We start from the raw sequence: 51,278 nt of genomic DNA, 5'->3' as shown, positions 1-51,278 counted from the left end.
CTCGACATCTTATCAGATGCCATGAGTGACACTGCATAAACAAGGGAAGACAATAAGATGACACATTATATAGGCATAGACGTTAGTAAAAATAAGCTAGATATTGCATGGCTCAAAGACACTGACAAACTAAAATTCAAAACTAAAGTCTTTAAAAATGATCACAGTGACTATGCTGCTCTTATCAACTGGCTAATTGCTAACATTACTGATGACTTAAACAACATCCACATAACCCTTGAAGCTACAGGCGTCTATCACGAGAACATCGCCTACTACCTATTTGATAAAAAGCTTAACGTTAGCATCATCAATCCTGCTTACGTCAAAAGCTATGCTGCTAGTTTAGGAAGTCGCAACAAGACGGATAAGAAAGATAGTATGTTATTAGCCCGCTACACCTATAGTGCTAAGCCTAAATTGTGGACACCGCCGCCAGCAGAGGCGCGTCACCTCAAGTCTTTACTGTCGCGCTTAGACGCGCTACAAGAAGACTTACAACGTGAGCTGAATCGATTGGAAAAAACGGAGGCCACAGACACCGCTCCTATCGTTAAAGCGTCTATTGAGCAGATGATAGTCTCTTTGCAAGCCGCCATTGTTAAGCTCAATGGTGATATTGATGACCATATCGATGGTCATCCCAATTTAAAGCAAGACCAATATCTGCTACAAACTATTAAAGGCGTCGGCCCTGTTGTCTCAAAGCAGATGATGTCGCTGATGCATAATAAGCAGTTTAGTCAAGCGTCGCAAATGGCAGCCTTTTTAGGTCTAGTTCCCAAGCATAGTGAATCAGGGCTATTTAAGGGCAAGTCTCGCTTAGCAAAGAATGGCTCAAGTGCCGTAAGAGCTAAATTGTATATGCCGGCGCTAGTCGCCATTAAGCATAATCCCGACATTAAGGCGCAGTATGAGCGACTGCTTGCTAACGGTAAGTGCAAAATGCAGGCTGTCTGTGCGGCGATGCGTAAGCTTGTGCATATTTGTTTCGGCGTGGTTAAACATCAGCAACCTTACCAAGCAAGAGTTGAGCTAATTAGCACTTGATTTGGCTTTTTTAAGATGGTATCTCTAATTAAAAAATTTGGTCAGACAAAGTGAGCAAAACCACTTGAGTTGAACCAACGAGCGTTTAACCGAGACCAATCGAAAAGCCTTGCTATTTGCAGGGCTTTTTTATGACCCTAATAAAAGTGACTATCTTGGTTTTTACTATGCTAAAAAGTAATAGTTGCGCGAAAGTATTGATAAGCATTACTTTTGTCCCCATTTATCTTATAATATCAACCCTATTTTGTCCTTATCATTGAGGTGAGCGTTATGGCTTTACTCCCTATCTTAAGCTATCCAGACCCGCGCTTACGCACGATTGCGAAGCCTGTCAAGGAAGTCACTGCTGAAATCAAAACCTTAATCGCTGATATGATTGAGACCATGTATGACGCCCAAGGTATTGGTCTGGCTGCCAGTCAAGTCGATCGTCATATTCAGCTCATCGTTATCGATTTGTCAGAAGATAAAAACGATCCAAAGGTTTTTATTAACCCAAAAGTCACGCCATTGGTAGAAGAAAAGCAACCGTACGAAGAAGGTTGTTTGTCAGTCCCTGAGGTCTATGATAAAGTTGAACGCCCTAATAAAGTGCGCATTGAAGCCTTAGATGAGAACGGCGAAAAGATCGATGAAGAAGTCGAAGGCCTACTTGCCGTCTGTATCCAGCATGAGATGGATCATCTAAATGGGGTCATATTCGTCGATTATTTATCACGTCTTAAGCAAACGCGGGCACGTGATAAAGTTCGTAAAGTGCTCAAAATACGTGAAAAGCAAGGTGAGCCAGCCTCTGAAAAGCAGCCGCAAACCACCAACTCTTAATTGGATGCATTTATAGTTAATTCAGGACCTATTGTCCGATTATCTCAAGCATGCATTGGTTTTTATTATTCATCCTATCCTGTGTTAACTTAAGGTTCCCCACCATGACCATGATCAAAATTGACCAATATTTTGACCCTGCCGGCTGGCAGAAATTCACCAAAGCTGCCGAAGGTCGCGAAACCCCATTTTTAGTGGTGGACCTGAGTCGTATCAAAACCAAATATCATGAAATGGTTGGCTTTTTCCCCAATGCCAAGTTGCATTATGCGATGAAAGCCAGCCCTGCTGTCGAAGTCATTAATCTATTGGCTGAACTGGGGTCAAACTTTGATTGTGCATCTATTTATGAGCTTGATCGTGTCCTCGACTGCGGCGTTAAGCCATCGCGTATTTCTTATGGCAACACCATCAAAAAAGCCGAGCACGTCAAATATGCTTTTGAGAAAGGCATTGATTTGTATGCGACCGACTCAGAAGCCGATCTAAAAAATATTGCCAAACACGCTCCTGGTTCAAAAATATTTGTGCGTATCTTGGTACAAGGCTCTGAGACCGCTGAGTGGCCATTGTCTCGTAAGTTTGGTTGCCATCCAAACATGGCAATTGAGCTGTTGATTCAAGCCCGTGATTTGGGTCTGGTGCCTTATGGCATCTCGTTCCATGTGGGTAGCCAGCAAAAAGATGTTGCCGCTTGGGATGATGCCTTAGCCAAGGTTAAATATATGTTTGACTGGATGAAAAACGAAGAAGATATTAAGCTGCAAATGATCAACTTAGGCGGCGGTTTTCCAGCCAATTATATTAGTGAAGTGAATCCCGTAAAAGTTTACGCTGAAGAAATCTCTCGTTATTTGACGGATGATTATGATGAGGAAGATATGCCGGAGATTATCCTAGAACCCGGTCGCTCATTGGTCGGTGGTTCAGGGGTATTGGTCAGTGACGTGGTGCTCATTTCGCGTAAGTCGCATACTGACTTGACGCGTTGGGTCTATACTGATGTGGGTTTGTTCCAAGGCTTAATTGAAACCTTGGGTGAAGCGATTAAATATCCAGTTTATACGCCTAAGATGGAAACCTCAACCAGCGAAGGTACGGTCGTATTGGCCGGTCCAACCTGTGACTCAACCGATATCATGTATGAAGAAGCAGGTTATCAATTACCAGAAGAGCTAGAAATTGGCGATAAAATCTTTTGGTTAACCACGGGTGCGTATACCAACTCGTATTCATCGGTCGAGTTCAATGGTTTCCCACCGTTAGAAGTGGTTTATATTGATTAATTCTCAGTGAATGCTCAGCAATAAGAAAAGCGCGGTACTGTGATTAGCAGTGCCGCGCTTTTTTATGCTTTTTCATCTATCATCTATGCCGCCCATCATTATAATCATTTCTAAATAAAAGAAGCACAGATGTTATAACGCGCTACTGGGACAAATTTTTCTTGCTTGCTGTGCCTACGCAGACAGAGGCTACAAAAAATTAGTCCCAGCAGCACTGTATTCTTTTAAAAAATAGATCAACTATAACTCCTTGAATAACAGGGAACGATGTAATACTAACTACTGCACTAACAGCGAGATAGGCATACTATCAGTGTTATTAACAGTGCGATTACTGCCATAGCTTGAGCGTTGGGTTTGATTATTCTGTGAAATCTGACCGATCGTCACCCACTGTCCACGTGGTACGACAATGGTACTATTTAAGCGCTGACCTTGAATAGCATTATAACTATTTTGCTTATAAGACGAATGAGAACGCACGAGCTGCTCATCAACTTGTGATAACTGCACTTCGACTTGCCCGTTTGGTAGTAGCCGTGGCGTCACAGCAATGCCTTGCGTCGTTGGCAGTAATACTTGCTGCTGAATAATAATCTGCCCCGATGGTCGATTATAAGTTGGATACGTAGTGGCATGATAGGTTTGAGTCAGCGCATAGAGCGTGCCTGTACTAATGCTCGCGGCACTACCAGATAGCGTTTGTACTTGATATAAATTATTGCCTTGCTGCTGACTATTGCGCTGATTAATTATCCCTGAACCCTCAATACCGCGATTGCTAATAATAACCTGACCTTGCTGAATATTACTTTGAGAATCACTATTATTACCAACACGCACAGCAACGGTCAACGGCTGTGGTTGACCGTCAATTTGACTCAGTAATTGCTGTACCGCTTGATAATTAGCGGCGGTGGTATGCAATACCAGCTTATCCTGATAAGTAGACACCGTACCGCCATCGCGACTATTATTCAATTGCTGGCGTACCGCGGGCAACAGTGCATCACCACCATAGGTATGGATGACGTAGGTTTGAAAAGTAGCTGCTTGTACGACTATCGGCAGTACCGTTAAACTTAAAGTAAATGCTATCGGACGCTTATAACTTATGGCTTTGGCAGTTTTTATATTTTTAACAATGTTAAGTATAGCCACTACCCGACCAAAACTCTCTCTTAAATGTTCGCTCAACTTATTCATAATTGACCTCTAACAATAGTTAAACGCTATCAAAAGCCATACTTAGCAGCGACCAAACCATCAGCAAAAACCCTTAGTCATTTAAGTATGAGGTATTTAAGCCTTAGTCATTTAAGCCTAAAACATCCTGCATATTATATTGCCCGACTTCCTGCTTAATTATCCAAGTAGCCGCACGTACCGCACCAGCGGCAAAAGTCATACGCGCGCGCGCACGATGGGTAATCTCAACCACTTCACCATCTGCAATAAACATCACGGTATGGTCACCAATGATTTCACCACCGCGAATGGCATGAATACCAATAGTACCCGCTTTACGTTCACCCGTTTGTCCTTCGCGACCATAGACAGCAACGTCCTTTAAGCTCTGTCCACGCGCCTCTGCGACGGCCTCTGCCATCATATAAGCTGTGCCTGATGGGGCATCGATTTTATGCTTATGATGCGCCTCGATGACCTCTACATCCGCATCAGTGCCAAAGGCTTTGGCTGCCATGCCGAGCAACTTTAATGACAAATTAACGCCTGTTGAATAGTTACCCGCATAAACGATAGCAACTTGCTCACTCGCTTTTGCCAAGACTTTCTCTTGCTGCTCATTGAATCCTGTAGTGCCAATCACCATCGCCACCTTATGCGCTGCACAGATTTGCATATTTTGCTCAGTGGCATCTGGCAAGCTAAAATCAATCAGCACATCGATGTCATTAATGACTGTTTTTAAATCATCGACAATCTGTACATCTAAACGACCAATCGCTGCAACTTCGCCCGCATCTGCACCGACAAGGCTTGAACCTTGACGTTCAATCGCAGCGTTAAGCGCAGTTTGCGAGTTGTCCTGTACCGCTTCAATAAGCATACGCCCCATACGCCCACCGGCACCGATGACACCGACTTTAATAGCTTGGTTTTTTACTTGTTGACTCATATCTCTGTCCTAAATATTTTATTTTTAATAAAGGGATTTTGCATAATATTTATCGTAAGTTTAGCAAATATCAATGTATCAATGTATCAATTGTCTTTGACACACTCAATAAAAAAGCCTAGAGGTTTCATGTGAAACCTCTAGGCTAACTTAACCACTTATTTGAAATGCTTATCCTGTCTAATCTTATGCTGTGTCAACTACTTGCTTTACATATAGCGATTCAGCAATCAGACGTTTTAGTCAAACAACTCACCAATCTTTTTGAAGAATGACTTTTTATGTGGCGACTGTTGATGTTTGCTATCACCATCAAGTGTATCTTGGAATTCGCGTAGTAGCTCTTTTTGCTCACGTGTCAAATTCACTGGCGTCTCGATGACCACACGGCAGATCAAATCCCCTTTCATCGTCGTGCGTACAGGCGTCACGCCCTTGCCGCGCACACGCAGCAACTTACCACTTTGCGTACCTTCGGCGACCTTGATTTTGACTTTGCCATCTAGCGTTGGGATTTCAACTTCTTTACCCAGTGCTGCATCGGTGATGCTAACTGGCACGTCCATATAGAGATCGGCACCTTGACGGGTAAAGACGTTGTGCGGTTTGACGCGTACTTCGACGTATAGATCGCCGTTTTGTACACCTGCGCCGCCCGCTTCACCTTCACCCGCTAAACGCACGCGATCACCATCATCGACGCCCGCTGGGATAGAAACCTCAAGCGTGCGCGATTTGTCTTTGACGCCATTACCATGACAGTCGGGGCAAGGGTTTTTAATCTGTTTACCAGAGCCGCCACACTGTGGGCAAGCTTGCTGCACGGCAAAAAAGCCTTGCTGCATACGCACTTGGCCCTGACCATGACACATCTGACACGTCACGACATCAGAGGCGTCTTTTGCGCCCTTACCATCACAAGTCTCGCACGGCGCAGGTGCGGTAAAGCTGATTTCTTTTTTGCAGCCGCGTACCGCTTCTTCTAAAGTCAGCTCAATCACATAACGCAAGTCCGAGCCGCGACGTGAACGCCCACCGCCGCCGCCACGTGATTGACCAAAGATATCGCCAAAGTTGCCAAAGATATCGCCAAAGATGTCTTGGAAGTTGCCGCCACCAGCACCGCCGAAGCCGCCACCGCCCATGCCATTTTCAAAGGCTGAATGCCCCATACGGTCGTAGGCCGAGCGCTTATCTTCATCGCTAAGCACTTCATAAGCCATCGAGGCTTCTTTAAACTTGTCTTCAGCATCAGGATCATCAGAATTGCGGTCTGGATGGTATTTCATGGCCAGCTTGCGGTAGGCTCGCTTAATTTCCTTGCTGTCAGCGGTCTTGCTGACACCTAATACTTCATAAAAATCGCGCTTACTCATGGGCTCTCCTATCGTCTTTACAGTGCCGCCGGCTGGTCGATTCATCAACCCTAATCAATTATCACCTTGTTTTTATACGCAGTTGTCCTTAAAGGTTTCACATGAAACATGGCAGACTGCGAATACGGAGGCGATAATATTATGAATCTTATAAGCGAATACGGCGGGATGCTGCTTAGCCAAATCAATTATTAAAAGTTTGCGCTATTTATGGAGATGCCAAGATGATTTATCAAGCGCTTGGATGCTGAAATTCTGACTTATGAAGTTTTAAGCCTGTTAAAAAAGGTTTTATTAAGAATTGAGCAAAGGTTTTTATACCTTTATCAAGGCTGGCCATGCTAATATTTAGCGCCATATTAATGGGGTTTTAAATCCCATTTTTGAGATTTACCGCCATTCCGTTTGTGCTAAGGTAGCAATTTTTATGAAAAAGCTGATTGTTTTATTGATTGTCATTGCAGTCGCGGTCTATGGCGGCTCGCCTTATTACAGCGCTTATCAGCTCAAAAACGCTTATGATGCCAAAGACGGTGCTGCTATCGCTGCCGCCATTGATTACGAACAGCTGCGTCCAAGTATCCAAACGCAATTGACCGATCAATTTGCCAATACCATGACCCATTATCCATTGGTTGCTGAGTTGGGTGGTGCGCCTTTGACTGAGGCGGCAAATGGCTTCATTACACAGGCAGTCGCTGGTGCAATCACCCCACAAAATATCGAAAAACTGATTAATACTCAAGGGCAAGCCAATAGCGCGACCAAGGAGCTGGCCGCTGCATGGGCAATCGCTAGCAACCAAGTCGATCTTAAAAATCTGATTCAAAACTTAATCATCCAGCGCGGCGATGTCAATGCGGTGGTTCAAAATCAGATGCAGCAAATCATGAAAAAACAAGCGGCGGAACTTGAGCAGCAGGCCGCCCAAGGGTCAGACAGTGATAAGCCAACATTGAGCTATTGCGGTATCAATTGCTTCACTATCAGCGGTCAAGTTAAAGGCTACCCGCTCACTGTAGAGATGCAGCGCAACGGTTTGATTGATTGGAAAATCGTTGATATCGTCTTGCCATAACATAATGTGAATGGCTATTGGGGAATTTTTCTATAGAGCGTTTTAACTTATTCTACTTCTGAAACCTCTAAATATAGTCAATTTAAAATAAAATCGACACGCTAATATTGCCAGTGCTACTGGGATAAATTTTACTTGCTTGCTGTGTCTACGCTGACAGAGGCTGCGCAAAATTCATCCCAGCAGCACTGTATTGGTTTTTTATAATGATTCAACTATAATCAGCGTTCTCAAAATTGTAAATTGCACGACGCGATCCATTATTTCCCAAGCTACTGTTGCCCAAGATTTCTCTTACTGACCTGCTCATCGAATTACAGGCGGTAGGAATACCGCCCAAAGTTATACGATAAACGTGATATCTTCTTAGGCATAATAGCAGGATGATTTATCGTACGGCGATGGTCGCGCCAGCAGCACGTTCAATTAATTGCGCTACTGGCGCATCGGGGCTCAAAGTACCAAAGGTCAATCCGTGTTCGCCTGCAATGCGCGAACGGCAGAATTCCGTCGCGATGTCTGTATGATCACCCAGCAGAAAAATCGACGCCTGCAGCATCAATGCCAAGCGCTCAATCACATAGCGACTTCGGAACTCAAGCGTCTCGATATCGTCGAAGCGTTGCGCCAAACATTTGAGTTCGGCATCATAATGGGCATTCTTACCAGCAGCATTCTGCAATTCGGCAAATAGAGCGTCCCACGTTTCCGGCTCTTTGCGCAAAGCGCGTAATACATCGAGGCACTGCACATTGCCACTGCCCTCCCAGATAGAATTCAATGGCGCTTGCCGATAAAGGCGCGGCAGGATGTTTTCTTCTACATAGCCGATACCGCCCAAACACTCCTGCGCTTCATTCACCAATACGGGGGTGCGCTTGCATATCCAGTACTTGCCAATGGCAGTCGCAATGCGTGCCAATGCAGTCTCATGTGGGTCTTTGCCACTCATTTCAACCGCACGAGCAACGCGCATGGTCAGAGCGATGGCGGCTTCTGACTCCAAAGCCAAATCAGCCAGCACGTTGCGCATCAAAGGCTGGTCGACCAGTAGTTTGCCAAAAGCCTCGCGCTGACTGGTATGATGAATCGCCTGCACAACGGCTTGGCGCATTTGTGCTGACGAGCCAATCATACAATCCAATCGGGTTAACGCCACCATCTCTAAAATGGTAACGATGCCGCGTCCTTCTATACCAACCAATTCACCAAACGCGCCTTGGAACTCGACCTCGGATGAGGCATTGGACCAATCGCCCAGCTTATCCTTTAATCGTTGTATTCGAACCGCGTTGCGCGTGCCATCGGGCAAAAAGCGCGGTACTAAGAAACAGCTAAGACCGCCTTCGGTCTGTGCCAGCACCAAATGCGCATCACACATTGGCGCTGAAAAAAACCATTTATGACCGATGATCTCATAGCTTCCATCTTCTCGGCGAAGCGCTCTGGTGGTATTGCGCCGTAGGTCTGAGCCGCCTTGTTTTTCGGTCATGCCCATACCGATAGTACAGCCTGTTTTTTGTTCCATTGGCAGGCTACGTGGATCATATTCTGCTGATAAGAGCTTGGGCAACCATTTTTCTGCCAGTGCCGGTGCATGGCGTAGCGCCGGAATCGCTGCATAAGTCATCGACATTGGGCAACCAAAACCCGCATCTGCCTGCGAGCCAAGATACATCACCGCCGCCCGTGCCACATGCGCCCCATCACGATTTTCATGGCGCCAAGCAAAGCTACTCATGCCATATTCTATCCCAGCTGCCATCAACTCATGATAGGCAGGATGAAATTCGACCTCGTCTATACGACGACCATAGCGGTCAAAAGCGCGAAGTTTAGGAGGATTTTCATTGGCGGCAAAACCACTATCAATCAAATCACCACCAGTACGAGCGCCAAAGGCACTCAGATGATCCTGCGCCCATAATCCGCCCTCGCGAGCAACTGCTTCCATCAAGGCTATGTCTGTCTGCCATGCATTATAATTTTCTAGCACAACCGGCTGATTGCACACCTCATGTGTATTGAATTGGTTCATCGTTGACAACATCCTTGTTTGATAGGCCGTCTTGCCTTGTCCTCTCTATAGTACGATGTTAATATTACATATGGAATCATATTTTGTCAAAAACTGTAATATATCTTGGCCAACGCCGCGCCTTCTTCTGCTGCGTCTACTGACTGTAGCGGACGAGGAAACCTTGACGGCTGCAGAGGCCGTTCGCGCGGGTGCACTATTTGATATGACCGAAAATAGCGTGCGCGTGACCATGGCACGGCTGACACAAGCGGGACTGGTCGAGGCAGTCGATGCTGCTATTTATCGATTGGGTGCTAAAGGGCAAAAACTGGGTGCTGATGTAGCGGCATGGTCGACGGCGGATCAGCGCGTGACAGAATGGGACAGCACATGGATCGCCGTTACCACGGGCGGCCTACCACGTAGCGACCGTAAAGTGCTCCGTGCCCGTGCACGCGCGCTCTCCTTGTTAGGCTTTCGAGAGCTAGATACCGGTCTTTATCTGCGCCCAAACAATCTATCGGGCGGCGTCGATACCGTACGCGCACGACTGTTAGATCTCGGCTTGGGAGAGGAAGCTGCCGTTTTTAAAGCCAGCGTCTTTGATAGCGTTCGACAGGAAAAAGCCTTATCACTTTGGTCTGATATGCAGCTGGAAGCAAGCTATAAAGAAATCTCACAACGATTGAATGACTGGTTGGCCACAAAAGATAAGTTACCACGTGAGGCTGCCTTGCGTGACGTCTATCTGCTCGGTGATGCCGGTATCCGCAGCGTAATTTTTGATCCGCTGCTGCCCGCACCGCTGGTCAATGAGACCGAACGGCAACAGTTCTTTGCTACCGTCAGACGCTTCAATAATGAAGGTCGCCGCCTGTGGTATGCGTTTTTTAAGGAAAGTAATTTATGAAAAGAGTCGTTTTAAAAGTGATATTTTAAAATCGAGACAAGCCAGCCGAGTGCACGCGATATATTAGTATGGATAGCGAAGTTGATGCTGTTGCAGTTTTATAATGGACAGGTTATAAGAAGTTGATTTATAAGTTAGTTGATCCATAAATTACTTAATGCCCAAAAACTCTAAAAATTCTGCACTCTCAAAGCTCGCTTGATAAAGAACGCCATCCTCACGGTAAATAGCAGGTGTAGCCATTACTGCCAGTCCCGCTGCTTTTTCTCGGTTGGGCGTCACATAATCAGCATTACAACTGGTGGCGGCTGGCGTCATTTTTCCACTTAACATGGCTTTATCAAAGGCTTTGCGACGGCTCTCTTTATCAGCTTGACACCAGATACCACGCATTTGCGCAGGCGACTGCTCATATATCGGATAAGCAATGGTTTTTACCGTGACACCTTTGGCATTGAGCACAGGGAGTTGTTGGTGAAACCTGCGGCAATAAGGGCAATTTACGTCGGTCGCCACATAAATAATGGCTTTCTCAGCACTGAGAGCAGGATAAATAATCAATTGCGACTCATCTAAAGTCGCAAACACAGATTGATTTTTACGCTTTTCAAACTCTAAATCAAGTCCGGTAAATTGTCCGTTTTCGATAACAGATATCTCGCCATCAGTGATGTACTGTGCATCATCCGATAGCAAAAAAGGCACCCCTTCTAATGTTGCTCCCCAGATAACGCCCGGCACTGCCGTATAAAAGAAAGGTGTTTTAGCGCTCATATTTTTCAGCGCACTCATATTGGCGAGTAGCGATGACTTGACGGTAGCACTGACCGGCTTGCCTATTTGGTCACGATTACTACGGACTGGCGTTTTTGTCACGACCCGCTTGCTGGGGTTTTTCTGTAGCTCGCCTTGGATGACATAATTGCCATCCTTAGTGATATGCAGTGGTAGCTGCCCTACTAGGTTGACTTGATACATATTAGGCAACTTAGAAGGCACAATCGAGGTTATCTGTGTCTTAATCCCTGCTTGCGTTAGTAACTGGCGTAAGCGCTTGTCCACCGACTGGCCTACCGTACCAGCGGCTGGCGTGGTTTGCACGCTTGAGCTGAGTTTGTTATTAATGGCATCAGTGGCACTCGGCTGGGCACAGGCTGTCGTCGCCAATAGTATCGCGCTCATCAAACCAGCAGACTTTAATACAAGTTGTTTCACGGAGACAGTCCTATTTGTTATAAAAGAAGTGTTTTAACAGACGTGTTCGGCAAGTTTCTCTAACAAGCATTCACTTCATTATGCAAAAACATAGATTAAAAAGATAACGGGACTTTAGCATATGCGCTAACTTTGACAGCGATTAAAAGGCCAAATTTGCAAAATTGCTACTGAGCTTTAAGAGACAGGCAATACAAATATAGATAGGTCAATATAAAAAGGATAAAGCGAGGCTGGGATAATTTTTTGCAGCCTCTGTCGGCGTAGGCACAGCAAGCAAGCAAGAAAAATTTGTACCAGCTCCGTGCGTTATATCGTGTATCTGCTTTATTCAGTATCGACTATAGCTGAAAGAAATGACAGGCAGCAAAAAGCAGCGCACTTTAATAGTGGCTGCTCATGTTAAATCTTATTTTCACAAATTATTTTAGGGTTCAATAAGGCGAAAATTTAGAATTTGGCGACTTCTTCTTCGGTTAAGAAGCGACTATCGCCTTTTTCCAAACCGTCTAAAGTGATATGACCAATACTGGCGCGATGCAGCTCAGTCACTCTATTACCAAAGTAACCCATCATGCGTTTTACTTGATGGTACTTGCCCTGCTCTAAAGTTAAACGCGCATGAGTCTCATCGATGAACTCAAGAACCGCAGGCTTGGTTTCTTCATGTTCGCCTTCTAATAAGATACCTTCAGCCACTTCTTTAACAGCATTGGCTTGAGCGTCGCTGTCCATCGCTTCAGCCAAGGTCAGCTCATAAATCTTGGCATGGGCATGTTTAGGGCTGGTGACACGGTGCAACCATTTGCCATCATCACTGATGAGCAACGCACCAGTCGTATCGACATCGAGGCGACCCGCAATACGTAAGCTGCCAAGCTCTGGTACCGAAATCAGCTCGGTGACGATAGGATGTTCTTTAACTTTTAAGGTACATTCAAAACCTTCAGGCTTATGCAGGAGTATATAGCGATTGCCCGCCGCGACCGATAGTGGCTCGCCTGCCCACATGACATCATCGTTGACGATATCGACATGGACGCCAGGATCTTTGATTATCTGATCATTGACCGTGATTTCACCCGCGTGCATAATCTTTTTGGATTCTTTGCGCGACAGTTCAGTGGCTTTACTAATAAATTTATCTAAACGCATACGATTGACTACCATCAGTGTTATGTTACCACTCCCAACTCTGCCGCTAACGGAATGAACTTAACGAAATCGCTAATTCTATCCGCCGCGCCAAGGCTACTAGATTAGCACTTAGGCGCGACTCGCTCGTTATCTTTAAGCGTGAGAAATGGTACTATAATGAAAAATTAAATGAACACTGCGCCAAATATGGACAACAGTGAAAGTTAGACAAGTTTACCATATCCTACCTAGACCTGATGAAATATGAGCTATCAAACGCTAAAACGTGCCGTCACTGCCCGCCTAGAAATCAAAAAATCTGATTTTATCGCTTATGCGTATCCGGTACACTCACGTGAGCAAGCAATGTTTCACGTGGAACAGCTGCGCGTACAATATGCGGATGCCCGTCACTACTGCTGGGCCTATATCATTGGTGACCCTGATAATACCACCAGCGCTGGCTTTGACGACGATGGCGAGCCGAGTGGTACCGCAGGACGTCCGATATTAAATGTCTTACAACACAAATCTATTGGCAACGTCATCATCATTGTGGTGCGTTATTTTGGCGGTATTAAACTGGGCGCTGGCGGTCTGACCCGTGCCTATGCAGGTTCTGCGCAAGCGGCGGTCGACCAGATGATTTTAAGCCCTTATGTAGCCATGAGCCGAGTGCAAATACTCGCAGAATTTGCGACCGAAGCGCAATGCCGCTATGTGGTTGAGAGTCTAAACGGTCGTATTGATGAGGTCGCTTACAGTAAGCAAGTCACTTTGACCGTGACGCTTGCTGAGGCAGATATTGAGACTTTAAAAGAACGCCTTGCGATGGATGGGCGGGTATTGGATGAAACATGAATTCAACCTCAAAACATCAAAAAGCCATCAAAAATTTGAGTAATCATGCGTTCACTGAAAGTCTTTGGTTTTCAATATATCTATCGGTATTATACGCTTACTCTCAACACTAACGGTAAGATCACGCCATGCAAACCTACAACCTCCCCGACCATTTCAACCCCACGCCTTTTAAGCCGCCATTTTGGCTTTCTAACCCGCATCTGCAAAGTATCTTGCCCAAGTTTTTTGCACCAGCAGCACCGACGTATCGTCGGATGGTGATGCAAGACTCTCTAGGTGAGACTGATATTGCTTATGACTTTTATGATGCGCACCCTATAAAAGCAATCGAAAATGATGAGCGTGAACAAACACCTTTAATCGTCTTGTTTCATGGTATGGAAGGCAGTAGCGACAGTCATTATGCGCGGGTTTTGGCGTATCAAATGCACGCGCAAGGCTGGCACTTTGTGGTGGCGCACTTTCGCAGTTGTGGCGGTATTCCTGCTAATGGTCGAGTCTTTTATAATGCCGGTGACACCGATGAAGTGCATCACGCGCTACAAAACCTCAGCGAGCGATATGCCAATATTTATGCGGCTGGGGTGTCACTGGGTGGCAATGCCTTGGCAAAATACATGGGCGAATATGGGGATAAAGCCATCTGCAAGGGTGCTGCGGTCATCTCTGCGCCTGTCGATATGTCATCGGCGGCGCTCAATATGCACAGCTTTCTGAGCCATCGTATTTATACGCCATATCTACTCAATCCTATCATCAAAAAAGCACTGGCAAACGACATCACCAAAGAAGAAATCGATGCCATCAAAGCGGTCAATCGTATCAGCGACTTTGATGACATCTTTACCGCACCGCGTCATGGCTACCGCTCCAACAATCACTATTACCAATCTTCCTCTGCGCTCCCGTATTTGATTAATGTGACCAAGCCTTTATTATTAATCAGTGCCAAAGATGACCCTTTTATTGGCTTTACCGCGACGCCAAATGATGTCTCTGACAGCGTCACTCTCATCGACACCGATCATGGCGGGCATATCGGTTATTTGCGATATCGTTCAGATAAAGATAAATCTACCCATCTTTATAAAAAATCAAGATTTGATATCAATTGGATACCTGAAACTGTCAGCGCTTACTTTCACTCTATTGGCGTGCCTTTTAATAATAAATGATACTCTAGTAAATGAGACTTTGGCACGCTAAATACTATTGTTCAACTTTTGAGACTGTTCTATGTATCCTTTTCTACGCTATAGCAAATCTATCGTGAGTGCGGTTATCGCGAACAAAAAAGGTCAGTCTTTAGATCTGGCGCAGACTAGTGAAGTGATGGTTCGTTGTAGCCTCACGGATCTCGATCCTATGCTAGAGATGAATAATGGTCGGGTGTTAACCGTCTATGATATAGGACGTACTGATTTTATTATCCGTACTGGTCTTGGGCGTTTATTGCTCAAACAGCGTTGGGGTATGGTAGTGGCTGGCAGCACGATTCAGTACCGTAAACGTATTCGTCTGTTGGACAAAATCACAATTAGGACGCATATCGTCGGTATAGACGAGCGCTGGATATATCTGGAGCATTCTATGTGGGTAAAGGGCAAGCCATGCTCGTCTATGCTGCTAAGAACTGGCGTCACGGAAGGTGGTAGAGTGGTAGATACTGCACGGGTGTTAGAAGGACTAGGTAAAGCAGACTTAAAATTGCCACCGACTGGTTATGTCGCTGAATGGATAGAGAGTGATAGTGATCGCCCGTGGCCGCCTGAGGGTTGATGGTTTTAAAAGGTCATAATTTGGTTGTCAAAACTAGGTTATGACCTTTGTCTCATTTAAGCGTACTTAACACGAAACTCTTCAACCTTTTGCAGTATCTCATCGACTGTCCCTTGTAGTTCTGGACCCATTCGTAAATACTCTTGTTGACGTTCGTCTGGTAGTAAAGAGATAGTAGCGTAATAAAAAGGTTTTAACTCTTCTTTAAAATCAGACTCTATAATTATGCTAAAACATATTTCATTTTGTCCTTTTGATAGCAACATAATAATGATATTTTCGAAAAACATATATACTAACTCTTCATTATCTATTTGTAAAAGCTCATCTAGAAAGTCAACCTTCTTCATTTTTTCGAAAAATGATTTGAAACTGTCGAAATCATTATTCCATAAAGAATATATGCAATAAGAATGCACCATTGCTATTCGACCTAATTCAATGTCTACATTTCTTATGACTTCTGATAGTATTTTGAAAAAAACTTCCTTGTATTCATAGAAGTTGTTGTTAAACACAATAGATAATAGGTATGAAGCTTCAAGTGGAGCAAAGTTAGTTTTTTGGAAAAGCTTCAGACCGTAAACCTCTGGAATAAATTTTTCCTGATCCACTAAAAACAATGTGTGCAAGTTAAATAGGTAGTCTTTTATGGTTAATTTCTTAAAGTTACTTTCTAGTAACTGATAAGCTTTTTCTATTTTATCTTTATTAATTAACTCTCTTAACGGTATTTCTATATTTTTATAATTACTATCTTGGTAATTAACTATTCCGAATTTATCTTTAGATCTTATACTATTTATAATTGACTTCTTAATTTCATTATCAATTTTTTCTGAAGCTAAAAGTGCGTTAAAATATACATCAGATACATTAGCTTGATCATTTTCAATGTGGAAAGCAGCTTCCACGAACCTTGTTGATAACTCTCTTTCATCGCACCAACTTTCTAGAAATCGAGTCAACCATAGAACACGACGTTTATCTGACTGACTGCCATAGCGCATCAAATACCAAATATTAAAAAATCGTTCTTTAATAATATAAAGGTGATTCTTGGTATTCGTTTCAATTTTATCCACTATCCATTGTTGCTGTAGCTTTACCAACTGTGCAGATACAGTCTTGCTTGGCAGGCGTGTTTGTTCCGCTATCTCTTTGGTACTCATCGCATCCCAGTTCATCGCTATCGTATGTACAATCGCCTTTTGCTGGCGTGATAAGTCATCCATTCGATGCTTATATAAAGGTGTGGTCTTATCGATCGTTTCTTCTAAATAAGCATAGCTACTCTCTTTTGCCCCTTCCATGATAATTTGAAATAGCAAAACGATGGTACGCGGTACACCATCCGTTAAGCGTCTGACTGCTTCTATACGTTCAGGGTGATCAGTAATAATTTCTTCAATCGTTTTGATTGCTTCTTCACCAGTTTGTTTCGCCAAAGAGCGTAACAATTCGTGCATTTCTGTTTCGTTGATCGGTTTTAAATTGACCAATTTAAAAAACTGATAAAATGGCGCTGCACCGTCAAAATGCGCTTCAAGCAATTGACTAGAACCACCAATCAACCGAATTTGTGGATGCAAACTCAGTACTTCACGAAGCTGTGCATGTTCAATATCGTCAAAATCTTTAAATAACTCTCCTAAATTATCAACGAATACTATTATTTTCTGCCCATTTTTATCTAAATGGCTTTGTATCAATTCCCAAGCAATTTCGGCACTGTCATCTAAATTTGAGACTTGCTCAAAAAGTTCTGTGTATATATCAGCTCTTTGCTCTGCAAGCTTTTCAGCAATACGTAACCAAAAAGTGAATAGTGACAAGATGCCATATTCTTCTTCATTGAGTAGAATAGGAATTAACCAACTACTTAACTCTTCATCTTCATCCACTTCATTTGCTAGGCGTGATAGCAGTGTAGTTTTTCCTGCCCCTCGCACACCTTGAACTAAATAATGTATCTCAGGAGATTGCATAGAGCCGGTCTGAATATCTTTCCAAATACGTTGATATTCCTTTTTACGTATACTGAATCGAGCTTTCAACACTTCACTATCAACATTCTGTGTGTTATATAGCAACACTGAATTACTCTTTGGCGTAATAGTATTAGCTTCCATAGCGATCCCACCAGCGTTTTAGTAGAGGAGATGTAAATTGATAGACTTCTGCTTCATCTTGATAGAGATAACCATCATTCAATAGACAATTCATAATATATCTGTGATTTAAAGTCTCTTTAAAGTCAGGATGCTGAGAAAGATTGAATAACTCACCCTTAGTGGTTGGTGTAGTAGTGCAGATTAAATCTAATATTTGATAAGCGTATTTTTGCTCTAATGCACTTAATCGATTTAGGCGGTCGCGCCAATGTGCAAAGTTAGTAGTATTAGACTGCGTGAATAATGCATTAATAGCTACCTCTACATCAATGCTACTTATAGCGCGTTCTTCTTCATCAGCTATATCACACAACTGACCACATACTAGCCCTAGATAATAAGGCATATTCCAGCCTACAGCTGTGATAATAGCGTCTTTAGTCTCCATATCTAAACTCAAATCAGCATTGTATCGATTCATATAAAAATCGATAAACTCTAAAGCTTCAGAATCAGTAAGCGGACGAATATAAGCGCTGGATAGCATATTAATACGGTCAGTCACGCCTAATTTCTCTGCTAAAGTATCAAGACCTATCGAGCCTGTTAAGATAAATTGTACTTTTTCATTAAATTCTGGATCTTGGCATAAAGCACGGATTCCTGACAAGAAGTGTTCAACTCCTTGCTTACCATCATTTTCAGAAACTCTTTCTAAAACGTCTGGGAACTCATCTATGGCAATTATGACTGTGTCGCTACCATTTTTTAGGCTTTCATATAATAGATCCCGAATCACCTCATGGGTAATTATTGTTTTTTTGACTTCTTTTCCATTCAAATCCAAGTCAATATTAGTAGGACTGAGCGCTAAACTAAAATTAATATTTTTTGCTTTCTCAATGAATGCGTTTTTAATTTTGTCAAAACGTTTAACATGATCTGAACGATAAATTTCACGTAATAGTTTTTCGTAGAAGGTTTGTTCACTATCACAAGCTTGGACAAACACATAAACAACAGCGTAGCCTGGTTTAGGATTATTCTTAATATGAGCAATTAACGAAGTTTTACCGACTCGCCTCGGAGCAAGTAATAACACGTGCGAACCTTGTTCTATCTGTCGCCACAGTCTTTTTTCATCCTTCGGTCTAGAGAAATATTTATCTCCAGTGACAACAATTCCAGTACTCATAAACTTTCTCATTTGACTACAAATTTATAGTTATAATACTTAGCTACAAAACCGTAGTCAAATATTTTAACTACAACTTCGTAGTCAAAACTCTCTCTTCTGCCCTATTCAGTAACTAAATAAACACTATCCAACACGCGCACCGCTTTCCTCTGCTACAGTAAGCCATGCAAATATCCTAATAAAAAGGAGCCATTTATGAGCTTACTTAATACGCTTAACCTCACCTACCCGATCATTCAAGCGCCAATGGCAGGCGCAACCACGCCTGAGCTGGCGGCGACGGTGAGTAACTTTGGTGGACTGGGGTCGTTAGGGAGTGGGACGACCGCACCAGATGTTTTGCATGATCACATTAATAGCCTTAAATCGCTGACCGACCGCCCCTTTATGGTCAATCTAATGGTGTTGTCTGAGCATGATTCTACTACGTTGGATAGCGCAATTCCTGCTTGGCTAAGTGATTATTATCAAGAAAACAATATAGACATGGCGCTACCTGACCGCCCCGCGCCAAACTTTGCAGAGCAGCTAAAAGTGCTCTATGACAATCCTGTCCCTGTCGCTAGTTTTACCTTTGGCATTATTAGCGCCGAGCAAGTGCAAGGCTTAAAAGATTTAGGCACACGTGTCATCGGTACTGCCAATCACCCATTGGAAGCGAAAGCATGGGCAGAGATTGGCGTCGATGCGGTATGTGTGCAAGGGGTGGAGGCTGGTGGGCATCGCGGTGGGTGGTTAGCGCAAAGTGAAAATGATCCATTGGGATTATTGACGCTGATTAGTCAAACGCGTGCCTGTACCGATATTCCGTTAATCGCGGCTGGCGGGATTATGACAGGGCAAGCGATTAAAGCGATTCAAAGCGCTGGTGCTGAGCTGGCGCAAATCGGCACGGCGTTTTTGACCACTGATACCTGCGGTATTAATAACATTTATAAGCAAGCGCTACTGGATGCTAGTCAAGATAAACGCAGTAGCGAAACGCGCTTAACTCGGCTGTTTTCAGGGAAGCAAGCACGCGGTTTATTAAACGATTATCTGCGCGATTTTGGTCAATTTGAAAGCGCGCATGAACTACCGCCCTACCCTCAATTAAACGCCATGACCAAAGTTTTACGTGCACATGCGAAACAAAACCTAGATGCAGAATATCAGTCTCTATGGGCAGGGCAAGGGGTGGCTTTGGTCAGGCAAGAACGGACGATTGAATTATTAGAGCGGCTGGTAAAAGAGTGTTAGTTTTCTTGATGTAGAGACAATATTCTAACCAAAAAAAAGAAACACCAGTCTACCTGATGTTTCTTTTTTGGTTTAGAACAAGTATTTTTGACCTAAACAACTACTTCTTTAGTCCTTTTCGAAACGCTTTATAATCATCCGCTGTTTGGTCAAGCGCTTCGACCATCGGTACATGACCGACTTCTGGCATCATAATAATCTGTGATTGTGGGATGATTTCTTTTATCACCTTGACCGTTTCAGGCTTGATCACTTGATCTTTATCACCCCAAACCACTAGCGTCGGAATATTATATTGTGCGATGATTTTGGCACGTTCCTCGACACTATCTGTGACGATTTGCTCAAGGATTTTGGCGTGTAGCTCTTTATTAGCGATACGTTCTTGGGCAAATACTGCTTTGACAGACTTAGGCAAGTAAGGCGGCTTATACATCACAAAATCAAACATTTTGTAGAAGTCTTCTTTGTTATTGACCAGTAGCGGATTGTTCTCTAAAGTCGCGCCTTCTAGCGATTTAGAAATACCTGCTGACCAAAACCCTGCTGTGTCCACTAACCATAGACTTTTGACGTCTTTAGGGTACTTTGCCGCATAAGCGACACTGATCGCCCCGCCCATCGAATTGCCACCGACATGAATGTTTGACGCGACACCTTTGGCTTGCAGCAACTCATGCAAACGCGTGGCCTGCGCCTCCGAGCGATAATCTGCGGTCATAGGCTTGCTAGACTCACCAAAGCCCAGCAGATCAGGAATGATCAGATGATAGCCCTCTAGCTGACTGGCGATGCGCGTAAAGTTATCTTTATTACCGCCAAAGCCATGAATCAATAGTAACGGCTCGCCCGTCACATTCGCGTTTTCGGCATAAACCATTTTGTCGCCAGAAGCTAAGGTCAACGATTTGACTTCTAAATCTGACTTATTGCGCTCATACTGGATAATTTTTTGCGTGGTATTGACCGCTAAAGAATTGGGGGCAGTCGTACAACCCACCACTGATAGACTGAATAGAGCGGCAAGGCCTAAGCGTTTTAATAGCATCGAAACATCCTTATTAAGAGGTAATATGAAAGTGTCTTGTAGACCATGATTCTAACGGCAAACTTATGCTTATATTTTTTAATTGATAACTTTGCAGTCAAAACATTATCCCTTTGCATTTGATAAACAAGACTACCGCTTCCCTGATTACCTTTCTAATCAAGATGCCACACGCATTGTCATTTATAATGAGCGTTTTTATTACATTAACGTTTATTTCATTAGGGTCTGTTGAACATTCAAATATCAGGACTGCTGATTGCTAAAATAGTCCCAAACCTTTTATCAAATCAGGCGTAAACCGACGATAATATCGAGACCTTAGCTAGGTTTACAACAACGTTTGGGGTGATTTTAGTATCAGCCTTTCAGGGCAGGGCTATTTTTTGCCAATACATGGCTAAATTATCTAACCTAGAATGACTAGGCGTCAAAAATTTCACTGCGTATTGTCTAAAAAATAGCCACTGCCAGTTCCACATTTGAATGTTCAACAGACCCTACTATTAGATTAGCTACTTAATTTTCTGTTAGGACTCTTTTTTACCATCAACCGAAGCCCATTTGGATGGCGCAAAAGGATGCACATTGAGCGACACTATTACTTCCACTGACAAATCGCGTGACCTTACCGAGGGGTCGATTGCCAAAACCATGCTGCTGTTTGCCTTGCCAACCCTTGGCTCCTCGGCACTACAGTCATTAAACGGCTCGATCAATGCTGTTTGGGTCGGCCGGTTTTTGGGGGAAGAGGCGCTTGCCGCAACGGCGAACGGCAATATCTTAATGTTTATCATGATTTCATTCGTGTTTGGTTTCGGTATGGCGGCCACTATTTTTATTGGTCAAGCCATGGGTCAAAACGATGACGTTAAGGTTAAACGCACCATGGGAACAGCGCTAGGGAGCATTATTCCCATCAGTATATTGTTATCAGCAATAGGCTGGATATTTGCCCCAACGCTACTCGATCTGCTCGGTACGCCGCCAACTGCTTTTGAGCTTGCTTTGACTTATCTGCGGATGATCTTTATTGCGATGCCCGTCACCCTAACCTTTACGCTGATGATGATGGCACTGCGCGGTACGGGGGATTCCACCACGCCGCTTTGGTTTATCGCGATGTCGGTCGTGATTGATCTGATTTTGACGCCGACGCTTATTTTGGGTTTAGGCCCTTTTCCTGAATGGGGTATCTTTGGCTCAGCCGTTGCAACGGCAGTTGCTAATACGTTAGCGCTTATCGGTATGGTCATCACTATGTACTGGCGTGGTTCGGTGCTGACACTCAGTATGCCAGAGCTGCGCTTTTTGCGTGCTGACTTCGGAATTTTGAAATCGATGTTTTCAAAGGGCTTGCCGATGGGATTACAGATGATCGTCATATCCACCGCAGCGCTAACCATGCTATCGCTCATCAACCGCGAAGGCGTACAGACGACCGCTGCTTATAGCGCCACCCAGCAACTTTGGACTTACGTGCAGATGCCCGCCATGGCGCTAAGTGCCGCCGCCAGTGCGATGGTCGCTCAGAATATCGGTGCCAATCAATGGAGCCGAGTGGCAGGGATTACCCGCTGGGGGCTTATCTTTAACGTGATATTGACAGGTACTATGATTGGGATACTGACTATTTTTGATAAAACTATTTTAAGCTTGTTTTTGGGTAGTGACAGTGCAGCGGTGCCGGTCGGTCGGCATATCCAAACCATGGCGACGTGGGGCTTTCTCTTTTTTGGGATAGCGCAAGTGTTCTTTGGCACGATGCGTGCCAACGGCTATGTGATCTGGCCACTGCTAGTCATGGTAATTTCGATGTATCCTGTGCGACTTGGTTTTGCTTTTGGCATGTATCCACTACTGGGTGCCGATGCGCTTTGGTTATCATTCCCTGCAGGTATGGTAGCCACCGCGGTCATGGGGGCAGGATTATATCTATACGGTGGCTGGCGCAAAGGCGAAAACTTGTCAAAAGAAGAAGCCGCGCAAGGGTGCGAGGGCTATCGTGCTCAGATAGGCACTTCGGCGTCGTGCCGTGATCTGGCACCGACCACTTCATGGAAGCGCTTACCTTCACTCAGTGTTGCAAGCTTGCGCCAAAAATTTCAGGGTAGCGATTAAACGAATCATAATAAACCGTAGTAGTGATGATCTGGCTTTAATATTACCCAAGTAAAAACCTGACTGCCGCTGCCGCATGAATAGCAGTGGTATCAAATACAGGGATGGGGCTGTCGGCTTGTTTAATCAGCAAGCCAATCTCGGTACAGCCCAAAATCACACCTTCGCATCCTTCATCCGCTAACTGCTCAATGACCTTTATATAATAGGCTCTTGAGCTGTCTTTGAATGCCCCTACGCAAAGCTCGTTCTTAATAATGCGATGCACTTCTCTACGCGCATCACTCTCTGGTATCGCTACTTGTAAGCCTGCGTCAAGCAAACGTTGCTTATAAAAATCCTCAGTCATCGTAAACTGAGTGCCCAGTAAGGCAATTTTCGTCAGACCTTGCGCCTTAATTGCTTGAATAGTGGCATCAGCGATATGAATCAAAGGTAAGTCGGTCACGTCTTGCACCGCATTAAACAGCTTGTGCATAGTATTAGAGGCGATCATTAATCCTTGGGCATCTGCGGCTTGTAAACGTTTGGCACTATTAGCCATGAGTACGCCCAACTCTTCCCACGCTCCTTGCTCTTGCAGCTCATTAATGGGGCCAAAGTCTACGCTATGTATGAGCAAATCTGCTGAATGTAATCCGCTCAGCTTATCCTTTATCCCTTCATTAATCAGACGATAATAGCTCTCGGTACTTTCCCAACTCATACCGCCGATGATGCCTAATGTTTTTTGTTGAGAGTGTCGTTGCTTTTTAGCGGTCATTTTACTGCCTTATTGGTTTGTGGTGATCGATTTTATCTTAGCAAAACTAGCGGGCTTTAGTATGCTAATTATCAAAAATATGCTTTCTCAAGAAAAAACTAGAGTCGTTAAGATATGGCAAACTTTAAGATGAGTAATAACGATTTTACCAATGCCTCATCCCACGATATGATAGTCGCCAATAATTAATAAAGTGGCACAAAACCCTTTACTCCATCAAAAAATCATGCTGATTCAGCTATTTAAGCATGATGCTAACTGTGTAGGACTACATAATATTATGGCAGAGACCTCTACCTTTAAGATACGTACCCGTCGTAAGTACTATCGACTAATTTTTACTGGACTCATGGCATTGATGATGTCGCTCATTATCTCGACGGCATTGATATTGGTCAAAGTAGGCTTTATAGATGGTTTCTTTACGGAGCTATTGCACTCGTGGGGGCTGGCCTTTATTTTTGCGTGGCCCAGCGCTTATATCTGCGCCTACCTAGTGCAAGAGCATGTGTTGAGTAGAATTGAGTTTTATTGAATTAAACGAGCAAGATGAATTTTAAAACTTAAGTCCACCCCTACCATATAAAAACAGCTAAGATAAGCCATACCATTTTTATATAGAGGGCGCTATGACCCAATCAAGGCGTACAATCGAGCAGTTGCTCAGCCAAGGTACACTGCCCATAGAAAAGGCAGATACCGCCGCACTATTTTTAGACGTTTATCCCAGCAAGCGCACATGGCTGCAGTTTTTTGATAAAGCGCTATTGATTATCGGCGCGGTAGCGTTGGTATTATCCCTTGTGCTCTTTATTGCCTATAACTGGCTATATATGGGCAAATTGGCCAAGTTCGCTTTGGTCGAAGGCGCTTTGGTCATCACTATCGCGCTGTATGTGGCGCTGTCCTTTCGGCGTCGTTTTGCCTTTGTTCGGCAGTTGTTATTGCTGATCGCTAGCATCATTACTGGTAGCTTATTAGCGCTGTTTGGGCAGGTGTATCAGACTGGCGCTGATACGTGGCAGCTGTTCTTTGGTTGGGCCGTATTGATTACGCCTTGGGTCATCATCGCCCGTTTCCCTGCGCTTTGGCTGCTGTGGCTTGGGCTTATTAATGCTGTAACTTTGTTTTATATCGACACCTCATTGTTTTTTGGCATAGGTTACTACTATCAAGATTTTTGGCAATTCACCGTAATCACAGTTATTAATGTTATCGCTTTTTATTTATGGCTGATCTGCTTTGAAGACAAACGTGGTTCAGGACTTTCTAATTTAAAGACATCTAATTTAAGCCTTTCTGACTTGAGCCTGTCTAGCGTTACTACTGATATCACTACCAATAGCAAATTAGACACCTTCAATCTTGCCAGCACTGCCGCCAAATCCAGCCTACATTGGAGTACCTATGTCGTCGGTCTACTCAGTACGTATACCATCACTTATCTGACGATAAGCACTTTTTTTGATAATAAAAATATTCTGCTGTTCTTAGTCGCGGTTTCCTTGTGGCTAGGTTGGTGTGTATTTATGCATTGGCGTTTCCGCAAGCGTACGACTGATTTGCTGATGTTGACTTACTTGTCAGGCTCAGTGATTGCGGTTGTTGTCTTTATTTTAGGCAAAGCACTGCTGAGTGATTTTGACGCTGGCGGTTTTTTATTATTAGGGCTGGTACTGATCGGTATGAGCTCCTACGCCGTCGTCTGGCTACGCAAAGTTGCTCGTCTTAAAAAAGAAAACAATGTGCCCCATACCATCGTTAAAGGGGAGCAATTATGACTAATGATATGAACGATGAGCAACGTCGTCGCCTTTTGCTATTACAACAGCACGGATTAATTAACAAGCAAAATGGGAACGATAGCTTGTTAAACCAGACTGAATCTGGAGAGCATACTCCTTGGTTTATCAACATCCTTTTTGGTTTTAGTGGGATATTTGCCAGTTTATTATTCATTGGGTTTTTGACGTTGATATTATTTGAGACTGAGATTTTTGACAGTATCATTGGAGTATTGCTTACTGGCAGCATATTGAGCGCTATTGGCTGGTCTTTATTTTATAATGCCCATTTACGTCATAGCCCATTCTGGAACAGCTTAGCCTTTGCGATTACTGTCGCTGGTCAAGCGTATATCGCCTTTGCCTTATTGACTAATGAGCTTGAACAGCCCGTAAATGTAGTCATCTTGCTACTTATACAGCTATTTATGACGATCGTCACGCCCAATTTTATTTACCGTCTATTAAGCGCTATGGTAGCGCTGGGCTGTGTCATCTATCTACTCAACTTCTATCACCTGCCCGAGTTAAGCTTAGGGCTACTGGCGCTTATGACTGCCGTTGCCAACTTACAGCGCTATTCAATATTACAGCACATTTCTGTTAAATGGCGGTCGGCGGCCTTTGATATTAGCAAAGCGCTCTCCTATGCCAGCGCTTTGATGTTGCTCTGCGTTTCGGTATATTTTATCGCCGCTGAATATGGGGGTAGCCCTGATAGCTTTGGCAGCCTTGATAGTTATGGCGACACCTTTAGCTATAATTACTACCTTGCACAAGGGTTACTGACGCTCACCAACCTTTATGCGGCTTTGCTTATCCTTAAGCGCTATCAAGTCAAACTGCTATCAGCAGCAGGGTTCATCATTATTTTCGCCATTGCTATATTGGGCGTTATGTCGATCTATGTCTCAGGATTGCTGACGACCAGCCTTATCATCGTCATCGCGGTTGCCAACAGTCAGCGCGTGCTATTAGGGCTAGGTATTACAGCATTAGTCGGCTATATATTTTGGTATTACTATCAGCTCGATACCTCTTTATTGATCAAATCCGCCTCCCTGCTAAGCATCGGTATCGGTTTACTATTGATGCGCTGGTTACTCATAAAACGTTATTTTGCGATTAGTAAAAGGAGTAGCGAAGCACTGACAGTGGCTAACGAGAAGGAGCGCTTGTCATGAATAAGATAAATGATTCATTACTAGGGCAAAAGCCAGTAGCCAAGCCACTACCGTGGTGGCGAAAGCGTACATTTACCATCGGTGTTGCGCTACTGGGTTTGATCATAATATTAGTCATAATGACCGTTAATGTCGCAAAGTTTGAGACCCATTTAGCTACTGGCGACACCGTGCTATTAGAGCTTGCGCCCGTTGATCCGCGCGGCTTTATGCAAGGCGATTATATGACCCTGCGCTATGCGTTAGAAGGTGATGTGTTTAACCAATTAAACAAAAAATTTCCAGAAAACGAATACTATATTGATGCTAGTGAAGGCTACGTCATCGTCACTTTAGATGAAAATAACGTCGGTAAATTCAGCCGTTTAGTCGATGCTAAGCCTAACCATCTAGCATCGACTGAAATAGCGCTTCACTACCGCGTGCGCAATAACATGATGAAGCTAGCGACCAATGCTTTTTTCTTCCAAGAAGGTCATGCTGAAGCGTTTGAGGTGGCAGAATATGGCTTGTTTCGCGTCAATGATAAGGGTGAGCCTTTGCTGACTGATATGGTGGACGGAGCGTTTAAAGTAATTAAGCCCGAAATTAATGACCTTGAGACCAATAATTTCGAGACTAATAGCTTGGATAATGAAGAAACCTTTGATAATGAAGAAGTCTTTGATGATGAAGAAGTCTTTGATGATGACAAAACCTTAGATAATTAAACCTAATAAATGCTCAAAGTTTAATCCCTACAAACAGTGACAACATCAGGTAACCAAAGTTGCCTTGTTAGTCCTCAGGACAATTTGCTAAGGTAATTGCTACTTATTTTTATTACTTATAACGATAATAAAGGAACATCTTATGCAAGCCTACCTTCTCCATAAAGCAGGCGGTATTGAAAACCTAATTTTGAGCAATGTTGATAAGCCGAAGCCAAAAGCCAATGAGGTATTGATTGAAGTCAAAGCTATTAGCATTAATCCCGTCGACGTAAAAATACGCGAGATGCCGAAACTGCTTGATCAAGTCTATGGTACCGATAGACCGCTGATTTTAGGTTGGGATATTGCTGGTATAGTTACTGAAATCGGTAATGAAGTTAATGATTTTGAAGTTGGCGATAAGGTCTTCGGACTCGTCAATTTCCCTGGTCACGGCAATGCTTATGCCGAATATGTTGCCGCGCCAGCTGAGCATTTAGTCAAGATACCTAATGGCACTTCCTTTGCAGAAGCGGCCGCTACCACACTTGCCGCTTTGACCGCGCTACAAGTATTAAGCCCAAGAATAAAAGCGGGTGATAAAGTCCTCATTCATGCTGGTTCTGGCGGGGTTGGCCACTTTGCGATACAGATTGCCAAGGATATTGGCGCTTACGTTATCTCAACCTCTTCTGCTGATAATAAAGACTTTGTATTATCGTTAGGTGCGGATGAGCATATCGATTACGAAACTCAGGATTTTGAAGAGCTGGTCTCGGATCTAGATTTTGTATTAGATGCTATTGGCGGTGACGTGCTTGAGAAGTCATTACAAGTCACCAAGGATGGTAAATCGATCATCTCCTTACCGACGCCGCAGTTCTCCGATAAAGCAAAAAGCTATGCCGAGCAGCATGATATCGATATTGCGTTCTTTAATGTGACCTCTAACGGTGATGATATGCAAACGCTAAAAAAGATGATGGAGAAAGGGACACTAAAACCACACGTCTTCAAAACCTTTGCCTTTACTGATTTAGCACAGGCACACCATCAAGTTGAGACCAATCGTACCGTAGGTAAGGTTATAGTTGAGGTTTAAATCTTCAAACTATTCCTAATCTAAAAACACTTATAAACAATAAACAAAAGGAATACCTTATGCGTAGTGCAACTTATAACGAATTTGGCAAACCAACGGAAGTCCTAAGCCTCGGCGACAGTCCCACTCCAGAACCCAAAGCCAATGAGGTACGGGTCAAAACTATCCTCGCCTCTATTCATAACCATGACTTGCTCACTATTCGCGGTCAATATGGCTTTAAACCAGAATTGCCAGCGATTGGTGGCTCTGAGGCAGTTGGCATTATCGATGCGGTTGGCAGTGAGGTTAAAAGCTTAAAAGTCGGTCAGCGTGTGGCAGCGGCGAGCGTACAAGCGACGTGGGCGGAATACTTCGTCGCCTCAGCCAACATGATATTTCCTGTGCCCGACAGTCTGAACGATGAGATGGCCGCGCAACTTATCGCGATGCCGCTCAGCGCTCTGATGATGATTGAATTCCTAGAGTTACAACCGGGTCAGTGGGTCATCCATAACGCTGCTAATGGCGCGGTCGGCAAGTCACTTGCGATGCTGGCAGCGGCGCGCGGTATCAAAACCATTAACGTCGTGCGCAATAGTGACGCAATAAAAGAATTGGAAGCGTTGGGGATTAAAAACAATATAAATACCTCAGATGAAGACTGGCAGGATCAAGTCCGTCATATCGTCGGTGATGAGGCCATCAGTGCGGCGGTTGATTCCGTCGGCGGTGAGAACAGTGGCGAGCTATTATCCTTGCTAGGTCACTATGGTACTTTGGCCTCTTTTGGTCTGATGTCAGGTAAGCCCATGGCCATCAATCCTACCGATATGATTTTTAAACAAGCCACAATGAAAGGCTTCTGGGGCAGCAAACTTAGCCAAGAGATGAGCGTGAAGCATAAGCAGCGCCTAGTGAATGAACTCATCGAACGGGCGGTCGATGGCAAATTAAAGCTACCTGTTGAGGCCACTTTTGATTTGGCTGATATCACCAAAGCAGTCGATGGCGAATTGCAATCAGGCAAAAAAGGTAAAGTACTGCTAAAGCCTTAAACTGTCGTTAACTTGTCATTTAGCCAGCCTTACTTTTATTGATAATGGCAGCGTTCTTTACAGTGAGAGCGCTGCCATTTTTTATGACAGTTTTTTATAGCTTACCGCTTATAACTTACCTAGTAGTATATTGATAAACAGCGGGCAACGTTCATTTACCAAAGTCAGGTTGCGGGTATCAAGCCCTACTTGTTAAGGTTGATGAGTGATTAATCACCATCATTTAAAGATTAATAATTAACGATAGCTATCTAACAATAAAAAAGGATATAAGTATGCGCAGCGTAACCTACAACGAATTTGGCAAACCGTCAGACGTACTAACGATCATTGACAGCCCAATGCCGGAGCCAAAAGAAAACGAAGTCCGTATCAAGACTATTTTATCCTCCATCCATAACCACGACCTCATCACTATCCAAGGCCAATATGGCACCAAGCCAAAACTGCCCGCACTTGCTGGTAGCGAAGCCGTGGGTACTGTTGATGCTATCGGCGATGGCGTCAAAGGTATGGAAGCGGGTCAACGTGTGGTGGTCACCGGTGTCGAAGGCACGTGGGCCGAGTACTTCACCGCGCCTGCCAGTAGCGTCATTCCTATACCGGACGCCATCGATGATGAAATGGCCGCGCAGCTTATTGCCATGCCGATGAGCGCCTTGATGCTCATTGAGTTTTTAGAACTAGAAAAAGGTCAATGGGTCATTCAAAATGCCGCCAATGGCGCAGTTGGTGAATCGCTTGCGATGTTGGCAGCTGAGCGCGGTATCAATACCATCAACGTCGTGCGTAGTAAAGAGTCAGCAAACGAGCTGACCGAAATTGGTATCACCGAAAACAACGTGGTGAGCGATGATGATGACTGGAAAGATCAAGTCCGTCAACTTATCGGCGATGCAAAAATAAGCGGTGCGGTCGACTCTGTCGGCGGTCAGTCTGGTGGTGACTTACTAAGCTTGCTCGGTCATGGCGGCATCATAGCAGCAGTGGGTGCGATGTCTGGTCAGCCACTCGCGCTCAATCCGACTCATCTCATCTTTAAGCAAGCGACACTCAAAGGATTTTGGGGCGGTGCATTGATGCAAAAGATGGATGCGGATAATAAAAGCCGTTTAATAAAAGAGCTTATCGAGCGCGCCGCTAGCGGTAAGTTAAAGCTACCAACAGGCGGCATCTATACGCTGGATAATATTAAAGAAGCAGTATCTGGTAAGGTGCAATCTGGCAAAAAGGGCAAAGTATTGTTAAAACCTTAATATAGTTCGTTATAAATCCACTCAAATAAAAGAGCAATACAAGAGGATCCAGACAATGTCTAATAACAAAACCTTTAAAGCCTTAGTCGTCGAAGAAACCAGCGATGGTAAATTTAAAAAAAGCATTCAAGAGCGCAATGTCAGTGACTTGCCAGAAAACGACTTACTCATCGAAGTACATTATTCATCGTTAAACTTTAAAGATGCGATGTCGGCATCGGGCAATAAAAGAATCACCAAAAATTATCCGCACACCCCTGGTATCGATGCGGCAGGCGTCGTGGTCAGTGATAAGTCTGGCACGTTTTCTGAGGGTCAAGAGGTCGTGGTCTTCGGCTATGATCTCGGTATGGATACCGATGGCGGTCTTGGTCAAATGATTTCTATCCCTGCCGATTGGGCGGTAGCCCGTCCAGAAGCGTTGAGCCTAAAAGAGGCGATGATCTATGGTACGGGCGGTCTAACCGCAGCTTTAAGTGTGCAAAAGTTAGAAAAAATGGGCGCAAAACCAAGCGATGGCCCAGTCGCTGTCACAGGCGCAACGGGCGGCGTGGGCAGCATCAGTATTGCGATATTGAAGCAGTTGGGCTACGAGGTCATTGCCTTCTCAGGTAAGCCAGAACAGAGTGATCATCTAAAAGAGCTGGGCGCAAGCGAAGTCCGTCATCGCGATACGATCAATGAAATCGGTAGCAAACCTATCGGCCGTGAGCTGTGGGCCAATGCCATTGATACGCTCGGTGGCGATTATCTAGCTAATTTGCTCAAGCAAACCAAAGCGGGCGGCGCAGTGACCAGTTGCGGCCTAGCGGGCGGTGCGGAGTTTTCAATGACGGTCATGCCATTTATCACCAGAGCAGTGTCATTATTGGGTATCGATTCGGTTTATATCCCGCTAGCTGATAAAGAAGCTATTTGGCAACGTGTCGCCACCGATATGAAGCTGCCTAATCTAGAGAACTATGCTGAAGAAATTACCCTTGAGCAAACGCCTGAATATTTAGATCGCTTTATGTCGAGTAAGGTGGTTGGGCGTTATGTGGTAAATGTGCGGGGTTAGGGTTTGGCTTAGAACTTAGTTTTTATATAATGGCAGTGCTCTTTTTTGGAGCGCTGCTTTTTTTGGAATTCTCAACTGTTTTCCAAAAATTACACAACTAATTACACATAGTGTGTATTATATAATAACTTTAAATAGACTTATCAGCTTACTGAGAGTTCAACATGTGTGACTATAAAAAGTTATCGAATCAACCTTTGGTCTTTGTATTAGCAGAATTTAGATTTTCTCCTATACTAGGTATAAAGGAATACATACCTAAGATTCAAGATGCTTTGAGAAATAAGCTACCAATTCTAAGAAACACTGAGACCCAAGAAATTACGGTGTCGCCTAACGGTATAAGCTTAGAGGCTCAAGCCAACTGGGAGTTTATCTCTAAAAATAGTCATACCGCAGCTTCGGTTAACCAGAATCGTTTATTGTTTATGACTAGTGAATATGAACGCTTTAATGGATTTGAAGAGAACTGTGATTTCTTATTACAAACTATCATAGATGTTATTAACCCAAGCCTCTGTTTAGGTCTTGGCTTACGTTATAGCGATACCATTTTTAACATTGAAGGCAAAGGTTCAATAGAAGATTTTGTTCAGCCTAGACTATACAACAACGATGATTTAAAACTGTCAGGGAGCTTACTAAGACAGACTAATGAAACTTTATGGAGAACGACAGAAGGGGCTATTTTTATTCGTTCGATATACGGTGAGGATAAAGTTTTAGTTTGGCCTGATGCAGAGAATTTACCCATTGCAATAGAAAAATCTTCTGATAAGCCTGTCAAAAGACTACTATTGGATATCGACCATGTATGGAATGCTCAGGAAGAAGAGTCCGGTCCACTAGATTTTAATAAAGGATTAATACTTAGTAAACTATCAAACATGCATAAAATCAGTCGAAAAGCATTTTGGAATGTAACAACAGAACAAGCCAAGGAGGCATGGAAATGAGACAAAACAGTTATGGAGCAAATAGCTGGATAAATAAGAATATTACTACCGCTTTTATAGGCGCTTCTATTCTTGCCACTACTCCAGCCTATGCTTTTAAGAAATCAACCAGTTACGATAACAGTCGTTATATAATTGACAAAATGAGCCAAGCAAGCGGATCAAGTATTAATGTTAAGTACAATACTCGCCAGTCTCAGCTTTCGACAATAAAAGAGTATTTTGATTTGAGTGATGAAGAGCTTGCTAACCTTGTTGGTGTCTCAAGAAAAACACTGTACAACTGGGAGAAGCAAGGGATTAGTAAAGAAAAAGATAGACAAAGAGTGTTTGAGTTAAGCGTTATCGCAGAAGACTGGAGTTATAACAAGCTTCCTACTGATAAAGAAAAGCTGTTTACCCCTATCCTAGGTTCTACTAGCGTGATGCAAATGTTGACAGACGAAAAGCTTGATAGAGAAAAAATAATTTTTGCAGGTCGACGTCTTACTCATCAATCACTGACGCCTGAAGTAGGTTTGATTTAGAGGTTTAAATGCAGCGTATACTCGAAGCATTAGGATGGCGACAAGGCAGCTTTGTCAAACCTGAATCAGTTGCAAAGCTAATAGGTGATATAGATAGTACGTTCACTATATCTGCTAACAACTTGTTGGTTGTTGCCTCACAATCATGCGACGTTGCCTCCTCGCAAGAAGAATACATCGAGCTCTCTATTGTCCGGCTTTTATCAGTTGAAGCGTTTAATAAACAGTATAGCCATAATCGTCATCCTAGAATATTGCATATAGAAGCCATCTCAAACAGCTCTGATGAGAAGGTTATTTTAGAGCTAAAAGCTCACGAAAAAATTCAAATAAAAAAGTCACTTCTTGAAGAATTTAAACCTGATTCTTCAATTAACTTTTTAGAAGGGAATCTAAATCAGTATATTGATTGGCTAGCTGGTCGTTATAAAAGACCAGCATTACCTACTAAATTCGATCAGCTAATCGCGTCTTCTGATAAGAAAGGTAAAAGAAAAAAGATTGCTAAGCGAGCTAATGAACATCTAACTGGTATATATGTTGAGATTTATCCAAATCGAGATATTAAGGATGAAGAAACTTATTCAGTTAATTTGTTAGGTATAGCTTCTAATGATCAGTCTATTGCTTCTGCTACTGATGCACTTAATGAATATGCCGATATATTAAAAGATGCAGGAATGGACGTCTCTGTTCCTAAAGTAGGCACTGAATTTAAAATTTCTGTAGGTACTTTACGCCAATATCAACGTATCAATTTTGACTATCTTTCGTACGAAGAAAATAACCCTATACCACCTGATACAGGAATTTAGACAAAAAAACACCCAACCAAGTTGAGTGTTTTAACTAAAGAGAAGTGCCGCTAAATCAAATTATTTTTTCTTCTTTTTCTCAGCACGTTTTTTCTCAATCAGGGTTTGAGCGGTAGTATTTTCTTCCCACCAATCGCCCATATCTTGCCAGTAGAGATGAGCCTGCTCTTTACCACCAATTTCGATACCATAACTATTGATACCCATACCGCGTGGTCTAGGATGACGCTTTTTAAGAATTTCATGCGCCACTTCAGGCAAGTTATCTTTTGCGATATCCCACTCTTTTTCAGCCTTATCTAATTTATCTTGATAACAGTAAGCCAGCACCTTACCGAAAGCGATATTTGCAAGCATATCCTCTGGATAGTTGTCGCAAATTCGAATTATTTTCTGATACTCTTCGGTAAACATGTACCATTCTATCAGCGCTTCACGCATACCTAGGTTGTCATTAGGGCAAACTTGTAGCAGCCTTTCTCCCTGCTCGCAGGCTTCATCAAAGCTCATATTGTCAGCATAGACATTTGCCAGCTGAAACAGCGCTCGCAAAAAGGGACGGTTCTCCATAATGCCCCATGGCAGCTTACTTTTTTGCCAATTAAAGTTTTTGGGGAAATACTCTAAGTATAGGCGCATACATTCGCGGCTACTCAATAGTGCTAAAAAGCTGTCATCATGCTGCTCACACAAAAATGCTAAGTTAAAGTAAGCATCAGGGTCATTCATATTCTCTAATACTAAAAACTGAGCAATATCACGAGCCACTTCATAACCTTCTTTCTCCAGCGTCATCTGTATCACTTGGAATGAGGTTGGCGGCTGCTCATCAAAGTCTTGCACAATTTCATGCTGAAATTTGGTCATGACTTCATTCATAATATCGTTGATATCACGACCTCTTTTTACCTCGGCATCTACAAAGGCTTTTATTTTAAGATTAAGCGCTCTACCAGCGCCAAGCGCATTTGATCTATTGTCAGCCGACTTATCGCTAACGTCATCTTCAAACATCCACTCGTTTTGTCCCACATGAACCAGTTTCATAGTCCATCACTCCTTTGCGTTGATATTACAATCATAGCATATGAATAATTATTCCCACTCAATCGTCGCCGGCGGCTTACTCGACACATCATACGTCACGCGAGATACTTCCGCGATTTCATTCATGATGCGATTCGATACTGTCTCGATCAAATCATACGGTAGATGGGCAAAGCGCGCGGTCATAAAGTCTACAGTTTCAACGGCACGTAGCGCGATGACCCACGCATAGCGGCGACCATCGCCAACCACGCCGACCGATTTGATTGGTTGGAATACCGCAAATGCTTGCGCGGTCTTGTCATACCAGCCTGAGCGCTCCAGCTCTTGCATAAAGATCGCATCGGCAAGGCGTAAGATATCGGCATATTCTTTTTTGACTTCGCCAAGGATACGCACGCCCAAACCTGGACCTGGGAACGGATGACGATAGATCATTTTTGCTGGCAGGCCCAAGGTGATACCAAGTTTACGCACTTCATCTTTAAACAAATCGCGTAATGGCTCGACCAACTCAAACGCCAAATCATCTGGCAAACCGCCGACGTTGTGATGGCTCTTAATCACGTGGGCCTTGCCTTGATGCGACTTGGCTGATTCGATAACATCAGGATAAATCGTACCCTGCGCCAAGAACTCAATGACTTTACCGTCGCTCTGCTCGCTCACTTGACGCGCACTATCAGCGAATACGTCGATGAAGGTTTTACCAATGATTTTGCGTTTTTTCTCTGGATCAGACTCGCCTGCTAGCGCATCTAAGAACAAATCTTCAGCATCAACACGGATGACTTTAACGCCCATGTTTTCTGCAAAAACTTGCATGACCTGATCGCCTTCATGCAAACGCAAGAGACCATTATCAACGAACACACAAGTCAGCTGATCACCGATTGCTTTGTGCAATAGTGCTGCAACGACTGAGCTGTCCACGCCGCCCGATAGTCCGAGCAATACTTGCTTGTCACCGATTTGCTCTTTTAACTGGGCGATACGCATATCAGCGATATTGTCTGGTGTCCAGTCGCCTGCACAGCCGCAAATCTGATGCACGAAACGACCAAGCAATTCTTGTCCTTGTAGCGTATGCGTGACTTCTGGGTGGAACTGTAAGCCGTAGTACTGCTTGTCGTCATTGGCCATAATCGCAATCGGACAGCTTGGCGTACTAGCAACGATGTCAAAACCTTCCGGTACTTCAATAACCTTGTCACCATGGCTCATCCAAACGTTTAATTTAGATGCATTTCCTTCAGTCTTGCTGTCTTCAATACCGTCGGTCAACTGCGAATGACCAGTAACTTCAATGGTCGCAGCACCAAACTCATGAATATCACTGGCATGAACTTGCCCACCAAAACGATCTGCCATCGCTTGCATACCGTAGCAGATACCCAGTACTGGCACGCCTAGCTCAAACACCGCATCATTGATACGTGGGCTGTTTTCTGCATGGACGCTCTCGGGGCCACCTGACAAGATGACGCCTTTTGCGCCAAAATCGATGATGCGCTGAGTGTCGATATCATAAGGGAACATCTCACAAAACACCCCAGAATCGCGCACACGGCGGGCGATCAGCTGGCTATATTGCGAGCCAAAATCGAGGATTAAGATGCGGTCTTGCTTGATAGTCGGTATTGTAGAAGTGGCAGCGGCAGTGGTCATAAATCGATGTCCATCAATAAATAAATTGGTGGCCTATTTTAACAAGTTTACGCCCTCTATTGGCTATTAGATGGTTAATTATTGACGATTTTTGCTAGTTATCAATAGCGATGACCCGTTATTAGCGAATATTGACGATTATTTGAATGTCAGAAGGCAAGCGTGGGGAAAAAAGAGACAGCAAGCTCAATAAATAATTCTTAATAAATAGCTAGGTGGAGATGACATTTATATTCGAGTAAGTCCTAATAATAGGACTGTTTAACAAAAATGATAATTTTTTATTATACAAATGACGAGTACGTATAAACGTTTTGTTTATATTGTGATATGCTCAAATGATAAGCAGTTTAACGTTAGCACGGTAGATATATAGTCATTCGCAAATGATATCAATATATATTAATACAAAGCAATCGAGTACAAGCTATACATTAGTATGGTCAGCGAGGTTGACGTTGTAATGATTTGATAGTAGGTAGGTTATAGCATCGCTAGCTGTCGCTCACTATCTGCCGTTAAGCGATCGTTATATTGGCTCTAATGATTAACACCAGATCTCAATCCAAACCTAAATAAAAGTGATAGTCGGTTCAGGATAATTTGGATACAGGGAAGACGAGTGAAGTGTCTACAGGATAGTAGACTGAGCGCGCCTGACCTCGCATCCGATTTATATAAAATGTGACTATATAATAAATCGAAAGGCTAAACTTCTATGAGCAAAATCAAATCCCTTATCCGTAAAAGCCCTAAATCTGACCAGTCTGAACCTATCGCCGTAAATTCTGATAATAAAAATATCGATAACATCAGTGTAGATAGCGTCTCAAAAGATAATACCTCCTTAAATACACCCATCGAGCAAACGCGCTGGAATGGCTGGGGCAATGTCAGTATCAATAAAAAAGTCTCACCACACGGTGCGAAATTAATCAAATCACACATCGGTAAAACCAATAAGCTAAAGTCTGTCAGCTTGCAGCAAGTGCTCAAAACCGTACCCAAATCACGACTCCCTGCTGAGCTTACCGATCTCAATATGGTATCGACCGATCAAGAGGTCAGACTCAGACATGCGCGTGGGCAAAGCTTTCCCGATTGGATCGCTATGCATGGTGGTGACTTTGAAGTCTTCCCTGACGGCGTGGCTTTCCCTGAATCGACTGATGATGTTGAGCAATTACTTAAATTAGCCCAAGAGCATGATCTTATCGTCATTCCTTTTGGTGGTGGTACTTCCGTCGTTGGTCATATCAATCCACAAAAGGGCTCACGTCCCGTACTGACCATCGCCATGAGCAAGATGGATCAGCTGATTGACTTAGATAATGAGAGTCAAATCGCAACCTTTGGTGCGGGTACGCAAGGGCCTGCGGTTGAGGCGCAATTGGATGAGCACGGTTACCGTCTAGGACACTATCCGCAGTCATGGGAGCTATCAACCCTTGGCGGCTGGATTGCCGCGCGCTCTAGTGGTCAGCAGTCGTTGGGCTACGGGCGTATCGAGCAAATGTTTGCGGGTGGTACCTTAGTCACGCCACAAGGCGTACTAAATATCGCTGATATTCCCGCTTCATCCGCAGGGCCTGATTTGCGTGAGATGATGATGGGCACCGAAGGTCGCGCCGGCATCTTTACGACAGTCAAAATGCGCGTACAGTCACAACCGGAACAAGAGCTATTTAAAGTTGCCTTTTTACCCAATTGGGCAGCAGGTAAAGCCGTACTAAAACAAGCGGTGCAGAGCAATGTTCGTCTGTCTATGCTACGTCTCAGTAATGCAGTCGAGACCGATGCACACTTACATCTAGGCACTACGCCTAGTCAATTCTTGGCTATTAGCACTTATCTAAAAGCGCGCGGGCTTAGCTCAGATAAAGTCATGCTGACTTATGGCGTCTCAGGCGATAAAGCGCAGAATAAACTCGCGCTGACCCAGTTCAATAAATTATTAAAGCAGCACGGCAGTGTCACGGGTAAGCTGACCGATATCATGGGCAATATCTGGGCACACGGGCGTTTTAAGTTTCCTTATCTTCGTGGCACTCTGTGGGAAAAAGGCATCATGGTCGATACCTTTGAGACCGCGACCAACTGGATTAATATCGATGAGCAAATGGCGCAGATGCAGGATGCGGTGAAAACTTCGCTAGCAGATGAAGGCGAAGACGTCATGGCGTTTACTCATATCTCGCACGTTTATAAACAAGGTGCCAGTCTTTATACGACTTACTTTTTTAGAGCGGCAAAAGATCATGCTGCTACCTTAAAACGCTGGCAAAAAATTAAAAAGGCGGCCAGTTTAAGTTTGGCCAATGGTACAGCGACAATATCGCATCAGCATGGTGTTGGCCGTGATCACGCGCCTTATCTCGTTGCCGAAAAAGGCGAGCTTGGTCTGCAAGTCACCAGCGATATGATCAAAAGCTTAGATCCTGAGCAGCGTATGAATCCGGGTGTGTTGCTCGAAGAGTGATTGCTTAAAAAGAGGAATGATAAGTACTATAGCGATATTTTTAAACAGCCTCTTCTGGCGCAGCACGCAAGAAAAAATATTGCTGTCGCACACCGTAATCATGACGCTTTTTTGTTTAAAATTGCCTATGTCATATCAATGGATAACTAAGATGAATCACCTATGAACCAAACCACACAACGTGAGCAAGCCCTAGCGCCCTTATCTCAAACGCAGCCTTGGGATATGCTCATTATTGGCGGCGGTATTACTGGTGCTGGGATTGCCCGCGAAGCAGCGCGGCGCGGCTTAGCGGTGTTGTTAATTGAGCAAAAAGACTTTGCTTGGGGCACGTCCAGCCGCTCTAGTAAAATGGTACATGGTGGGCTGCGCTATATTGCCTCAGGCGATTATAAAACGACTTTGCTTAGCGTGCGTGAACGTGAGCGCATGCTGAGTGAGGCTGGCGGTTTGGTCAACGAGATGCATTTCGTCATGCCGCATTATAAAGGCAAGTTCCCACCGCCATGGATATTTAATACTTTGCTTCGTGTCTACGATAGGCTCGCAGGCAAGCGCTATTTTACCTACTTTAAAAAGGACGCTTTTTTGCGTCTTAATCCTCATATCAAGCAAGATAAGTTTTTGGGGGCTAGCCAGTTTAGCGATGCGGTCACCGATGATTCGCGCTTAGTTATGCGCGTTTTAGACGAAGCAATCAATGACGGCGCACAGGCGATTAACTATCTAAAAGCGGAGTCGCTTATCACCAATGAGCAAGGCTTAGTCGTTGGTGCAAATCTTAGAGATACCTCTTTTGAAAATAGCAATCAGACTTATAAAGTTCATGCCAAAGTCGTGGTTAGTGCCACAGGTGCTTGGGCGGACACCTTACGGATGCAAGCCAGTAAGCAAACGGAGCAAACCTTTAATAAGCAGATCCGTCCCTCACGCGGCAGTCATTTGGTAGTCAGTCAAGAGCGCTTGCCTATTCATCAGGCCTATACTTTTTTACACCCTGTCGATAAAAGAGCGGTGTTCGTCTTTCCGTGGGAAAACCGCACCGTCCTTGGCACCACCGATTTGGATCATCCACCATTAGGCGATGAAGAGGTCGGTATTACTAGCGAAGAGGTCGATTACCTACTAGCGGCGACCAATGCGCTGTTTGATGATGCCGATCTCAATCGAGAGGATGTCATCAGCACGTGGGCGGGCGTGCGTCCACTGATTTCAGAAGGTGGCGACGGTAAGCGCGTCAGTCCGAGCAAAGAAAAGCGCGATCATAGCGTGTGGTTGGATAATAACCTAGTGACCGTCAGCGGTGGTAAGCTCACGACCTTTCGCCTCATTGCGCTTGATGTCCTTAAAAAGTGTCAAGAAGTGCTCGCCCTTGATGAATCAGTTGTTCAAAACAACAACCTAGACAGCGACCAAGTCTTTAGCAATCAAATCCCAACCAACCCCAAATTCGCCACTTTACCAAAATCTCTACAACAGCGCTTACAAGGGTTTTACGGTCTACAGCTCGATAGGTTGCTTGAACTTGCGCATGAAGACGATCTGGCTTATGTCACCGACAGCAATACCATTTGGGCGGAGATTCGTTTTGCTGCACGCTATGAGCAAGTCATTCATTTGGATGACCTACTACTGCGTCGTACGCGCTTAGGGTTGATACTGCCGCATGGTGCGATGACGCCATTAATCAGTGCCAGACTGAAGCAAATTTGTCAGCAAGAGCTTGGCTGGGATGAGCAAAAGTGGCAGCAAGAAGTCGCTCGCTATCAAGACTTATGGCAGCATTATTATCATCTGCCTGCGGCTTAATGTTTTTTATCACCACATAGTTAAGGACGACTATGACCACCCTTGATGACCCTATTTATTTCTTAGCCATTGATAATGGTACCCAAAGCGTCAGAGCGCTTATCTTTGATCAATTTGGCACTGAGATTGCTAAAGCGCGCGTGCCTATCGAGCCGTATTTCTCCGAGCAGCCCAATTATGCCGAGCAGCACGCCGACTACTATTGGCAAAAGCTGTCTGAGGCCTGCCAGCAACTCTGGCAAACGTCTGACATTACTCCTGAGCAAATCGCCGGTGTCAGTCTCGCCACTCAGCGTTATACGATGATTTGTTTGGATAAAGACAAACAGCCGCTACGCCCTGCTATTGTATGGATGGATTTGCGCCGCGCTGAAACCAATGATATTGGTTTCTTAAACCCGCTAACCAAAATCATCGGCATGGGCGAGCTGGTGCAAGAAGCGCAGCAAAAAGCGCGCTGTAATTGGCTCGCGCAAAACGAGCCTGAAATCTGGAAAAAGACTGCGCACTATGTCAATCTCTCCGCCTACCTCACCTATCAACTCACAGGCGAACTCGCTGATTCGACAGGCCATTCGGTTGGCTACCTGCCTTATGACTACAAAGCGCAAAAGTGGTTAAAAGCCAAAGATTTAAAGTGGCGCTTATTCAGCTGTCGACCAGAGCAAATGCCCAAAATCGTCTTACCGGGTCAATCGTTAGGTCACATCAGCGCGCAAGCTAGCGAGGTCACAGGTATTTTAAAAGGCACACCAATGATCGCTGCCGCCAGTGACAAAGCCTGCGAAGCCCTAGGCGCAGCGGGACTGTCCGCCGATACCGCATGCCTTAGCTTTGGCACCACCGCCACCATCAACACCATCTCCCCCGATTATGTCGAGATTCTCAAACACATGCCCGCCTACACCGCCGCCGCCCCGCATTACTACAATCACGAGTACATGATTTATCGCGGCTTTTGGATGGTCAGCTGGTTTAAAGAACAATTCGCCCACTATGAGCAAGCGCTTGCCAAAACCCAAGGCATAGACACCGAAAAGCTCCTCGATGCCGCCGTCAAAGACATTCCAGCCGGCTGTATGGGACTCATGATGCAGCCGTATTGGTCACCCGGTGTCCGTCATCCGGGGCTTGAAGGCAAAGGCGCACTTATCGGTTTTGGTGATGTGCATACACGCGCGCATATTTATCGCGCCATCTTAGAAGGGCTGGCTTACGAGCTTAAACTTGGCTTTGATACCATCGAAAAACGTACCGGCAAACCCATCAAACACCTGCGCGTCTCAGGCGGCGGCTCCCAAAGTGACGCCGCCATGCAGCTCACCGCCGACATCTTTGCCATGCCCGCCTACCGCCCGCACACTTTTGAAGCTACTGGCCTCGGCGCTGCCATCAACTGCGCGGTGGGTCTCGGCGTCTATCCTGACCACGCCGCAGCCAGCAAAGCTATGACCCATTTAGGCGACGAATTCTTACCTATTGAAGCCAACGTGCAACTCTACAAGCGTCTGTATAACGAGGTCTATCTGAAGATGTACGAGCGCCTAAAACCCTTATACCAAAGCATTCAAGACATCACAGGATACCCCGCCAAGTAGTCTGCGCAAGTTTTAAGTAGAGTTGTAGGCGTATTGGGAGTGGTCAAAAGGTGGGATGATTGTGCCGAAGAGGTTATGGGAGCTAATCGCGCCCCGAAGCGGCTATCATTAGCCTATTAAAGTTTACTCTGAAAAGTAATTTTAATATATGATGGATCAAAATCTGTAGACTCTACAAAGAAGTTTTCAGTACTCTTAAATTGTGATTCAATAAATTGAAAGCTATTTTAGTTATGTAACTGCACAATAAATAATGCAAAGTAATGAGCATATAAAAAATCACGTTAGTTGTTAATATATGATATGAAGATTTTTAGAAATTTTTAGGAGCTATAAATGAACTTAGTAGGCGCTCGTTGGTGGAAATTTGATATCCATACTCATACACCAGCCTCATTTGATTATGGAAAAGGCGATCTAACTCTACAAAATATAACACCAAGAGAATGGCTTGAAAAGTTCATAGAAAAAGGTATTGAGTGTGTAGCAATAACTGACCACAATAGTGGTGAGTGGATAAATAGATTGAAGATTTCAGCAAAAGAGTTGAGAGAAGAAGGACATGAAATTCACGTGTTCCCTGGTGTTGAGGTTACTGCAAACTCAAACATTCATGTTCTTGGAATATTTGATCCCTCATGTTCGTCAACCGAAATAGACACAGTAATTGCACGGTCTAGATATGACGGCGAAAGAGGTAATAGTAATGCTGTGGCACAAGAGAGCGCTGAAAAAATTATTCAAGAAATTAAAAGTGCTGGTGGAATAGCTATACCAGCTCATATAGATATGAAGGCAGGGCTGTGTACTCAGTCTTCAGCTCATACTATAGAACAGATATGTAAGGTAGCAAATGCTGTTGAAGTTATCTATCCCGACAGAGTCAACGAAGAAGCTCCTTTAGCTAGATATAAAAATATAGGTATAAACCTTCCATCTGTTATAGGCTCAGACGCTCACCATCCCAATCGAATAAATAAAGCTTATACTTGGTTTAAAATGTCAAAACCATCTATAGAAGGGCTGCGACTTGCTTTAATTGATGGCAAATCTTCTATTATACGTTCAGATTCTGAAAACCAAAACCCTAATCAAACTTCAAACACTAGAATTCAGTCCATTACTATAAATAATACAAAATATGCGGGGCGCTCTGATCCACTGATTATCTCCTTTAGCCCATGGCTGAATACAATAATCGGTGGTAGAGGAAGTGGGAAATCGTCAGTATTAGAGTTTATCAGACTAGGCATGGATAGATCTCGTGATGTTAATAAACTAGATCCTAATAATGAAGTACGTAGAACATTTGAGAATTTTATTCAAACTTCTAAATCGAGAGACTCGGAAGGTGCATTGCTAGAAAACACTCAGATTAAATGTCAGTATCATAAAGATTCGGCTCTTTACTCGTTAGATTGGAGTACAGATCAACCTAAAGTAAAAATTAAAAAACAGGTAGGGGATGATTGGATTGAAGAAGACGGAGAAGCCTATTCCCGCTTTCCAATAAAAATTTTCAGTCAAAAACAAATTTATGATTTTGCTAAAAATCCAAATGCACTTCTTAATTTGATTGATCAATCATCAAGCGTCCAGTATCAACAGTGGAATATGCAATGGCAAGATGAAATTACTCGTTATTATTCGTTATGTGCTCAAAAGAGAGAATTAGAACTTCAAATATCTCATAAACCAACCTTGATAGGGCAATTAGCAGATACTAAACAGAAAATATCAGTAATTGAAGATTCTGGGCATCAAGATTTACTAAAGAACTATCAATCTTATGAAAGTAAAAATCAGCTTATTCTAGAGTATGGAAAAGCAATCAAAGCCTATCTCCAATCATTCACAAATTTGATTAATGAACAATCACCCTTTATAGACCTAAGTAAGTTTGATCTAAACGGTGATAGCAAAATGGTTGATACCTTAAATGCCCTATCCAAACACTTAGAAGATTTTAAACAAAACACATCAGATAATGTTAGCTTATTAGAGAACCAACTAGACATCTTCAAAGACAACTATCTCCAAAGCGATTTCAGAAGCAAGCATACTAGTGCCGTGAACGCTCATGAAACGCTCAGTAGTACCTTCTCAGAAAAGGGAATTAATGATCCTAAGCAGTATTCAAGCTTGATTAGTACAAAATTATCATTAGAAAAGACTATCAATGAACTATTTGAGATTGAAAATCAGATTAGAAAAATAGATGGCGATATTAATGTCTCATATCAGTCGATAGTTAACTTAAGAATGGAACTAACAGAAAATAGAATGACATTTCTAGATCAATATTTAAGTAACAACGATGTGATAAAAATTGAGATACTACCACTTTGTGATAAATATAATTTAGATAATACATTTAGAAATATAATAGGTAAAAATGATAATACTTTCATTTCGGATATATATGACCCCGATAAGAAATCAGGTTGCCTTTATGAATTAAATCAAGAACTAGAGACTACGGCTAAATCCAATAGCTCTACTCTAGAAGATACATTTTCAGTTTTAAATTCACTTAAAGAAACATTTTCAAATAAGTCATCAAATGAGTCATTTCATTCAAATTCTGGTAAACGCTTTAGAGATTTACTAGATAATTTAAGTCCGAACATAAAAGACACAGTTCAAACTTGGTTTCCAGAAGATAACCTAATAGTTAAGTTCCATGATGGAAAGAAATTTAAGGATGTGGCTCAGGGCTCTGCTGGACAAAAGGCTTCCGCTATATTATCTTTCCTTCTTTCGTATGGCTCAGAACCTTTAATTTTAGACCAACCTGAAGATGATCTTGATAATGGTCTAATATCTAGTCTCATTGTTTCAAAACTTCATGAGTCAAAGAGAGAAAGACAGATAATTATTGTTACTCATAACCCTAATATCGTTGTTAACGGTGATTCTGAATATGTTATTGCTCTTGAAGAGAGAGGTCAGATTAACGTAAACGCATCTGGAGCTTTACAAGAAGTAGAAGTTAGAAAAAATGTTTGCGAGATTATGGAAGGTGGTGAAATAGCTTTACAAAAACGTTATAACCGTATGTTTAACATTTAGTTTTTTTTAGTACTTAGTTAAAGTTGTGTCAGTCAGACTGTTTAATCAACATAAATTAAGCTTTATATACTATTGTAAACTCTGCCGTAGGTGCGTTTTAGCCCCGACTGGAGCGGTTATCCTGCTAACGACGATAGCGATGCGAGCCGTGGCTGATGGTGGTCGCTCGTTTAGAGCGAACGCCAGCGGACGCTAAAGCTCGCACGCCAGCGGCTAAGCAGATAATAGCGGACGGCGGGATTAGCTACCTATTACCTTGCTTTCAAAAATACGCTACTTGTTTACCGCCTTACAAACTTAGCTTAGACTTATTTATCTTAACCAGCATTTAAAACTAAACCTCACCCCTAAACGCCGAATAAACCCGATTTAACCCCTCACGCAGCAGCGCCTCAGGACACGCCACATTAATACGCATTTTCAGATGCCCCTCGCGACCGTATTTAATACCAGAATTTAGCTCAACTTTAGCGGCTCGCAGTTTGTCATAAAGCGCCTGATCATCTTGCGCATAGGCCGAGCAATCAAGCCAAATCAAGTACGACGCTTCTGGGCGCATCACCTTGATATCAGGCAGATGCCCTGCTAAGAAGTCTAGCGTGATCTCGATATTTTTCTCAATATAAGTCAGTACCTGTTCAAGCCACTCTCCGCCCTCTTCATAAGCACTTTGCATCACCGTATAAGCAAATAAATTCAGCTCGTATTCATCATTTAAATTCTGCTGCTGACTGATTTTTTTCAGTAACGCTTCATCTTTAGCAAAGATCATCGAGCCTTTGATACCCGCTACATTAAAGGTTTTAGTCATGGAGGTTAAGCTGACCACTTTATGCGCGTATCCTTCGGCTTCTGCTAGCTTTAACAAAGGCGTAAACGTATAACCACTTAAGGTTAAATCTTGATGAATTTCATCACTGACAATCGCTACATTGTGCTTTTTACATAGCGTAAGCAGCGCTTTAAGCTCCTCTCTCGTCCACACCCGCCCGCCCGGATTGTGCGGGTTGCATAATAAGTACAGCTTTACTTTATGCTCAATTATCTTAGCTTCGATATCGTCCAAATCCAGTTGATATTTACCGTCAATTTCCTTTAATGCCGACATCACTAGCGTACGATTATTTTGCTTCACCTTAGTCATAAAGGGCGTATAAATAGGATCATTGACCAGTACCGCCTCCCCTGTCTCGGTGAATATCTGCATCATTAGCGCAAGACTCGGCACGACACCCGGCGAAAATAAAATGTTCTGCTTATTCATCTGTAAACCATAACGACTGCCATGCCAGTTAATAATCGCATCAAACAAGGCCGCAGTGGGTTTGGTATAGCCCAATATGCCATGCTGTGCGACTTGCTCAACCGCGTTTAAGATTGGCGCGGCAGCCTTAAAATCCATATCCGCGACCCATAGCGGAATCGTGTCATCAAAGTAATGCCATTTGACCGATCCCGTATCTCGTCTGTCGATTATTTCATCAAAATTATATGGCACTGACATTTTCCTAAAAGATAGTGGACACTTATTATAAGTCTAGATAATAGCGTTGTCTTTACTGTTTAAATGATTAGGGCCTATCTTCAATCTGGACGAAAGCGCCTAAATGAGCTAAAAATGAGGACACGCCTTAGAAATCTAAGCTTTACTCAACCGTCATTATCTATCCATCGGCTTAAACGACCTTTGGAGGAATAATACTAACAATAGTTGAATTGCCCTCCACCATTAGTGCTACATTTAAACTGCGAACTCTGAATGGTTTTCAGTTGTTTACGTCAGAGTACGTTGATAGTGCGAGCGTTAAAATATACATCAACTCCAGCAAAACCAAACCAATTAGCCTTTTGGGCTTTTAAAAAGGATTTATCAATGAAAATGGACTTTTCACTACATTCAGCACTCAAAATGAGCGTGCTTACTCTCGCCGTTGCCGCGACCTCTGCATGTACAGCTATGACCACAGGCGCTGAGGCTCAACCTGTTACTGCAAACGCTCAAATGATGGCAAACGCTAACTCTACTGCCATTACTTTAGGCAATAGTGCTATGTCTAGCGGCACTAACGACACGGTTGCTATCGGTAATATGGCCAATGCAGGTCTGAACTCAGCAACCGCTGTCGGTGGTCAAGCCAATGCCGCAGGCCTAGGCTCAACCTCTATCGGTTGGCAATCCAAAGCCACTGCCGAACGCGCGCAAGCCTTTGGTCACTTAGCCAATGCTAGCGGTGTTCGCTCTACCGCAGTCGGTGAAGCCGCCATGGCTGGTGGCACTAACGACACCGTCGCCGTCGGTAACAAAGCCAATGCAGGTCTAAACTCCGCAACCGCCGTTGGTGGTGAAGCCAACGCCGCAGGTCTTGGCTCAACCTCTATCGGTTGGCAGTCAAAAGCCTCTGCCGAACGCGCGCAAGCATTTGGTCATATAGCTAATGCTAGTGGCGTACGCTCTACGGCAGTCGGAGAAGCGGCAGCCGCACAAGGTGCAAACTCGGTCGCGCTAGGTAATAAATCTATGGCAGGTGGCATGAACAGCATCGCTATCGGTAACGGAGCAATGGCCGCCAAAACCAATCAAGTGGTGTTAGGCAGCACAGGACAAGTGCAATCTAGTACCGCAGCACAGTCAGGTACGGTCAGAATCGTCACTATCGATGACAATGGCACGTTAGGCACTATGATGGTTGATTACTACCAAAAAGCTCGCTAATCGGTTGACTGCTGATATGAGCTAAGCGATAAACTAGTAATCGTAGACAAAATAATAAGACCTCGCCACGGCGGGGTTTTTTTGTTTAGGTTAACAGTGTTAGAAAGCTCTTAGAATATGGTTAGCACAGCGTAACGAGCCGAATAGGTTCGGAGTTATTTGAAAATCGAAGCTAAGTGTAATCATAATAAGGGGTTGGAGCTAATCCAGCCATCCGCTATTATCTGCTTAGCCAATGGAGTACGGACTAAAGTCGCTGGTAGCGTTGCTGTTGCCTCGACACCACTCCCAGCCACAGTCCGCAGCGCCATTGTCGTCAGCAGGATAGCCGCTACTGTCAGGGCTAAAACGCGTCTTAAGTCAGCTATTTTTTGTTTGCAAAGTTTAACTTATAGCAAGTAAATCATCATCACTTTGTTCAAATGACAACGCTTCAATAGCCCTAATCAACTTCGCTTCATTCTCAGTAATAGCTGTTTTAAACGCCTGATAACTGGCGACCTGTTGCGGAATCGCCAGCTTAAACTTATGAATACTACCACCGAAGCCATTTAAGACACCCATATTCAAAGCTAAATTATCATCTACCGTAGGCGCAATATAGCCTCCTATATTAGCTCGATATAAAAACAGATAAGATAGGATTTGATTGAGGTCATCACGACTAATGTGATTGTCTTTCATGCGCTTATATTTCGCGTCCAAAATAATGCGGTTATCTTTCACAAAATCAGGATAACGGCGCACGTTATTACCCGAAAATTTCTGTGCATAAACCTTGATACCGCCTTTTCGATTATTATTAGTAGGATGTTTAAAGCCGATATCACGCAGAAGGGTATTTAAATATTCCTCCCATAGCCAAGCCCCATCAAACAAGATACCGTAGGCTTTATCATCATTTTTGGCGTATTTCAGACCATCATGACGGAGGATTTGTAGGCAGATTTTTTGCAGACCACTATATTCGGTGAAGTAAGGATGGACGAAAGGTTTGCGGTTGGCATTAATGACAGTTTGCTGACCTCGCGCATGATAGGACGGCGTATGCTGGACAATCAGATTAACAAAATCTAGGGTCTCGCTATCGCTATGCAACACGTCTCGCAAGTTTGGTTTTTGCTTGATAAGCTCAATGGTATGACGAATCAGCTGAGTAAGCGGATTATCAAAGCTGTGCTCGCGTACACGGTAGGCAACGCTACCTCGAAAAGGCAGGTTTCGTTGCAAATGAGCTTTGATATCGATAGCACCTTTAAGATTGCTATCGTTATAAGTTTTCTTTTGATACTCTTTATACAAGCCTTGCGAGAGCGCCTTTTTTAGTAGATAAACCCCACTCTCAACTTTAAAAGTGATTGAAAAAAAAAGAGCATCTCACTAATCTATTGTTTTCGACCAAGAATACAACGGAGTTGTGAGATGCCCATAGACGAATTTATCATCAATATCTATTTAATGGTAGAGCAATATTACAAAATAGTCGTCACCAAACCCTTGCGAAGTGCAGGTTACGCGCCAAAGCTAAGTGATCCTGAGGTCATTTGCATGGAGATGGTCGGTGAATTTTTACACCTTGATCAAGACAAACAAATTTGGCAATACTTTACCCAGCATTGGCAAGACTGGTTTCCAGCCATCGGCTCATACCCTAACTTCGCAAAGCATTGCGCAAATCTGTGGCAAGTCAAACAGCGGATACAAGATAACGTCAGTCAAATTGAAGGCCGTGACAACATTCATTTTATGGATGGCTTTCCGATACCCGTCTGTCATTATGGACGCGCTTATCGGCATAAGAATTATCAAGACTTAGCAGCTTTTAGCTACTGTGCCGCTAAGCAAGAGAGGTACTATGGCTTTGAAGGCCATTTGCTTGTTAACTTATCGGGCATGATTAAAGGCTTTACCTTTGCTCCTGCCAATGTTGATGAAAGAGCGGTTGCCCCAGAAATCACCACTCATATTCATGGGCTGCTTGGCGCTGATAAAGGGTATATCAGCCCTAGTCTGACATCGTACTACGACGCTCAAGGCGTGGATTTACAAACGCCACTCAGAGCCAACATGAAAGAGGATAGACCCAAACCTGTGGTAAGGCGGCTAATGAAAGCCCGCCGTATCGTTGAAACAGTCATTGGTCAGCTATCAGAACGATTTAATATACAAAGGGTACGAGCAAGAGATTTATGGCATTTGTCTCATCGATTGATTCGTAAGATTCTTTCACACAATCTGTGCTTTGTACTCAACAAAAAACTTGGTAATCCGCCTCTTCAGTTTGATTTGCTTATTTCAAGTTGAGAGTGGGGT

Annotated in this window: 41 protein-coding genes; 27 read left to right on the top strand and 14 right to left on the bottom strand. The window is 43.7% G+C overall.

What is annotated here, in order from left to right:
- The first annotated feature begins 57 nt into the window (after nucleotides 1-57).
- The 3 genes from W293_RS0113560 to W293_RS0113550 all read left to right on the top strand — a co-directional run bounded on the left by W293_RS0113560 (nucleotide 58) and on the right by W293_RS0113550 (nucleotide 3,164).
- Entirely contained in the window at nucleotides 58-1,050 is a 993-nt protein-coding gene (locus W293_RS0113560) for an IS110 family transposase (RefSeq protein ID WP_025651576.1), read from the top strand.
- A 273-nt stretch (nucleotides 1,051-1,323) separates the two neighbouring features.
- Nucleotides 1,324-1,878 (top strand): peptide deformylase, encoded by a 555-nt coding sequence (gene def, locus W293_RS0113555; protein WP_025652947.1) that lies wholly within the window; start codon nucleotides 1,324-1,326, stop codon nucleotides 1,876-1,878.
- 110 nt (nucleotides 1,879-1,988) lie between these two features.
- Nucleotides 1,989-3,164 carry a type III PLP-dependent enzyme gene (locus W293_RS0113550; RefSeq protein ID WP_025652946.1) on the top strand — a complete coding sequence of 392 codons (1,176 nt, stop codon included), beginning with the start codon at nucleotides 1,989-1,991 and terminating at the stop codon, nucleotides 3,162-3,164.
- Nucleotides 3,165-3,443: 279 nt separating this feature from the next.
- On the opposite strand, the gene W293_RS0113545 is transcribed toward W293_RS0113550, so the two are convergent.
- The 3 genes from W293_RS0113545 to dnaJ all read right to left on the bottom strand — a co-directional run bounded on the left by W293_RS0113545 (nucleotide 3,444) and on the right by dnaJ (nucleotide 6,680).
- On the bottom strand, nucleotides 3,444-4,370 hold the full coding sequence (locus tag W293_RS0113545) for a hypothetical protein (RefSeq protein WP_025652945.1): 927 nt from the start codon (nucleotides 4,368-4,370) through the stop codon (nucleotides 3,444-3,446).
- 103 nt (nucleotides 4,371-4,473) lie between these two features.
- Nucleotides 4,474-5,304 carry a 4-hydroxy-tetrahydrodipicolinate reductase gene (gene dapB / locus W293_RS0113540; RefSeq protein ID WP_025652944.1) on the bottom strand — a complete coding sequence of 277 codons (831 nt, stop codon included), beginning with the start codon at nucleotides 5,302-5,304 and terminating at the stop codon, nucleotides 4,474-4,476.
- A gap of 239 nt (nucleotides 5,305-5,543) precedes the next feature.
- Nucleotides 5,544-6,680 (bottom strand): molecular chaperone DnaJ, encoded by a 1,137-nt coding sequence (dnaJ, locus tag W293_RS0113535; RefSeq protein ID WP_025652943.1) that lies wholly within the window; start codon nucleotides 6,678-6,680, stop codon nucleotides 5,544-5,546.
- A gap of 427 nt (nucleotides 6,681-7,107) precedes the next feature.
- Here dnaJ and W293_RS0113525 point away from each other — a divergent pair, with 427 nt between their 5' ends.
- Nucleotides 7,108-7,758: a DUF2939 domain-containing protein gene (locus W293_RS0113525; protein ID WP_025652942.1), complete on the top strand. Its 651-nt coding sequence runs from the start codon at nucleotides 7,108-7,110 to the stop codon at nucleotides 7,756-7,758.
- 388 nt (nucleotides 7,759-8,146) lie between these two features.
- Here W293_RS0113525 and W293_RS0113520 read toward each other — a convergent pair whose 3' ends face one another.
- Nucleotides 8,147-9,796: an isovaleryl-CoA dehydrogenase gene (locus tag W293_RS0113520; protein ID WP_227502391.1), complete on the bottom strand. Its 1,650-nt coding sequence runs from the start codon at nucleotides 9,794-9,796 to the stop codon at nucleotides 8,147-8,149.
- Between the two features lie 70 nt (nucleotides 9,797-9,866).
- On the opposite strand from W293_RS0113520, the gene W293_RS0113515 reads away from it, so the two are divergent.
- Nucleotides 9,867-10,688 (top strand): hypothetical protein, encoded by an 822-nt coding sequence (locus tag W293_RS0113515; RefSeq protein WP_025652940.1) that lies wholly within the window; start codon nucleotides 9,867-9,869, stop codon nucleotides 10,686-10,688.
- Nucleotides 10,689-10,838: 150 nt separating this feature from the next.
- On the opposite strand, the gene W293_RS0113510 is transcribed toward W293_RS0113515, so the two are convergent.
- Nucleotides 10,839-11,903, bottom strand: coding sequence for a disulfide isomerase DsbC N-terminal domain-containing protein (locus tag W293_RS0113510; RefSeq protein ID WP_025652939.1), 1,065 nt, complete (start codon nucleotides 11,901-11,903; stop codon nucleotides 10,839-10,841).
- Nucleotides 11,904-12,353: 450 nt separating this feature from the next.
- The gene (locus W293_RS0113505; RefSeq protein ID WP_025652938.1) at nucleotides 12,354-13,058 is read right to left on the bottom strand and encodes a pseudouridine synthase; all 705 of its coding nucleotides are present in this window, start codon (nucleotides 13,056-13,058) and stop codon (nucleotides 12,354-12,356) included.
- A 246-nt stretch (nucleotides 13,059-13,304) separates the two neighbouring features.
- On the opposite strand from W293_RS0113505, the gene W293_RS0113500 reads away from it, so the two are divergent.
- From W293_RS0113500 to W293_RS0113490, 3 genes are all read left to right on the top strand, one after another.
- Nucleotides 13,305-13,901: a YigZ family protein gene (locus tag W293_RS0113500; protein WP_025652937.1), complete on the top strand. Its 597-nt coding sequence runs from the start codon at nucleotides 13,305-13,307 to the stop codon at nucleotides 13,899-13,901.
- Nucleotides 13,902-14,029: 128 nt separating this feature from the next.
- The gene (locus W293_RS0113495) at nucleotides 14,030-15,079 is read left to right on the top strand and encodes a YheT family hydrolase (RefSeq protein WP_025652936.1); all 1,050 of its coding nucleotides are present in this window, start codon (nucleotides 14,030-14,032) and stop codon (nucleotides 15,077-15,079) included.
- 61 nt (nucleotides 15,080-15,140) lie between these two features.
- Nucleotides 15,141-15,683 carry an acyl-CoA thioesterase gene (locus tag W293_RS0113490; protein ID WP_025652935.1) on the top strand — a complete coding sequence of 181 codons (543 nt, stop codon included), beginning with the start codon at nucleotides 15,141-15,143 and terminating at the stop codon, nucleotides 15,681-15,683.
- A 56-nt stretch (nucleotides 15,684-15,739) separates the two neighbouring features.
- Here W293_RS0113490 and W293_RS0113485 read toward each other — a convergent pair whose 3' ends face one another.
- Complete coding sequence (locus tag W293_RS0113485) at nucleotides 15,740-17,815, bottom strand: ATP-binding protein (RefSeq protein WP_025652933.1); 2,076 nt, start codon at nucleotides 17,813-17,815, stop codon at nucleotides 15,740-15,742.
- Nucleotides 17,805-18,992 carry a hypothetical protein gene (locus tag W293_RS0113480; protein ID WP_156915657.1) on the bottom strand — a complete coding sequence of 396 codons (1,188 nt, stop codon included), beginning with the start codon at nucleotides 18,990-18,992 and terminating at the stop codon, nucleotides 17,805-17,807. The genes W293_RS0113485 and W293_RS0113480 overlap by 11 nt, the downstream gene beginning before the upstream one ends.
- Nucleotides 18,993-19,190: 198 nt before the next feature.
- On the opposite strand from W293_RS0113480, the gene W293_RS0113475 reads away from it, so the two are divergent.
- Complete coding sequence (locus tag W293_RS0113475; RefSeq protein WP_025652931.1) at nucleotides 19,191-20,234, top strand: NAD(P)H-dependent flavin oxidoreductase; 1,044 nt, start codon at nucleotides 19,191-19,193, stop codon at nucleotides 20,232-20,234.
- Between the two features lie 100 nt (nucleotides 20,235-20,334).
- Here W293_RS0113475 and W293_RS0113470 read toward each other — a convergent pair whose 3' ends face one another.
- On the bottom strand, nucleotides 20,335-21,282 hold the full coding sequence (locus W293_RS0113470; protein ID WP_025652930.1) for an alpha/beta hydrolase: 948 nt from the start codon (nucleotides 21,280-21,282) through the stop codon (nucleotides 20,335-20,337).
- A gap of 588 nt (nucleotides 21,283-21,870) precedes the next feature.
- Here W293_RS0113470 and W293_RS0113465 point away from each other — a divergent pair.
- The gene (locus tag W293_RS0113465; protein ID WP_025652929.1) at nucleotides 21,871-23,403 is read left to right on the top strand and encodes an MATE family efflux transporter; all 1,533 of its coding nucleotides are present in this window, start codon (nucleotides 21,871-21,873) and stop codon (nucleotides 23,401-23,403) included.
- A 43-nt stretch (nucleotides 23,404-23,446) separates the two neighbouring features.
- Here W293_RS0113465 and W293_RS0113460 read toward each other — a convergent pair whose 3' ends face one another.
- Nucleotides 23,447-24,166: an aspartate/glutamate racemase family protein gene (locus W293_RS0113460; protein ID WP_025652928.1), complete on the bottom strand. Its 720-nt coding sequence runs from the start codon at nucleotides 24,164-24,166 to the stop codon at nucleotides 23,447-23,449.
- Between the two features lie 280 nt (nucleotides 24,167-24,446).
- On the opposite strand from W293_RS0113460, the gene W293_RS0113455 reads away from it, so the two are divergent.
- From W293_RS0113455 to W293_RS0113405, 11 genes are all read left to right on the top strand, one after another.
- A complete protein-coding gene (locus W293_RS0113455; protein ID WP_025652927.1) occupies nucleotides 24,447-24,701 on the top strand; it encodes a DUF2798 domain-containing protein in 255 nt (84 codons plus the stop codon).
- Nucleotides 24,702-24,795: 94 nt separating this feature from the next.
- The gene (locus tag W293_RS0113450; protein ID WP_025652926.1) at nucleotides 24,796-25,947 is read left to right on the top strand and encodes a DUF2157 domain-containing protein; all 1,152 of its coding nucleotides are present in this window, start codon (nucleotides 24,796-24,798) and stop codon (nucleotides 25,945-25,947) included.
- Nucleotides 25,944-27,134, top strand: coding sequence for a DUF4401 domain-containing protein (locus tag W293_RS0113445; protein WP_025652925.1), 1,191 nt, complete (start codon nucleotides 25,944-25,946; stop codon nucleotides 27,132-27,134). The genes W293_RS0113450 and W293_RS0113445 overlap by 4 nt, the downstream gene beginning before the upstream one ends.
- Complete coding sequence (locus W293_RS16520; protein WP_025652924.1) at nucleotides 27,131-27,844, top strand: GDYXXLXY domain-containing protein; 714 nt, start codon at nucleotides 27,131-27,133, stop codon at nucleotides 27,842-27,844. The genes W293_RS0113445 and W293_RS16520 overlap by 4 nt, the downstream gene beginning before the upstream one ends.
- 142 nt (nucleotides 27,845-27,986) lie before the next feature.
- Nucleotides 27,987-28,928: an NADP-dependent oxidoreductase gene (locus W293_RS0113435; RefSeq protein ID WP_025652923.1), complete on the top strand. Its 942-nt coding sequence runs from the start codon at nucleotides 27,987-27,989 to the stop codon at nucleotides 28,926-28,928.
- A gap of 59 nt (nucleotides 28,929-28,987) precedes the next feature.
- A complete protein-coding gene (locus W293_RS0113430; RefSeq protein WP_025652922.1) occupies nucleotides 28,988-29,965 on the top strand; it encodes a zinc-binding dehydrogenase in 978 nt (325 codons plus the stop codon).
- A gap of 275 nt (nucleotides 29,966-30,240) precedes the next feature.
- Nucleotides 30,241-31,221, top strand: coding sequence for a zinc-binding dehydrogenase (locus W293_RS0113425; RefSeq protein ID WP_025652921.1), 981 nt, complete (start codon nucleotides 30,241-30,243; stop codon nucleotides 31,219-31,221).
- A gap of 55 nt (nucleotides 31,222-31,276) precedes the next feature.
- Complete coding sequence (locus W293_RS0113420) at nucleotides 31,277-32,281, top strand: YhdH/YhfP family quinone oxidoreductase (RefSeq protein WP_025652920.1); 1,005 nt, start codon at nucleotides 31,277-31,279, stop codon at nucleotides 32,279-32,281.
- Between the two features lie 164 nt (nucleotides 32,282-32,445).
- Nucleotides 32,446-33,237 carry a TIGR04255 family protein gene (locus W293_RS0113415; protein WP_025645354.1) on the top strand — a complete coding sequence of 264 codons (792 nt, stop codon included), beginning with the start codon at nucleotides 32,446-32,448 and terminating at the stop codon, nucleotides 33,235-33,237.
- Nucleotides 33,234-33,764, top strand: a complete 531-nt coding sequence (locus W293_RS16840) for a hypothetical protein (RefSeq protein WP_025652919.1) — start codon at nucleotides 33,234-33,236, stop codon at nucleotides 33,762-33,764. Before W293_RS0113415 ends, W293_RS16840 begins: the two co-directional genes overlap by 4 nt.
- Before the next feature lie 8 nt (nucleotides 33,765-33,772).
- A complete protein-coding gene (locus W293_RS0113405; RefSeq protein WP_025652918.1) occupies nucleotides 33,773-34,579 on the top strand; it encodes a hypothetical protein in 807 nt (268 codons plus the stop codon).
- Between the two features lie 60 nt (nucleotides 34,580-34,639).
- Here W293_RS0113405 and W293_RS16835 read toward each other — a convergent pair whose 3' ends face one another.
- Complete coding sequence (locus tag W293_RS16835) at nucleotides 34,640-35,626, bottom strand: tetratricopeptide repeat protein (protein ID WP_025652917.1); 987 nt, start codon at nucleotides 35,624-35,626, stop codon at nucleotides 34,640-34,642.
- A 48-nt stretch (nucleotides 35,627-35,674) separates the two neighbouring features.
- A complete protein-coding gene (guaA, locus tag W293_RS0113395; protein WP_025652916.1) occupies nucleotides 35,675-37,294 on the bottom strand; it encodes a glutamine-hydrolyzing GMP synthase in 1,620 nt (539 codons plus the stop codon).
- A 718-nt stretch (nucleotides 37,295-38,012) separates the two neighbouring features.
- Here guaA and W293_RS0113390 point away from each other — a divergent pair.
- The 4 genes from W293_RS0113390 to W293_RS0113375 all read left to right on the top strand — a co-directional run bounded on the left by W293_RS0113390 (nucleotide 38,013) and on the right by W293_RS0113375 (nucleotide 46,252).
- Entirely contained in the window at nucleotides 38,013-39,773 is a 1,761-nt protein-coding gene (locus tag W293_RS0113390; RefSeq protein ID WP_025652915.1) for an FAD-binding oxidoreductase, read from the top strand.
- A 162-nt stretch (nucleotides 39,774-39,935) separates the two neighbouring features.
- Nucleotides 39,936-41,582 carry a glycerol-3-phosphate dehydrogenase/oxidase gene (locus W293_RS0113385; protein WP_025652914.1) on the top strand — a complete coding sequence of 549 codons (1,647 nt, stop codon included), beginning with the start codon at nucleotides 39,936-39,938 and terminating at the stop codon, nucleotides 41,580-41,582.
- A gap of 32 nt (nucleotides 41,583-41,614) precedes the next feature.
- A complete protein-coding gene (locus tag W293_RS0113380) occupies nucleotides 41,615-43,180 on the top strand; it encodes an FGGY-family carbohydrate kinase (RefSeq protein WP_025652913.1) in 1,566 nt (521 codons plus the stop codon).
- Between the two features lie 336 nt (nucleotides 43,181-43,516).
- On the top strand, nucleotides 43,517-46,252 hold the full coding sequence (locus W293_RS0113375) for a TrlF family AAA-like ATPase (RefSeq protein ID WP_025652912.1): 2,736 nt from the start codon (nucleotides 43,517-43,519) through the stop codon (nucleotides 46,250-46,252).
- A 334-nt stretch (nucleotides 46,253-46,586) separates the two neighbouring features.
- On the opposite strand, the gene W293_RS0113365 is transcribed toward W293_RS0113375, so the two are convergent.
- Entirely contained in the window at nucleotides 46,587-47,756 is a 1,170-nt protein-coding gene (locus W293_RS0113365) for a MalY/PatB family protein (RefSeq protein WP_037026066.1), read from the bottom strand.
- Nucleotides 47,757-48,125: 369 nt separating this feature from the next.
- On the opposite strand from W293_RS0113365, the gene W293_RS0113360 reads away from it, so the two are divergent.
- A complete protein-coding gene (locus tag W293_RS0113360) occupies nucleotides 48,126-48,965 on the top strand; it encodes a membrane protein (protein ID WP_025652910.1) in 840 nt (279 codons plus the stop codon).
- A 384-nt stretch (nucleotides 48,966-49,349) separates the two neighbouring features.
- Here the strand turns inward: W293_RS0113360 and W293_RS16505 are convergent, their stop codons facing one another.
- Complete coding sequence (locus tag W293_RS16505; protein WP_084212333.1) at nucleotides 49,350-50,324, bottom strand: 5-methylcytosine restriction system specificity protein McrC; 975 nt, start codon at nucleotides 50,322-50,324, stop codon at nucleotides 49,350-49,352.
- Nucleotides 50,325-50,387: 63 nt separating this feature from the next.
- Here W293_RS16505 and W293_RS0113350 point away from each other — a divergent pair, with 63 nt between their 5' ends.
- Nucleotides 50,388-51,269, top strand: a complete 882-nt coding sequence (locus W293_RS0113350) for an IS982 family transposase (RefSeq protein ID WP_025651136.1) — start codon at nucleotides 50,388-50,390, stop codon at nucleotides 51,267-51,269.
- Nucleotides 51,270-51,278 lie beyond the last annotated feature (9 nt).

Origin of the sequence: Psychrobacter sp. TB67 (assembly GCF_000511065.1) — a bacterium.
Taxonomy (GTDB): domain Bacteria; phylum Pseudomonadota; class Gammaproteobacteria; order Pseudomonadales; family Moraxellaceae; genus Psychrobacter; species Psychrobacter okhotskensis.
This window is presented reverse-complemented; position numbering and strand designations above follow the sequence as displayed.

Coding starts and splice junctions, on each gene's coding strand:
- W293_RS0113560 (WP_025651576.1), top strand. CDS start 58: ATGACACATTATATAGGCATAGACGTTAGTAAAAATAAGCTAGATATT.
- def (WP_025652947.1), top strand. CDS start 1,324: ATGGCTTTACTCCCTATCTTAAGCTATCCAGACCCGCGCTTACGCACG.
- W293_RS0113550 (WP_025652946.1), top strand. CDS start 1,989: ATGATCAAAATTGACCAATATTTTGACCCTGCCGGCTGGCAGAAATTC.
- W293_RS0113545 (WP_025652945.1), bottom strand. CDS start 4,370: ATGAATAAGTTGAGCGAACATTTAAGAGAGAGTTTTGGTCGGGTAGTG.
- dapB (WP_025652944.1), bottom strand. CDS start 5,304: ATGAGTCAACAAGTAAAAAACCAAGCTATTAAAGTCGGTGTCATCGGT.
- dnaJ (WP_025652943.1), bottom strand. CDS start 6,680: ATGAGTAAGCGCGATTTTTATGAAGTATTAGGTGTCAGCAAGACCGCT.
- W293_RS0113525 (WP_025652942.1), top strand. CDS start 7,108: ATGAAAAAGCTGATTGTTTTATTGATTGTCATTGCAGTCGCGGTCTAT.
- W293_RS0113520 (WP_227502391.1), bottom strand. CDS start 9,796: ATGAACCAATTCAATACACATGAGGTGTGCAATCAGCCGGTTGTGCTA.
- W293_RS0113515 (WP_025652940.1), top strand. CDS start 9,867: ATGGAATCATATTTTGTCAAAAACTGTAATATATCTTGGCCAACGCCG.
- W293_RS0113505 (WP_025652938.1), bottom strand. CDS start 13,058: ATGCGTTTAGATAAATTTATTAGTAAAGCCACTGAACTGTCGCGCAAA.
- W293_RS0113500 (WP_025652937.1), top strand. CDS start 13,305: ATGAGCTATCAAACGCTAAAACGTGCCGTCACTGCCCGCCTAGAAATC.
- W293_RS0113495 (WP_025652936.1), top strand. CDS start 14,030: ATGCAAACCTACAACCTCCCCGACCATTTCAACCCCACGCCTTTTAAG.
- W293_RS0113490 (WP_025652935.1), top strand. CDS start 15,141: ATGTATCCTTTTCTACGCTATAGCAAATCTATCGTGAGTGCGGTTATC.
- W293_RS0113485 (WP_025652933.1), bottom strand. CDS start 17,815: ATGGAAGCTAATACTATTACGCCAAAGAGTAATTCAGTGTTGCTATAT.
- W293_RS0113480 (WP_156915657.1), bottom strand. CDS start 18,992: ATGAGTACTGGAATTGTTGTCACTGGAGATAAATATTTCTCTAGACCG.
- W293_RS0113475 (WP_025652931.1), top strand. CDS start 19,191: ATGAGCTTACTTAATACGCTTAACCTCACCTACCCGATCATTCAAGCG.
- W293_RS0113470 (WP_025652930.1), bottom strand. CDS start 21,282: ATGCTATTAAAACGCTTAGGCCTTGCCGCTCTATTCAGTCTATCAGTG.
- W293_RS0113460 (WP_025652928.1), bottom strand. CDS start 24,166: ATGACCGCTAAAAAGCAACGACACTCTCAACAAAAAACATTAGGCATC.
- W293_RS0113455 (WP_025652927.1), top strand. CDS start 24,447: ATGGCAGAGACCTCTACCTTTAAGATACGTACCCGTCGTAAGTACTAT.
- W293_RS0113450 (WP_025652926.1), top strand. CDS start 24,796: ATGACCCAATCAAGGCGTACAATCGAGCAGTTGCTCAGCCAAGGTACA.
- W293_RS0113445 (WP_025652925.1), top strand. CDS start 25,944: ATGACTAATGATATGAACGATGAGCAACGTCGTCGCCTTTTGCTATTA.
- W293_RS16520 (WP_025652924.1), top strand. CDS start 27,131: ATGAATAAGATAAATGATTCATTACTAGGGCAAAAGCCAGTAGCCAAG.
- W293_RS0113435 (WP_025652923.1), top strand. CDS start 27,987: ATGCAAGCCTACCTTCTCCATAAAGCAGGCGGTATTGAAAACCTAATT.
- W293_RS0113430 (WP_025652922.1), top strand. CDS start 28,988: ATGCGTAGTGCAACTTATAACGAATTTGGCAAACCAACGGAAGTCCTA.
- W293_RS0113425 (WP_025652921.1), top strand. CDS start 30,241: ATGCGCAGCGTAACCTACAACGAATTTGGCAAACCGTCAGACGTACTA.
- W293_RS0113420 (WP_025652920.1), top strand. CDS start 31,277: ATGTCTAATAACAAAACCTTTAAAGCCTTAGTCGTCGAAGAAACCAGC.
- W293_RS0113415 (WP_025645354.1), top strand. CDS start 32,446: ATGTGTGACTATAAAAAGTTATCGAATCAACCTTTGGTCTTTGTATTA.
- W293_RS16840 (WP_025652919.1), top strand. CDS start 33,234: ATGAGACAAAACAGTTATGGAGCAAATAGCTGGATAAATAAGAATATT.
- W293_RS0113405 (WP_025652918.1), top strand. CDS start 33,773: ATGCAGCGTATACTCGAAGCATTAGGATGGCGACAAGGCAGCTTTGTC.
- W293_RS16835 (WP_025652917.1), bottom strand. CDS start 35,626: ATGAAACTGGTTCATGTGGGACAAAACGAGTGGATGTTTGAAGATGAC.
- guaA (WP_025652916.1), bottom strand. CDS start 37,294: ATGACCACTGCCGCTGCCACTTCTACAATACCGACTATCAAGCAAGAC.
- W293_RS0113390 (WP_025652915.1), top strand. CDS start 38,013: ATGAGCAAAATCAAATCCCTTATCCGTAAAAGCCCTAAATCTGACCAG.
- W293_RS0113385 (WP_025652914.1), top strand. CDS start 39,936: ATGAACCAAACCACACAACGTGAGCAAGCCCTAGCGCCCTTATCTCAA.
- W293_RS0113380 (WP_025652913.1), top strand. CDS start 41,615: ATGACCACCCTTGATGACCCTATTTATTTCTTAGCCATTGATAATGGT.
- W293_RS0113375 (WP_025652912.1), top strand. CDS start 43,517: ATGAACTTAGTAGGCGCTCGTTGGTGGAAATTTGATATCCATACTCAT.
- W293_RS0113365 (WP_037026066.1), bottom strand. CDS start 47,756: ATGTCAGTGCCATATAATTTTGATGAAATAATCGACAGACGAGATACG.
- W293_RS0113360 (WP_025652910.1), top strand. CDS start 48,126: ATGAAAATGGACTTTTCACTACATTCAGCACTCAAAATGAGCGTGCTT.
- W293_RS0113350 (WP_025651136.1), top strand. CDS start 50,388: ATGCCCATAGACGAATTTATCATCAATATCTATTTAATGGTAGAGCAA.